The 40,683-nt window shown below is 60.4% G+C and carries 38 protein-coding genes (1 of these 38 only partly in view); 27 read left to right on the forward strand and 11 right to left on the reverse strand.

The annotated features are described in order from the left end of the window. On the reverse strand, window positions 1-687 hold the start of the coding sequence (locus AC4PS6_RS16210; RefSeq protein ID WP_032901794.1) for a RecQ family ATP-dependent DNA helicase. The gene continues 1,251 nt to the left of window position 1, outside the view; the window shows 687 of its 1,938 coding nt (coding positions 1-687); the start codon lies at window positions 685-687; the stop codon falls past the left edge of the window. Between the two features lie 225 nt (window positions 688-912). Then, on the reverse strand, window positions 913-2,088 hold the full coding sequence (locus tag AC4PS6_RS16215) for a tetratricopeptide repeat protein (RefSeq protein ID WP_020302416.1): 1,176 nt from the start codon (window positions 2,086-2,088) through the stop codon (window positions 913-915). A gap of 175 nt (window positions 2,089-2,263) precedes the next feature. On the opposite strand from AC4PS6_RS16215, the gene AC4PS6_RS16220 reads away from it, so the two are divergent. The 4 genes from AC4PS6_RS16220 to AC4PS6_RS16235 all read left to right on the forward strand — a co-directional run bounded on the left by AC4PS6_RS16220 (window position 2,264) and on the right by AC4PS6_RS16235 (window position 5,169). After that, window positions 2,264-2,434, forward strand: coding sequence for a YhfG family protein (locus tag AC4PS6_RS16220; RefSeq protein ID WP_020302417.1), 171 nt, complete (start codon window positions 2,264-2,266; stop codon window positions 2,432-2,434). After that, on the forward strand, window positions 2,434-3,033 hold the full coding sequence (locus AC4PS6_RS16225) for a putative adenosine monophosphate-protein transferase Fic (protein WP_032901793.1): 600 nt from the start codon (window positions 2,434-2,436) through the stop codon (window positions 3,031-3,033). Before AC4PS6_RS16220 ends, AC4PS6_RS16225 begins: the two co-directional genes overlap by 1 nt. Window positions 3,034-3,757: 724 nt before the next feature. Next, window positions 3,758-4,114, forward strand: a complete 357-nt coding sequence (locus AC4PS6_RS16230; protein ID WP_103451979.1) for a DUF1493 family protein — start codon at window positions 3,758-3,760, stop codon at window positions 4,112-4,114. Between the two features lie 191 nt (window positions 4,115-4,305). Next, window positions 4,306-5,169 (forward strand): EamA family transporter, encoded by an 864-nt coding sequence (locus AC4PS6_RS16235; RefSeq protein ID WP_336826709.1) that lies wholly within the window; start codon window positions 4,306-4,308, stop codon window positions 5,167-5,169. Window positions 5,170-5,226: 57 nt separating this feature from the next. Here the strand turns inward: AC4PS6_RS16235 and AC4PS6_RS16240 are convergent, their stop codons facing one another. Together AC4PS6_RS16240 and hslO are read right to left on the reverse strand one after the other, a co-directional pair. Then, the gene (locus AC4PS6_RS16240; RefSeq protein ID WP_005783824.1) at window positions 5,227-6,768 is read right to left on the reverse strand and encodes a phosphoenolpyruvate carboxykinase; all 1,542 of its coding nucleotides are present in this window, start codon (window positions 6,766-6,768) and stop codon (window positions 5,227-5,229) included. Window positions 6,769-6,947: 179 nt separating this feature from the next. Further along, a complete protein-coding gene (gene hslO / locus AC4PS6_RS16245) occupies window positions 6,948-7,850 on the reverse strand; it encodes an Hsp33 family molecular chaperone HslO (RefSeq protein ID WP_020302421.1) in 903 nt (300 codons plus the stop codon). A gap of 124 nt (window positions 7,851-7,974) precedes the next feature. Here hslO and AC4PS6_RS16250 point away from each other — a divergent pair, with 124 nt between their 5' ends. Next, window positions 7,975-8,778, forward strand: a complete 804-nt coding sequence (locus AC4PS6_RS16250; protein WP_020302422.1) for a phosphatase PAP2 family protein — start codon at window positions 7,975-7,977, stop codon at window positions 8,776-8,778. 135 nt (window positions 8,779-8,913) lie between these two features. Here the strand turns inward: AC4PS6_RS16250 and AC4PS6_RS16255 are convergent, their stop codons facing one another. Beyond that, window positions 8,914-9,321 (reverse strand): RNA-binding S4 domain-containing protein, encoded by a 408-nt coding sequence (locus tag AC4PS6_RS16255; protein WP_003236026.1) that lies wholly within the window; start codon window positions 9,319-9,321, stop codon window positions 8,914-8,916. A 117-nt stretch (window positions 9,322-9,438) separates the two neighbouring features. Between AC4PS6_RS16255 and rimA the strand changes: the two genes are divergently transcribed. From rimA to rimK, 3 genes are read left to right on the forward strand one after another with little or no spacing between them, the layout of a single operon-like run. Beyond that, entirely contained in the window at window positions 9,439-10,218 is a 780-nt protein-coding gene (gene rimA, locus AC4PS6_RS16260; RefSeq protein ID WP_060767908.1) for a S6 modification regulatory phosphodiesterase RimA, read from the forward strand. 13 nt (window positions 10,219-10,231) lie between these two features. Beyond that, window positions 10,232-10,714, forward strand: coding sequence for a retropepsin-like aspartic endopeptidase RimB (gene rimB, locus AC4PS6_RS16265; RefSeq protein WP_473828754.1), 483 nt, complete (start codon window positions 10,232-10,234; stop codon window positions 10,712-10,714). Continuing rightward, window positions 10,711-11,616: a 30S ribosomal protein S6--L-glutamate ligase gene (gene rimK, locus AC4PS6_RS16270; protein WP_003187674.1), complete on the forward strand. Its 906-nt coding sequence runs from the start codon at window positions 10,711-10,713 to the stop codon at window positions 11,614-11,616. Before rimB ends, rimK begins: the two co-directional genes overlap by 4 nt. Before the next feature lie 140 nt (window positions 11,617-11,756). Here rimK and AC4PS6_RS16275 read toward each other — a convergent pair whose 3' ends face one another. After that, window positions 11,757-13,070, reverse strand: coding sequence for an ATP-binding protein (locus AC4PS6_RS16275; protein ID WP_014716473.1), 1,314 nt, complete (start codon window positions 13,068-13,070; stop codon window positions 11,757-11,759). A gap of 117 nt (window positions 13,071-13,187) precedes the next feature. After that, window positions 13,188-13,928, reverse strand: coding sequence for an osmolarity response regulator transcription factor OmpR (gene ompR, locus AC4PS6_RS16280; protein WP_003187669.1), 741 nt, complete (start codon window positions 13,926-13,928; stop codon window positions 13,188-13,190). Between the two features lie 357 nt (window positions 13,929-14,285). Here ompR and AC4PS6_RS16285 point away from each other — a divergent pair, with 357 nt between their 5' ends. The 7 genes from AC4PS6_RS16285 (at window position 14,286) to tauD (ending at window position 22,510) form a co-directional block, all read left to right on the forward strand. Then, window positions 14,286-16,610 carry a Tex family protein gene (locus tag AC4PS6_RS16285; RefSeq protein ID WP_014716472.1) on the forward strand — a complete coding sequence of 775 codons (2,325 nt, stop codon included), beginning with the start codon at window positions 14,286-14,288 and terminating at the stop codon, window positions 16,608-16,610. Then, a complete protein-coding gene (locus AC4PS6_RS16290; RefSeq protein ID WP_014716471.1) occupies window positions 16,610-16,993 on the forward strand; it encodes a PaaI family thioesterase in 384 nt (127 codons plus the stop codon). Before AC4PS6_RS16285 ends, AC4PS6_RS16290 begins: the two co-directional genes overlap by 1 nt. A 214-nt stretch (window positions 16,994-17,207) precedes the next feature. Further along, window positions 17,208-18,791: a glutamate--cysteine ligase gene (gene gshA / locus AC4PS6_RS16295; protein ID WP_201491903.1), complete on the forward strand. Its 1,584-nt coding sequence runs from the start codon at window positions 17,208-17,210 to the stop codon at window positions 18,789-18,791. A gap of 260 nt (window positions 18,792-19,051) precedes the next feature. Continuing rightward, window positions 19,052-20,029, forward strand: a complete 978-nt coding sequence (gene tauA / locus AC4PS6_RS16300) for a taurine ABC transporter substrate-binding protein (RefSeq protein ID WP_020302425.1) — start codon at window positions 19,052-19,054, stop codon at window positions 20,027-20,029. A gap of 17 nt (window positions 20,030-20,046) precedes the next feature. Next, window positions 20,047-20,826, forward strand: coding sequence for a taurine ABC transporter ATP-binding subunit (gene tauB / locus AC4PS6_RS16305; RefSeq protein WP_014716468.1), 780 nt, complete (start codon window positions 20,047-20,049; stop codon window positions 20,824-20,826). Next, window positions 20,823-21,659, forward strand: a complete 837-nt coding sequence (gene tauC / locus AC4PS6_RS16310) for a taurine ABC transporter permease TauC (RefSeq protein ID WP_336826700.1) — start codon at window positions 20,823-20,825, stop codon at window positions 21,657-21,659. The genes tauB and tauC overlap by 4 nt, the downstream gene beginning before the upstream one ends. Window positions 21,660-21,673: 14 nt before the next feature. Then, the gene (gene tauD / locus AC4PS6_RS16315; RefSeq protein ID WP_122365664.1) at window positions 21,674-22,510 is read left to right on the forward strand and encodes a taurine dioxygenase; all 837 of its coding nucleotides are present in this window, start codon (window positions 21,674-21,676) and stop codon (window positions 22,508-22,510) included. Window positions 22,511-22,650: 140 nt separating this feature from the next. Here tauD and mgrA read toward each other — a convergent pair whose 3' ends face one another. The 3 genes from mgrA to epsC all read right to left on the reverse strand — a co-directional run bounded on the left by mgrA (window position 22,651) and on the right by epsC (window position 27,103). After that, window positions 22,651-23,688: an L-glyceraldehyde 3-phosphate reductase gene (mgrA, locus tag AC4PS6_RS16320; RefSeq protein WP_014716465.1), complete on the reverse strand. Its 1,038-nt coding sequence runs from the start codon at window positions 23,686-23,688 to the stop codon at window positions 22,651-22,653. Between the two features lie 127 nt (window positions 23,689-23,815). After that, on the reverse strand, window positions 23,816-25,777 hold the full coding sequence (gene betT / locus AC4PS6_RS16325) for a choline transporter BetT (protein ID WP_336826801.1): 1,962 nt from the start codon (window positions 25,775-25,777) through the stop codon (window positions 23,816-23,818). Between the two features lie 399 nt (window positions 25,778-26,176). Then, entirely contained in the window at window positions 26,177-27,103 is a 927-nt protein-coding gene (gene epsC, locus AC4PS6_RS16330; RefSeq protein WP_492180879.1) for a serine O-acetyltransferase EpsC, read from the reverse strand. Window positions 27,104-27,269: 166 nt separating this feature from the next. Here epsC and AC4PS6_RS16335 point away from each other — a divergent pair, with 166 nt between their 5' ends. The 11 genes from AC4PS6_RS16335 (at window position 27,270) to AC4PS6_RS16385 (ending at window position 38,627) form a co-directional block, all read left to right on the forward strand. Next, a complete protein-coding gene (locus AC4PS6_RS16335; protein WP_014716463.1) occupies window positions 27,270-28,265 on the forward strand; it encodes a D-cysteine desulfhydrase in 996 nt (331 codons plus the stop codon). 272 nt (window positions 28,266-28,537) lie between these two features. After that, the gene (gene tcyJ, locus AC4PS6_RS16340) at window positions 28,538-29,332 is read left to right on the forward strand and encodes a cystine ABC transporter substrate-binding protein (RefSeq protein WP_073844042.1); all 795 of its coding nucleotides are present in this window, start codon (window positions 28,538-28,540) and stop codon (window positions 29,330-29,332) included. Further along, window positions 29,332-29,997, forward strand: coding sequence for a cystine ABC transporter permease (gene tcyL, locus AC4PS6_RS16345; RefSeq protein ID WP_003187646.1), 666 nt, complete (start codon window positions 29,332-29,334; stop codon window positions 29,995-29,997). Before tcyJ ends, tcyL begins: the two co-directional genes overlap by 1 nt. 3 nt (window positions 29,998-30,000) lie before the next feature. Beyond that, the gene (gene tcyN, locus AC4PS6_RS16350; RefSeq protein ID WP_014716461.1) at window positions 30,001-30,747 is read left to right on the forward strand and encodes an L-cystine ABC transporter ATP-binding protein TcyN; all 747 of its coding nucleotides are present in this window, start codon (window positions 30,001-30,003) and stop codon (window positions 30,745-30,747) included. Window positions 30,748-31,119: 372 nt separating this feature from the next. Continuing rightward, complete coding sequence (locus tag AC4PS6_RS16355) at window positions 31,120-31,908, forward strand: hypothetical protein (protein WP_060767880.1); 789 nt, start codon at window positions 31,120-31,122, stop codon at window positions 31,906-31,908. A 185-nt stretch (window positions 31,909-32,093) separates the two neighbouring features. Further along, window positions 32,094-33,335, forward strand: a complete 1,242-nt coding sequence (locus tag AC4PS6_RS16360) for an SfnB family sulfur acquisition oxidoreductase (protein WP_019819871.1) — start codon at window positions 32,094-32,096, stop codon at window positions 33,333-33,335. A gap of 40 nt (window positions 33,336-33,375) precedes the next feature. Continuing rightward, window positions 33,376-34,569 (forward strand): SfnB family sulfur acquisition oxidoreductase, encoded by a 1,194-nt coding sequence (locus AC4PS6_RS16365; protein ID WP_336826692.1) that lies wholly within the window; start codon window positions 33,376-33,378, stop codon window positions 34,567-34,569. After that, window positions 34,569-35,927, forward strand: a complete 1,359-nt coding sequence (locus AC4PS6_RS16370) for an LLM class flavin-dependent oxidoreductase (RefSeq protein ID WP_032901775.1) — start codon at window positions 34,569-34,571, stop codon at window positions 35,925-35,927. Before AC4PS6_RS16365 ends, AC4PS6_RS16370 begins: the two co-directional genes overlap by 1 nt. A gap of 138 nt (window positions 35,928-36,065) precedes the next feature. Beyond that, window positions 36,066-36,881 carry a MetQ/NlpA family ABC transporter substrate-binding protein gene (locus tag AC4PS6_RS16375; RefSeq protein WP_038448479.1) on the forward strand — a complete coding sequence of 272 codons (816 nt, stop codon included), beginning with the start codon at window positions 36,066-36,068 and terminating at the stop codon, window positions 36,879-36,881. Then, entirely contained in the window at window positions 36,878-37,993 is a 1,116-nt protein-coding gene (locus tag AC4PS6_RS16380) for a methionine ABC transporter ATP-binding protein (RefSeq protein ID WP_103452440.1), read from the forward strand. Before AC4PS6_RS16375 ends, AC4PS6_RS16380 begins: the two co-directional genes overlap by 4 nt. Further along, window positions 37,983-38,627, forward strand: a complete 645-nt coding sequence (locus AC4PS6_RS16385; protein ID WP_003187635.1) for a methionine ABC transporter permease — start codon at window positions 37,983-37,985, stop codon at window positions 38,625-38,627. The genes AC4PS6_RS16380 and AC4PS6_RS16385 overlap by 11 nt, the downstream gene beginning before the upstream one ends. 2 nt (window positions 38,628-38,629) lie before the next feature. Here the strand turns inward: AC4PS6_RS16385 and AC4PS6_RS16390 are convergent, their stop codons facing one another. Further along, complete coding sequence (locus AC4PS6_RS16390) at window positions 38,630-39,733, reverse strand: hypothetical protein (RefSeq protein WP_201913863.1); 1,104 nt, start codon at window positions 39,731-39,733, stop codon at window positions 38,630-38,632. Between the two features lie 176 nt (window positions 39,734-39,909). Between AC4PS6_RS16390 and AC4PS6_RS16395 the strand changes: the two genes are divergently transcribed. Next, on the forward strand, window positions 39,910-40,536 hold the full coding sequence (locus AC4PS6_RS16395) for a class I SAM-dependent methyltransferase (RefSeq protein WP_060767878.1): 627 nt from the start codon (window positions 39,910-39,912) through the stop codon (window positions 40,534-40,536). Window positions 40,537-40,683: the final 147 nt, after the last annotated feature.

A 40,683-nucleotide genomic window follows, 5' to 3' on the forward strand; every position in this document is an offset into this window, starting at 1 on the left:
ACTCGGCTGGTTGGCCCGCGCTTTCATCCACTCCACCAGCCTGCGGCGCTTGTCATGGCCGCTGACCGGTTCCACCAGCAGGTTGAGGTTGGGCCGATAGAAGCCCGTGGTCACTACATCTTCGGCAGCAATGGCGAACTTGGCCTGCATGTCAGCAATCACCTTGGGCGTGGCCGTGGCCGTCAGCAACAGCGCCTGAGGGATGTTGAACTGGCGCTGGTAGTCCGGCAGCTTCAAATAATCCGGACGGAAGTTGTGGCCCCATTCGGAGATACAGTGCGCCTCGTCTACCACCAGCAACGAGATCTGCACGCTGTTCAGGAAATTACGGAAACGCTCGTTCTTCAAACGCTCCACGGAAATCATCAGAATCTTGAGCTCGCCCGATCGCGCACGGGCCATTACATCATTGGCCTCATCACGGCTCTGGGCCGAGTCGATACTGCCCGCCGAAATGCCATGGCGCTGCAGGAAACCCAATTGGTCCTGCATCAACGCCAGCAACGGCGACACCACCAGCGTCAGGTGCGGCAGCAACACGGCCGACAACTGGTAACACAAGGATTTGCCCGAGCCCGTAGGGAAAATGGCGGCGGCAGATCGCCCAGCCAGCACGGCGCTGACCGTCTCTTCCTGGCCCAAGCGAAAGTGTGGGTAACCAAAGACCTGCTGGAGGGTGTCGTGCATAAGGCTGTCACTCCATTGACCGCTGAGTTGGCTCAAAAACATAGCCCGGGATTCTCAGCGAATCGAGAAAGGTCGCATGGAAAAAAGAGACAGGATGATACACAGGGGGAGGGATGGCTCAGGGCCGAAGTGGGAGTTTTCTGAGAAAGTAACAGGAAGCAGCAGATTAAAAATGTGGGAGCTGGCAAGCCCTCCCCCACATTTCACAACCGAGCTACTGCTGAATCAGCGGTTCTGCACCCGCTCGATCGCCGTGTCATACACCGGGTTGGCCTTTTGCTCCTTGGCCAACTGGTAATGACGCAACGCATCCGGGAACTGCCCAGCCGCTTCGTAGATGCGTGCAATGTTGTAGTAGGCACCGGCACGCACGGTCGCGGCATTGGTACCGGTCGCCAGGGCGATAGCCTTGCGGTTGGCCCAGATCGACTCCGCAGTATTGCCGGCTTTCTGATACGCCAGGCCAAGGTTGCCGTAAGCCTTGCCGAAGCTGTTATCCAGCTCGATGGCTTGACGGAAGAAGTCGATGGCCTGGTCCAGGTTACCGGCCTGGTAGGCCGCTTCGCCCTTGAGGTTCAGCTTCTTCGCATCGGCCTGTACCGACGAGCTCACTGTCACGGCGGTGACGGCCACGCTGTCGTCCAGCAAAGGCTTGACCTCGTTGAGTACATCTTCGGCGCCAACTCTCACGCCGGTGAAGGTGTTGATGTCCTGGAAGTCGCCACTGCCTGTCATGCGGAACACGGTCCACAGGTTGCCCGTGCGGTTCTGCGGCACATAGTAAGTGCGCACCAGGGATTGCCCCATGTACACGAACACCTTGGCCTCACTGTTGGACAACTCGCTGGAGGTGGGAGAGCCGCTGTTGGAATAGTCATGCACGGCGTAGACGTAGCTTTCGCCGTAATGCTTTTTCTGCAGGGTGATGGTTTCCGGGCCATAGCTGTCGGTGTCATCCACGTCCAGTTCGGCGTCGGTGCCCTTTTTATTGTTGAAGAAGATGTTATTGCCGGGGAAGATCATATGGGAGTCGAGGTCACGTGGAGCCTTGCCCCAGGTCAACACCACACGCAGGCCGTCGAGATTTTCCATCACCGGGCTGACGGCATAGGTCATGCCTTTGCACGGGCACTTCACCACCAGGTTGGAATAGCCAGGCTTCTTGATGATCAGCAGGTTGCTGGCATCATCAGCCGCCTCGCTGGTCAGCGTTACCTGGCCTTGTGCGTTGGTACGGCCCACCACGTTCTGCGCGCCATTACGTTGCAGCAACACTTCGGCATCGGCGATTTTCTGGTCCTTGACCACCGCGCTGAGCACCTCAATTGGCAATTGCTCGGCTTGGACGGAAAACGCCACCGCACACAAAGACATCGCCGAGGCGACACGAAGCAAACCCATGCTTAACTCCCTTTAAGTAGTGGGCGGAATCGCCCTACAAGATTTTGCGGTGAAACATACGCTGAATTGAGCTCGCTGGCAGATTTTTTATACAAGTTGTGACGGGCGTTTTATCCCGCCTACCGAGCTACGCATTGCGCTACAATCAAGCCTTGCTTTCCAAGAGGACGCAGCGATGAGCGAACTGACGTTTGAGCAAAAACAGGATCACTATCACAAGATCCGGCGTTCCAATTACTTGGCCAGCCTGCGCCTGGAAGGGTTCGATACCCAACCGACCGACGTCGAAAAACCCCTGCCGACACGCGAAGCCGTCCTTGCCAAGTACCGCAACACCTCTAGCTGATGCTCGACAAATACGGGGTGGGCCAGGACCCATACTGCTACCCCGGTAGCAGTACTCTGCGCAACCGCCTCGATTTGCTCGATGAAGAACGCCTGCACCAGGCCGAGCGGGAATTATCCGAAATCGCCGTAGCCAACCTTCCACTCTTTCCGCCGCCCTACGACCTTGATCGCCTGCAACACATTCACCGCATCCTGTTCGGTGACATTTATGACTGGGCCGGCGAACTGCGCAGCGTCAACATCCAGAAAGGCGACACGCTGTTTTGCACCCCGGAGCGTATTCCACCGGAAGCGGCAAAAATTGTCCGGCATATGCAAGACGCCAATTGGTATGTCGGTGCGACTCAGGCTGACCTTGTGCGTCAAATCGCTGAAGCTTATGGCGACCTGAACGTCATTCATCCCTTCCGCGAGGGAAATGGACGGGCGCAGCGGATCCTGTTTGAGCAGATCATCGTAAACGCGGGGTTTTCGGTGAATTGGTGGTTGGTGAAACACGCGGCGTGGATACCGGCAAATATTGATGCGGTGGCGTGTGACTATCGGGGATTGGAAGCGATTTTTGAGCGGTGTATCGGTAGGCCTCTCAGTGCCTGATCGAACTTCGAACGCCTAAACCATCTGTTTGGCTCGAAAAAAAACTCACTTTTAAGGTTCGGCTCGTCGCTGCCAATTCAGCGACCGAACAGCCACCCCGCAGCTAAACCTGTAGGAGCAAGCTCGCTCCTACAAAAAGCCTTAGGGCAAACCCGGCGCCCACATTTGCTCGGTTCAGCCAGCAAAATCGGTATCACGTCATAAATGCAGGAAGGCATTGTAAGAAACCAAAAAACGGCGCGTCGTCCGTTTCCCAAACTGCCTCAAACAGTGTCTTGCCCCTCTACAGAAAAGCCCTTTGCCTGGACGACACTAGCCCCCTCTCCCAACGCGCTCGGCATAATTTTGTGACCATCGAAAGGACTCAACACATCAGCCACTATGGCATCACCTTCACGATGATTCGCCTTGGTACTGGCAAACCGGGATTGCCAGCGTGGCTGGTGCGATGAACGAGTACATTCAGTGGATCAATTTGCTGCTCTTCTTAATACTGGCCGCTGTAATTGATAGAACAATAAGGTTGCCCCTACTCAGAAAATGGCTCGGGCTCTGCCTATTGATAACCGGTCCAATACTTCTGTTGTATGCCACGTCTTGGATCATAGGGGCACAGCTTGAAAGTCTGCCGATAGTCGCCTTTGTGACAGGCATCGGGTTGCTGAGCACCCCGAATATCTATTGCAGGGTAAACAACACTCACCCTTTGATGATTGGTCCCACCATGAACCTGTCTCCCAACTTCCCCGAAGGTCCCGTCATGCAGCAGCTCCTGCAATTGCTGCATGAAGAAATCGGCTTGCCAAAACACAAGACCATCGGCCTGCACACCTCACTGAACTTCGACCTCGGGTGCGATGGCGCTGAGGCCAAGCAATTCATGGAGGCGCTTGAACAGGATTTCGGGGTCGACCTGGGCGACTACGACGCTTATCGTTACTTCCAGCCGCCGGTGTTCGACGTGTTCCTGAAGCGTCGCGCCAAGGGCCGTGGTGACAAGATCCCGCTGACCATCGGCATGCTCTACCTGGCGATCAAGACCCACCGCTGGGACACGCAGATGCTGGAAAACCTGAGCTGATTCCAATGAAGGTTTTTTTGTAGGAGCGAGCTTGCTCGCGAAAAACTCACAGGCGCCGCGTTCATTCAGCAAGCACGCGTTATCGTTGACGTTTTTCGCGAGCAAGCTCGCTCCTACAGTATTAGGGCAAGCCCGCTCCCACAGTGGATCTGCGCTCATCTGACGAGCCGTATAAATAACAAGGACCTTACATGGACGTGACAATGGGCCTGCTGGCCGCTCTGCTCTGGGGTGGCACGGACTTTCTGGTGGGCCTCAACGCCCGAGCCGTTGGCGTAAAACGCGCGGTGTATTTCGGCCAAGCCCTCGGTTTTTTGATCATGACCCTCCTGCTGGTCATTTTCCCGGCCTTCCTTTTCAAATCCCTTGATGCGCCGTTAAGCGTTTGGCTCCTGGGCGTCGCCGCCGCTCTGCTGACGGTGTCCGGCGCCCTTGCGCTGTCCAAAGCCTTTGCCTTGGGCAAAGCGGCCATCGTCGCGCCATTGGTGACGTCCTATGGGGTCGTGACCACCTTGCTGTCCTGGGCCAGCGGTGAACACATCAGCCTGATACAACTGGGCTGCATCGCCCTGTGCGTGATCGGCGTTGTGCTGTCCAGCGTTCACAAGGACAACGGTACGCCTCACAACAACCCGCGCCTGTCCATTGCCTACGCCATGTTCGCCGCAACCTTGTACGGCACCAGTTTCTGGCTGCAAGGCCGCTACACACTGCCAGCGCTGGGGCCAATCACCATGTTGTGGCTGGGTTACCTGGTAGGCCTGTGCGTGCTGGTGGTGATGGTGCTGAAAATCAGGGATGGCCTGAAGATCCCGCCGCTGAAAAACTGCGCGACGTTGACCGGGGCGAGCTTGATGAACCTCGGCGGTTTCTCGGCGTTTTCGTGGGGCGCAATGGCCGGCTCGGTGTCGGTGGTGACGGTGATCAGTACGCTCTCTGGAGGGATCGCGGCGATCCTGGGGTTTGTATTTTTCAAGGAGCGGTTGTCAGCGGTGCAGGTGGCAGGTGTCGTCCTGGTGCTGGTCGGTGCAGTGGTACTGCATATCGCCGGCTAACGTCGCGCACAAAAAAGCCGCCTACTTAAGAGGCGGCTTTTTTACAACCAGCGAATCTTACAACTTAGGACCCGCCGCCTTGATCGCATCGCTGACTTCAAACTTCTTGAAATTCTCGATGAACAGGCCCGCCAGCGCCTTCGCTGCTTCGTCGTAGGCAGCCTTGTCAGCCCAGGTGTTGCGTGGGTTCAACAGGCCGGTTTCAACGCCCGGTACGGCCAATGGCACGTCGAGGTTGATGGTGTCCAGGTGTTCGGTTTGCGCACCGATCAACGCACCGCTCTGGATCGCTGCAATCACGCCGCGAGTGGTCGGAATGTTGAAGCGTTTACCAACGCCGTAACCGCCGCCGGTCCAGCCGGTGTTGACCAGGTAGACCTTGGAGCCGAAACCACGGATACGCTTGATCAGAAGCTCTGCGTATTCGCCAGCCGGGCGTGGGAAGAACGGCGCGCCGAAGCAGGTGGAGAAGGTCGACTTGATGCCGCTGCCCGAACCCATTTCGGTCGAACCCACCAAAGCGGTGTAGCCGGACAGGAAGTGGTAGGCCGCCTGTTCTTCGCTGAGGATCGACACAGGCGGCAGTACGCCAGTCAGGTCGCAAGTCAGGAAGATCACCGCGTTTGGCTCGCCGCCCAGGTTCTTCTCGGAACGCTTGGCAACGTGCTCCAGCGGGTAGGCGGCACGGCTGTTCTGGGTCAGGCTGACATCGGCGTAGTCGGCGTGCTTGGCCTCGTCGATCACGACGTTTTCCAGCACCGCGCCGTGCTTGATGGCTTTCCAGATAACCGGCTCGTTCTTCTCGGACAGGTCGATGCACTTGGCATAGCAACCGCCTTCGATGTTGAACACCACGCCTTCGCCCCAGCCGTGCTCGTCGTCACCGATCAGGTAACGGCTTTCGTCGGCAGACAGGGTGGTCTTGCCAGTGCCGGACAGGCCGAAGAACAGGGTCACATCGCCTGCTTCGCCAATGTTGGCGGCGCAGTGCATCGGCAGCACGTCGGCAGCCGGCAGCAGGAAGTTCTGCACCGAGAACATGGCTTTTTTCATTTCACCGGCGTAACGCATGCCGGCAATCAGTACTTTTTTCTGGGCGAAGTTGAGGATCACGCAACCGTCGGAGTTAGTGCCGTCACGCTCTGGCACGCACTCGAAGTTGGCCACGTTGAGCACTTGCCACTCTTCACGACCGGCCGGGTTGTACTGGGCCGGGTTGATGAACAGGCAACGACCGAACAGGTTCTGCCAGGCAGTCTGGGTGGTCATTTTCACGGCCAGGTAGTGGTCTTCTGCAGCCCCTACGTGAACATGGGAAACGAAATGCTCTTGCGCGTTATTGAACGCCTCGACGCGAGCCCACAGGGCATCGAACTTGTCGGCCGGGAACTTGCGGTTGATCGGGCCCCAGGCGATGGCGTCCTGGGTGGAAGGCTCTTCAACGATGAAACGGTCAACCGGCGAACGACCGGTGCGGTGACCGGTTTCTACGACCAGCGCGCCAGTATCGGCAAGCACGCCTTCACCGCGCTGCAGGGCTTCTTTGACCAGATCGTCAACACTCAGATCGGTGTATACGGCGTTATTGGCTTGCGTCATGAGGTTCCCCGTCGGCCTATGGCCGAGTGCTCCAAACGTTTTGTAGTAGAAAGTTGCGCACTACTACCGCGAAAAAAGTGGGCCGGATTATGCCAGAAAAGCCCAAAAAGAGTAGGGCCCTCCCGTCAGAACACCTCTAATCCGGCGTTTGTCAGGTGATTTACCTGTGCTTAAACGTTTTAGTGGCGGGTGTCGGAAGGGGTGTCGATGCCTGCTCCAGCGAACAATTGCGCTACATCAGCCGCATCGAACAGGTAGCGCTGGTTGCAGAACTGGCAGTCGATCTCGATATGGCCGCCATGTTCCACCACCAGGTTTTGCGCATCTTCCAGGCCCAGGCTGACCAGCGCGTTACCGGAACGCTCGCGCGAGCAACTGCAGCGAAAATGCAGGCCCTGTGCGTCGAACAGGCGCACGGCCTCTTCGTGGTAGAGGCGGTGCAGGATGGTTTCGTTGTCCAGGCCCAGCAGTTCTTCGGCCTTCAAGGTGTCGGCCAAGGCGATGATATGCCGCCAGCTTTCGGCACGATCATCCTCATCCTTGATGCGATCGGCCGGCAGTTGTTGCACCAGCAAACCACGGGCGCGCTTGCCGTCGGCGTTAAGCCAGAACTTGGTGCCCACTTGCTGGGACATAACGAAGTAGTTGGTGAAGCATTCCGACAGGGTCTGACCGTCGAGGTCGACAATACCCTGGTACCGCTGGCCCTCGGTCGGGTCGACAGTCAGTGCCAGGACGCCATTGGGCATCAGGTCGGCCAAGGTGGCATCTGCGGCAATCTGGTCAGGCTCGTAACGGGCCAGACCACGGATCTCGCGCTCGCTCGAGCACTCGATCATCAACATGGGCACTGGCCCTTCGGAACGAGCCTGCAAGATCAGCAAACCGTCGAACTTCATGGTGCCCACCAGCAGCGCCGCGGCGGCCATCAACTCGCCGAGCAATTGCGCGACCGGCTCCGGATAGGCGTGTTTGGCAAGGACTTCGGCATAGCTGAGCTCCAACGAAACCATCTCGCCGCGGGCATCGCTCTCATCGAAGATGAAGCGTTGGGTGAAGTCGGTATCCGGTAGATCAGTCATAGGTCTGGGTATCTGAAGTGATGACAAAATGATTACAAGGTTTATAAAATTAAACGCTTTAGCACCATCTTGGTGCGACTTCTCCTGAATTCAAGGAGCTGAATAGAGCGATGAGGAACAGTTTATGAACAATCCGGGTTTGTTCCAAGCCAACTGGAACCTCCGGCGATGGGCTCTTTGCAATCTACTCGCTATCGGGCTGCTGTGTTTTTGGCTGTGGCCCACGGGCCAGATGCTCTGTGTGATTTTCGACGAGTGGCTGTTTCATCTGCTCAATGGCCCATTGGCCACGAACTCGACCTGGTTGCATATATGGGCCGTGGCCAGCCTGCGGCCGTTTGATGCAGTGGTCGGCGTGATTTTGCTGGCACTGCTGATTCGCGGCGACTGGGTGTTCAAGGCCGTGCAGGTGCGCCAGGCGTTTTTTGGCTTCCTCGGCATTCTGCTGCTGTTGCTGTTTGTCCGCATGCTGTTCTCCAAACTCGCGGCGCACATGGGCTGGCAGCACAGTAGCCCGTCGATGGTCATCAGCGGCGCGATTCAAATGAGCGACTTTTTCCCAGGGCTGGAGAAAACCTGGGAATTGAAGGACCGCTCGAGCCAGAGCTTCCCCGGCGACCATGCTTCGGTGCTATTGATCTGGGCGATGTTCATGAGCGTGTTCGCCCGGCGCATCGGCCAGGTGCTGGTGATCTGGGGCCTGGCGCTGCTGTTCATGATGCCGCGGCTGGTCGCGGGCGCGCACTGGGGACAGGACGACTACATCGGTGGCGTACTGCTGGCGCTGTTGGCGTTGGGCTGGGGGTATTACACGCCGTTCGCGGCGAAGGTGTCGGGCGCTTTGTTGCGGATGACGGCGCCGCTTTTCGGGCTACTGAGCAAGTTGCCCGTTATTGGGCGGTTGAGTGTCATGCGCACAACTCCGTAACCCCCAGGGCTAAAAGTGGGAGCGGGCTTGCTCGCGAATACGGGGTGTCAATCAATGCATCTGTGCCTGACCCACCGTATTCGCGGGCAAGCCCGCTCCCACATTTGATCGAGTGTGCATGGGCGACTCGTGCAATCAATCGTCATTGCCGCTGCCGCGAAATTTGAATAGATCGCGGCGCTGCTTCTTGCTCGGCTTGCCGTCAGTGGTCAGGCCTGAAGCACCTGCTTTGCGCATGGCTGCAGCGTTTTCGCGCTTGGCGATGCTGGCTTCGGTCTCGGCATACAGTGCCTGCGCTTCAGGCGCGCCGCGGCGTACGATGGAAAGTGCCTGCACCACGATGGTTTTTTCATCAAACCCTGTACGAATCTGAAACTCGTCGCCGACGCGCGGCTCCTTGCCCGGTTTGCAGCGCTCGCCGCGATGATGCACCTTGCCGCTCTCGATAGCGGCCTTGGCCAGAGCGCGGGTCTTATAGAACCGCGCTGCCCACAACCACTTGTCCAGCCGGACCTTCTCTTCCTCTTCCTGCTTTTGAGCCACTTGAATTCCTCGCTCTGAAAAATGTCGCAACTTTACCGTTGAAACCCTTCGACGCATAAACCCCAAGGCTCACCTAAGATACGCCAGGTAGCACCCCTGTTTTCGCGAGGATACGCCGTGACCGACTTTCCCCTTTCCCTCACCTCGCCCAACCAGGGGTGCGTGGGTTGCCAGCAAAGCGAGCCTCTGGGGTTCGATTTTGCGTTCGCCTACCAGCCTATCGTAGACCTGCGTGACCATTCGATCTTCGCCAACGAAGCCTTGGTGCGCGGTCCCCTGGGAGAAGGCGCGCTGTCGGTGCTGGCTCAGGTCAACGAAACCAATCGCTACCGCTTCGACCAGCGTTGCCGGACCAAGGCCATCGCCGGTGCCGCGGCCCTGGGCATGCAGACTCACCTTTCCATCAACTTCATGCCCAATGCGGTATATCGCCCGGAACTGTGTATCCGCAGCACTCTGGAGGCCGCCCGAGCGCACAATTTCCCGCTGGACCGGCTGATTTTCGAGACTCTGGAAAGCGAGCACGTAGATAACTATCGCCATTTGACGAATATTCTGCGTGAATACCGCGAATTCGGCTTCAAGACCGCCATCGACGATTTCGGCGCGGGCTACTCGGGGCTGAACCTGCTGGCCGATTTCCAACCTGACTTGATCAAGCTCGACATGGCGCTGATTCGCGATGTCGACCAGGATCGTGTCCGCCAGGTCATCGTCCGAGGGATTGTCACAATCTGTGAGCAGTTGGGGGTTACTGTCATCGCCGAAGGCATCGAAAGTGCCGGCGAGCGCGACTTCCTGTCCGACTGCGGAATATTTCTGATGCAGGGCTTCTGGTTCGCCAAGCCTGCATTCAAAGCGTTGGCTGAGGTATCTCCTCAAGCCTGGGCGAATTGACCGGTTAACCATATTGAAGACATTTGACCATTTGACCGTTGTGGGTCTGCGTGAGTGGGTGGCACTTCCCGACTTGGGAGTCGCAGGCCTGCGCGCGAAGATCGACACCGGTGCCAGTACCTCAAGCCTGCACGCCACCGATATCGAGCCCTTTGAGCGCGACGGTGAAAAGTGGGTGCGTTTTACCGCGCACCTGGGCAGCGTGGTGCAACTGCGTCACCGGCGCTGTGAAGCGCCCCTGGTGACGATGAAAACCATCAAGAGCTCCAACGGCCATGCGCAGGTGCGCTACGTGATCAGCACCACCCTGGCCCTGGGTGATCGGGTATGGCGGGTGGAGTTCACCCTCGCCTGTCGCAAAGCCATGCGTTACCGCCTGCTGCTGGGCTCCAAGGCGCTGATTGACGGCCAGCTGGTGGTCAATCCGGGCCTCAAGTACATTCAAGACAAGCCGGTGTTCCCGGTCTCCACTATTTCTGCCCCAGGTGCTGCATGAAGATTGCTGTGCTGTCGCGAAACCCGCGTCTGTATTCTACCCGCCGCCTGGTCGAGGCCGGCACTGAACGTGGCCATGAAATGGTGGTGATCGACACGTTGCGTGCCTACATGAACATTGCCAGCCACAAGCCGCAGATCCACTACCGGGGCAAGCCCCTGGAAGGCTTTGATGCGGTGATCCCGCGTATCGGCGCTTCTGTGACGTTCTATGGCTGCGCGGTATTGCGCCAGTTTGAAATGATGGGGGTGTTTCCGCTGAATGAATCCGTGGCCATTGCACGCTCGCGGGACAAGCTGCGCTCCCTGCAACTGCTGTCGCGCCGGGGCATCGGCCTGCCGGTCACCGGTTTTGCCCACTCCCCGGATGACATTCCCGACCTGATCGAGATGGTCAATGGCGCACCGCTGGTGATCAAGGTGCTGGAAGGCACCCAGGGCATCGGCGTGGTGCTGTGTGAAACAGCAACGGCAGCGGAGTCGGTGATTGAGGCGTTCATGGGCCTCAAGCAGAACATCATGGTGCAGGAATACATCAAGGAAGCTGGCGGCGCGGACATTCGCTGCTTCGTGGTAGGCGACAAGGTGATTGCGGCGATGAAGCGCCAGGCGAAGCCCGGTGAGTTCCGCTCCAACCTTCACCGTGGTGGCAGCGCCAGCCTGATCAAGATCACCCCGGAAGAACGCATGACCGCGCTACGGGCAGCCAAGGTGATGGGGCTGAGCGTGGCGGGTGTGGACATCCTGCGCTCCAACCATGGCCCCTTGGTGATGGAAGTAAACTCATCGCCGGGCCTGGAAGGAATCGAGACCACCACCGGTAAGGATGTGGCAGGGATCATCATTCAGCATCTGGAAAAGAATGGCGGGCCGAATATGACTCGGACCAAGGGAAAGGGCTGAATACCCACATCTGCCACACGCCGCAAACCACTGTGGGAGCTGGCTTGCCTGCGATGACGCCGGTACATTCAACATCGTCGTTGAATGAACTACCGCTATCGCAGGCAAGCCAGCTCCCACATTTGCATTCATATTGCTTGTTAGACGGCGTCTCTAGGCAGCATCAACCCCAACGGCAGCCGCACCCGCGCCTCCAACCCGCCGCCTTCCCGGTTGCGCAACTCAACATTGCCGCCATGCATCGACGCAATCCGCCGCACAATCGCCAACCCCAACCCGGTGCCCTTGCCTCCTCGGGCTCGGTCGCCACGGGTGAAGGGGTTGAAGATACCTTCCAGTTCCGCCGGGTCGATTCCTGTGCCACGGTCCATCACGCTCAGCACCACGTAAGGTGCGGCACTGTCGCCAGAAACGTACGCCGCCACTTCCACATCGGAACCAGCATGGTGCAAGGCGTTGCCAATCAAGTTGTTCAGCAGGCGCTTCATCGACACCCGGCGTAATGCGAACGGCTGGATCGGCTCCAGGCGCGTGCGCACCTGCTCACCGTTCTGGTTATAGGGCGCAACCACCTCACGCACGAGCTCCGTGAGGTCGACCTCCTCGACCACCTCATCCCGCCCGTCGCGGATGAACGCCAGGAACTGGTCCAGGATGGCGTCCATGTCTTCGATGTCGCGCACCATGTCATCGGTGAGGTCGGTATGGTCACCCATCAATTCCAGGGACAAACGCAATCGCGTCAGCGGCGTGCGCAAGTCATGGGACACCCCCGCCAGCATCAACTCGCGTTCGCGCCCGGCCTGTTCGACATCTTCTGCCATCTGGTTGAAGGCGCCGTACACCTCGGTCATCTCACTGGGCGTGTCGCTGACCGGCAAGCGCACACTACGCCCCTGGCCCAGTTGGCGAGCGGCAAACACCAGGCGCTTGAGGGGTTGGTTGAGCTGGCGGACGAAGATCCACGCCGACGCCGTTGAGAGCAAGCCAATGGCCAGGAACCAACCCAACACGTTCCAGATTTTTTGCCCACGCAGCGGGTGCGGATAAAGCGGAACCTTGATCCACGCATCCCCCAGGCTTGGCGCTCGCACCCACAACGCAGGCGAAACATGCATACGAAGCCGCACCTCGGTATCGGCGCCCAATTCGGCCTGCATCTGGCGCTGGTAAATCTCGCTGTAGGGCCAATGTTGCTCGCCTTCAGGCACACCGGCGCCGTCAACTCGAGTGAGGGTCGATGCCTTGGCTACCTTTTCGCGGTTCTCAGGGTCTACCGCCCAATAACCACGCAATGTCAGGGCGACGCCATGGCTGTACTGCCGATCCACCAGCACGTCTTCGTTCATCAGCAGATAAACCAACGTGAGTGCCTTGGAAAACAGAACGACAATAAGCACCAGCCAGAGGGTGCGGGAGAAGAAACTTTGCGGGAACCACAGCGGGGTTTTCATAGATGAAAGCTGCACACCTTGCAGGAACGAGCGGTGCTCGCAGAATTGCAGACGCCGGGCATCCCGTCGACCCTCATGGGGTCAAACGCCAGGATACCCGCCCCTGCAAATCATCGGTCACTTGGTTGCGGTGCCATCCGGCACAAACACATAACCCACACCCCACACCGTCTGGATATACCGCGGCTTGGACGGGTCTGGCTCGATCATCCGACGCAGTCGGGAAATCTGCACGTCGATGGAGCGCTCCAGTGCGTCCCATTCCCGGCCACGGGCCAGGTTCATCAGTTTGTCACGGGTCAGCGGCTGGCGAGCGTTCATGACCAAGGCCTTGAGCACTGCGAATTCACCCGTGGTGAGCATGTGCACTTCTTCACCGCGCTTGAGCTCACGGGTGGCCAGCGACAGTTCGTAGTCGCCAAAGGTGACGCTTTCGTCTTCGCTGCCCGGTGCGCCCGGTACCGCCGGTGCCTGGCGACGCAATACGGCCTTGACCCGCGCCATCAGCTCATCGGGGTTGAAAGGCTTGGCCAGGTAGTCATCAGCCCCCAGTTCCAGGCCCTTGATACGGCTCAGTTCATCGCCCTTGGCGGTGAGCATGATGATCGGGATCTGGTTGTTAGCACCGCGCAGGCGTTTACAGGCAGTAAGGCCGTCTTCGCCGGGCAGCATCAGGTCGAGGACGACCAGGTTGAAGACTTCACGCCCTAACAGACGATCCATCTGCTCGGTGTTCGGCACCGCCCGGGCACGATAGCCCTTGGAGTTGAAAAAACGCTCCAGCAGGCTGCTCAGCCCCGGATCGTCATCAACGATGAGAATTTTTTCGCCTTCAGCAGTTTGTGCGGTGCTGCTCATTGGATGCTCCTCTTATCTCGGCGCGCATTATGGCGTAGCTGCCGTTATACGCACCGTGTGCATTGTTAGCAGATTTTTCATCTACTGCCAGCGAACCCGCGCCCTACAAGCTGCGGCGCAGTAGCCCCCAAGGGCGGAACGCTGGTTATAATGCGGCGCCTCCGTGCAGGGCAACGTCAGATCGTTACCGTTTGCTGCCGGGCTTTTTTTACCCGCTTGTCGTGACTTTTTCGATTTCGAGGGTCAATAGCCAGCCTCTTGACCCAGGCAGCGGCGCCAGTCGGGCCGCTCAACCAGCCTCGCCGAGCCTTGTTTTTACGGGCCGGCGCGCTGATTTTAAGAATTTCAGGTGGTTTTATGGACAGCATCAACAGCCGCATCGCCGAGGAACTCGGTGTACGCCCACAACAGGTCGAAGCGGCCGTCGCTCTACTGGATGAAGGCTCCACCGTGCCCTTCATCGCCCGTTACCGAAAAGAAGTAACCGGCAGCCTCGACGACACCCAACTGCGTCACCTGGAAGAGCGCCTGCGCTACCTGCGAGAACTCGACGAACGGCGTATCAGCATCCTCGCCAGCATCGAGGAACAGGGCAAGTTGACTCCTCAACTGGAACGCGACATCAAACTCGCGGATACCAAGACCCGCCTCGAAGACCTTTACCTGCCATACAAACAGAAACGTCGTACAAAGGGCCAGATCGCCCTGGAAGCCGGCCTGGGTGATTTGGCCGACGGCCTGTTCAACGACCCATCGCTGACCCCGGAAACCGAAGCCGCGCGCTTCATCGACGCGGAAAAAGGCGTCGCCGACGTCAAGGCCGCCCTCGAGGGCGCCAAGTACATCCTGATGGAGCGCTTTGCCGAAAACGCCAGCCTCCTGGAAAAACTGCGTACCTACCTCAAGCAAGAAGCCATCCTCAGCGCCCGCGTTATCGCCGGCAAAGAGGAAGAAGGCGCCAAGTTCCGCGACTATTTCGAACACGACGAGCCGCTCAAAAGCATGCCGTCCCACCGCGCCCTGGCGATTTTCCGCGGCCGCAACGAAGGCATTCTCAGCTCCGCGTTGAAAGTCGGTGACGAGTTGCCGGGCACCATGCACCCGTGCGAAGGCATGATTGGTCAACAATTCGGCATCCAGAACCAGAACCGCCCGGCGGACAAGTGGCTCGGCGAAGTGGTGCGCTGGACCTGGAAGGTCAAGCTTTACACCCATCTGGAAACCGACCTGCTGGGCGAGCTGCGCGACGGCGCCGAAACCGAGGCGATCAACGTGTTCGCCCACAACCTGCACGATCTGCTGTTGGCCGCACCGGCCGGCCCGCGTGCCACCCTGGGCCTCGACCCGGGCCTGCGCACTGGTTGCAAGGTCGCGGTGGTCGACGCCACCGGCAAGCTGCTGGACCACGCCACCGTGTACCCACACGTACCGCACAACAAGTGGGACCAGACCCTCGCGATCCTGGCCGCACTGTGCGCCAAGCATGCGGTGGACCTGATCGCCATCGGCAACGGCACCGCCAGCCGCGAAACCGACAAGCTGGCCGCCGAGCTGATCAAAAAATACCCAGCCATGAAGATGACCAAGGTCATGGTCTCCGAAGCAGGCGCTTCGGTGTACTCGGCGTCGGAGCTGGCCTCCAAGGAATTCCCGGACCTCGATGTGTCGATCCGTGGCGCGGTGTCCATCGCCCGTCGCCTGCAAGACCCGCTGGCCGAACTGGTGAAGATCGACCCTAAATCCATCGGCGTCGGCCAGTACCAGCACGACGTGTCGCAGCTGAAACTGGCACGCGGCCTGGATGCGGTGGTGGAAGACTGCGTAAACGCCGTGGGCGTGGATGTGAACACCGCGTCCGTGGCCCTGCTGGCGCGAATCTCCGGCCTCAACGCCACCCTGGCGCAGAACATCGTCAGCCATCGCGACGAAAATGGCGCGTTCAAAACCCGTGCTGCACTGAAAAAAGTCGCACGCTTGGGTGAAAAAACTTTTGAACAGGCTGCTGGTTTCTTACGCGTAATGAACGGTGACAACCCGCTGGACGCCTCTGCGGTTCACCCGGAAGCTTACCCATTGGTGCAACGCATTGCCGCCGAGACCGACCGCGATATCCGTTCGTTGATCGGTGATGCCGCGTTCCTCAAGCGCCTGGACCCCAAGAAGTACACCGACGAGACCTTCGGTGTGCCGACTATCACCGATATCCTGCAAGAACTGGAGAAACCGGGTCGCGACCCGCGCCCGGAGTTCAAGACCGCCGAGTTCCAGGACGGCGTCGAAGACCTCAAGGACCTGCAACCGGGCATGATCCTCGAAGGCGTGGTGACTAACGTGACCAACTTCGGCGCATTCGTGGACATCGGCGTGCATCAGGACGGCTTGGTGCACATCTCCGCGCTTTCGGAGAAGTTCATCAAGGACCCACGTGAGGCAGTCAAAGCTGGTGACGTGGTCAAGGTCAAGGTCATGGAAGTCGACATCCCGCGCAAACGCGTCGGCCTGTCGATGCGCATGAGCGACACCCCCGGGGAGAAAATCGACGGCGCACGTGGTGCTCGCCCCGGTTCGGCGCCGCGCCAGTCGCAGAACAACGCGCCGCGCAAGGAAACCGCGACTGCCGCGCCAAGCAACAACGCCATGGCGTCGCTGTTTGCCAACGCTAAACAGCTGAAGAAGCGTTGATGGAGATTCCGGCCGGTTTGACCCAGAGCGCATTCAGCGAACTGATCGGCTGCCGCCTGCAACGCCTGGAAGAGGGCGTTGCCGAGGTGGCCCTGACCCTGGAGCCGCACCTGCGCAACCGCGCGGGCAAGCTCCATGGCGGGGCGATTTTCAGCCTGGTGGATATAACCATGGGCCTGGCGTGTTCCAGCGCCCACGGTTTCGACCAGCAGAGCGCCACCATCGAATGCAAGATCAACTATATTCGCGCCGTGGAAGACGGTGATGTGCTGTGCACCAGCCGGGTGATCCACACCGGTCGCCGCACCCTGGTGGTCGAGGCCGACGTGTACCAAGGCGAAAGACTTGTCGCAAAAGCACAGGGCACGTTCGCTGTCCTATAGCTCCCCACCCCCGATTTGAGTTAATTTCGGCGCTGCGATAACAGCGTCGGAATTTTCTCGCTGCGCTGTAGCCCAATTCATGGAGTGAAGTCGGCAAATTCAGAGCGGGTCAAATCGACTCAAAACCAGGCGATCACGCCAGTTTCCACTTCACCCTTGTAGACCGTCCTGCCCACCCCCATATTGGGGCGACTGACGCGTGAAGGAATCCAACTTGAGCGAACTTCTCAACCGCCGCCTGGCCCTGCTCGGCAAGCGCGAACACCTCTCCCTGCTAGAGCAATGCTTGCACGGCATCGAGCGCGAATGCCTGCGCGTCACCAGTGAGGGTCGCCTGGCGCAAACGCCACACCCCGAAGCCCTGGGCGCCGCGTTGACCAACGAACAGATCACCACCGACTACTCGGAATCGCTGCTGGAGTTCATCACCCCAGCCCTGCCGAACCCGGCCGATACCCTGAGCAGCCTGGACAAGATCCATCGCTTTGCCTACACCAAGCTGGGCAGCGAATACCTGTGGAGCCCCTCGATGCCGTGCCCGTTGCCGGCCGAGGAAGATATTCCGATTGCCTACTACGGCACCTCCAATATCGGCCAGCTCAAGTATGTGTACCGCAAGGGCCTGGCCCTGCGTTACGGCAAGACCATGCAGTGCATCGCGGGCATCCACTACAACTTTTCCCTGCCGGAACAGTTGTGGCCATTGCTCAAGGAAACAGAAGGATTTGTCGGCACCGACCGTGACTATCAGTCCACGGCCTACATCGCGCTGATCCGTAATTTCCGTCGCTACAGCTGGCTGTTGATGTACCTGTTCGGCGCCTCGCCAGCCTTGGACGCCGGCTTCCTGCGGGGGCGCTCGCATCAGCTTGAAGTCCTGGATGCCGACACCCTGTACCTGCCCTACGCCACCAGCCTGCGCATGAGCGACCTGGGTTACCAGAGCAACGCCCAGGCCGGTCTGACGCCGTGCTACAACGACTTGGCCAGCTACACCGACAGCCTGCGCGAAGCGGTGGCAACACCCTACGCGCCGTACGTTGAAGTCGGCACGCACAAGGATGGCGAGTGGGTGCAGCTCAATACCAACATCCTGCAGATCGAAAACGAGTACTACTCCAACATCCGTCCCAAGCGCGTGACCTACACCGGCGAGCGGCCGATCCAGGCGTTGATGGCCCGCGGCATCCAGTACATCGAAGTACGCTGCCTGGACATCAACCCGTTCTTGCCGATGGGTATCGATCTGCCGGAATCACGGTTCCTCGACGCATTCCTGCTGTACTGCGCACTGAACGACAGCCCACTGTTCGCCAACAACGAGTGCGGCAACGCCACCTCCAACTTCCTCAGCGTGGTCAAGGAAGGTCGCCGTCCTGGCCTGCAATTGCAGCGTGACGGCCAGCCGGTGGACATGAAGGAGTGGGCGGCCGAGTTGCTGGAGAAGATTAGCCCGCTGGCCGCCCTGCTCGATCAGAGCCACGGCATCACCGAACACAGCGAGGCACTGGACGCCCAGTTGGCCAAGGTCAAGGACCCGTCCCTGACACCGTCGGCTCAGGTGTTGGCAGCCATGGCTGAGCGCAAGGAAAGCTTTGCGCAGTTCTCTCTGCATCAAAGCGAAGTGCATGCCGAGTACTTCCGCAAGGAGCCTTTGGCGCCTGAGGAACAAGCGCACTTTGAAGAACTGGCCCGTGCCTCGCTGGCGCAGCAGGCGGAGCTGGAACAGAACGAAGTGGGCGATTTCGATGTGTTTGTCGGCTCGTACCAGGCAAGCATCCTGGCCATCAGCAACTAACCTCAGGCTCGCTCCCCTGTGGGAGCTGGCTTGTGTGGGAGCTGGCTTGCCTGGGATATCGGTGGGTCAGCAACCCACCTGTTGACAGATACACCGCTATCGCAGGCAAGCCAGCGCCCACATTATTTTTGCCAGCCTGAAAACAGGCTTCGCCATTTCCCCTCATAAGCTAATTCGAAAAAGTTATTTATTTTCGAATTCTTAGATCATTTAGTCTCCTCTCACGCCGACCCTCGGCCGCCTGATTGAGGAGCTTCCCCTTGAAACTGTTGACCCCTCTGCGCCTGTTGGCCGCATTGTCCCTGGCCGGTGCCAGCCTGTTTGCCCAGGCGGCGGATGTGACCATTGCGTACCAGACCACCGTGGACCCGGCCAAAGTCGCCCAAGCCGACGGCGCCTATGAAAAAGCCACCAACGCCAAGATCGACTGGCGCAAATTCGACAATGGCGCCGACATCATCGCCGCCATCGCTTCGGGCGACGTGCAAATCGGCTACCTCGGTTCCAGCCCGCTGACCGCCGCAATAACCCGCAAAGTCCCGGTGCAAACCTTCCTCGTCGCCACCCAGATCGGCGGCGCCGAAGCCTTGGTGGCGCGTAACGGCTCGGGGATCAACAGCCCGCAGGACCTGGTCGGCAAAAAAATCGCTGTGCCCTTCGTTTCCACCGGCCACTACAGCCTGCTCGCTGCCCTGAAGCACTGGAACATCGACCCGGCCAAAGTCACCATCCTCAACCTGGCCCCGCCCGCCATCATCGCCGCCTGGAAGCGCGGTGATATCGACGCCACCTACGTGTGGGACCCGGCCCTGGGCGTGGCCAAAGAAACCGGCAAGGTGCTGATCACCTCCGGTGAACTGGCCAAGTTCGGCGCGCCGACGTTCGATGCCTGGATCGTGCGCAAGGATTTTGCCGAGAAGCACCCAGAGATCGTCACCGCCTTTGCCAAGGTCACTCTGGATGCCTACGCCGCCTACCGCAAAGACCCACAAGCCTGGCTTGCCGATACCGGCAACGTCGACAAACTGGTGAAACTCTCCGGCGCCAAGGCCAGCGACATCCCGTTGCTGCTGCAAGGCAACGTCTACCCGTTGGCCGCCGACCAGGTAAACCTGTTGGGAGCGCCAACCACCAAGGCCGTCACCGACACCGCTGCGTTCCTCAAGGAACAAGGCAAGGTCGAGGCCGTGCTGCCCGACTACGCCCCTTACGTCAGCGCCAAGTTCATTACCAACTGACCCAGGAGTTCACTGCGATGGCCTTGCTACAACTGGAGCGCATCAGCGCACAGTACCCAGGCGCCCCGGAACCGGTACTGTCCGATATTTCACTGGAGCTTGGGCCCCAGCAACTGCTGGTTGCCCTAGGCCCGTCCGGCAGTGGCAAGACGTCGTTGTTGAACCTGATTGCCGGCTTTGTCGAGCCGTCTGCCGGGCGTATCACCCTCGATGGCGTGCCGGTCAAGGGTCCCAGCGCCGAGCGCGGCGTGGTGTTCCAGGACGACGCCCTGCTGCCCTGGCAGGACGTGCTGGCCAACGTCGCCTTTGGCCTGGAACTGGCCGGCGTGCCCAAGGCGCAGCGCGAAGTGCGCGCCCGCGAAATGCTCGCGCTGGTGGACCTGGCCGGTTTCGACAGCCGGCGCATCTGGCAGCTCTCGGGCGGCCAGAAACAGCGCGTCGGCCTGGCCCGCGCCTTGGCGGCCGACCCTCGCGTATTGCTGATGGACGAACCCTTCGGCGCGCTGGATGCCTTTACCCGCGAACAAATGCAGGAGTTGCTGCTGCAAGTGTGGCGGCGCACGGCCAAGCCGGTATTCCTGATTACCCATGACATTGAAGAGGCGGTGTTTCTGGCCACGGACCTGATCCTGCTGGCGCCCAACCCCGGCCAGATCGTCGAACGCCTGCAGCTGGATTTCGGCCAACGTTACGCCGCCGGTGAATCAGCCCGCGCAATCAAGTCCGACCCGCGCTTTATCGAAACCCGTGAACATGTGCTGGGCAAAGTGTTCTCCCAACGGCAGGTGTACGCATGAGCAGCTACGAACTTCCCGCCACGGCCAGCAAGGCGGTGGCACCTGTCGTTATTCCGGTACGCCGCAGCCTGAGCACGCGCTGGATCAGCGTGCTGACCCTGGTGGCCTTGTTCGCCCTCTGGTGGGCCGTCACCGCCACCGGTTTGATCGAACCTCTGTTCCTGCCGCCACCATCGGCAGTGTTGCAAAAAGGCTGGCTGCTGGCGACCACCGGCTACATGGATTCCACCTTGTGGCAGCACCTGGGCGCGAGCTTGAGCCGCATCGGCCTGGGCCTGGGCTTTGCGGTGCTGACCGCCGTGCCGGTGGGGATTGCCATCGGAGCCAACCGCATTGCCCGAGGCGTTTTCGATCCGCTGATCGAGTTCTACCGGCCAATTCCGCCGCTGGCCTACCTGCCGCTGATCGTAATCTGGTGCGGCATTGGCGAGCTGTCCAAGGTGCTGCTGATTTACCTGGCGATTTTCGCCCCGATTGCCATCGCGACCGCAACCGGGGTGCGCACCGTCGACCCTGCCAAGCTGAGGGCCGCGCAGTCGCTGGGCGCAACCCGCGCACAACTGATTCGCCATGTGATCCTGCCCAGCGCCCTGCCCGACATCCTCACCGGTGTGCGTATCGGCCTGGGTGTGGGCTGGTCGACCCTGGTCGCCGCCGAGCTGATTGCCGCCACCAGCGGCCTGGGCTTCATGGTGCAGTCGGCGGCGCAGTTTCTGGTCACCGATGTGGTGGTGCTGGGCATCCTGGTCATCGCCCTGATCGCCTTCGCCATGGAAATGGGCCTGCGCGCCCTGCAGCGTAAATTAGTGCCCTGGCATGGCCAGGCACACTGAGTGAAGAATCCACAATGAGCAGCCTGACCATTACCCCATTAAGCACCGCCCTGGGCGCCCAGATCAGTGGCGTCGACATCACTCAGCCGCTGAACCCTGAACAGCGCGACGCCATTGAACAGGCGTTGCTCGACTATTCGGTGCTGTTCTTCCGTGACCAGCCGATCATCCCTGCGCAACAGGCACGGTTCGCGGCAAACTTTGGCGACCTGCACATCCATCCGATCTACCCCAACGTGCCGGAACAGCCCGAAGTGCTGATCCTCGACACCGCCGTCACGGATGTGCGTGATAACGCAGTGTGGCATACCGACGTGACCTTCCTGCCCACGCCGGCCCTGGGCGCTGTGCTCAGCGCCAAGCTGCTGCCAGCCTTCGGCGGCGATACCTTGTGGGCCAGTGGGATTGCGGCGTATGAGGCATTGTCCGAGCCGTTAAAGCGCATGCTCGATGGCCTCACCGCCACACACGATTTCACCAAGTCGTTCCCGCTGGAGCGCTTTGGCAACACCGCCGAAGACCTTGCGCGCTGGGAAGCAACCCGCAAGAAAAACCCGCCGCTATCGCACCCAGTCGTGCGCACGCATCCGGTGAGTGGGCGTAAATCGCTGTTCGTCAGCGACGGATTCACCACCCGAATCAATGAACTGGAACCGGCCGAAAGCGAGGCCATTCTCAAGCTGCTGTTCGCCCACGCCACCCGCCCGGAATTCACCATTCGCTGGCGCTGGCAGGAGAATGACGTGGCGTTCTGGGATAACCGCGTCACCCAGCATTACGCCGTGGATGACTACCGGCCGCAGCGGCGGGTGATGCACCGGGCGACGATTCTTGGGGATGTGCCGTTCTAACGCTTGGCGACAGATCGTTCCCACGCTCTGCGTGGGAACGCCTCCTGTGACGCTCTGCGTCACGACTTTAAAGCGGACGCCGAGCGTCCGGGGCTGCATTCCCACGCAGAGCGTGGGAACGATCAACCAGTGGTGTAAGGTTATTCAGCAGTGGACGGTTTTTCCCACAGGTTGATCCCACCTTCCTGCGCAAACCGATCAATCTCCGCCAGTTCTTGCGCACTGAAGCTCAAGTTCTTCAACGCCCCGACGTTCTCGATAATCTGTTCCGGCCGGCTTGCGCCGATCAGCGCACTGGTTACCCGTGGATCACGTAATGTCCACGCCAACGCCAACTGGGCCAGGCTCTGGCCACGGCGCTTGGCGATTTCATTCAGGCCGCGTACATGGGCGATGTTGGCTTCGGACAGGTGTTGGGCCTGCAACGAGCCACCACCCGGACGATTGACCCGCGCATCGGCTGGCACCCCGTTAAGGTATTTATCGGTCAACAAACCCTGGGCCAGCGGCGTGAAAGCGATCACCCCGGCGCCGAGTTCTTCAGTGGTCTCCAGCAGGTCTTTTTCCACCCAACGGTTGAGCAGGTTATAGGCCGGCTGGTGGATCAACAGCGGCACTTTCCACTCTTTGAGCAGCGCCGCCATTTCGCGGGTTTTTACTCCGGAGTAAGACGAGATACCGATGTACAACGCCTTGCCTTGCTGCACGGCGGTGGCAAGGGCGCTGGCGGTCTCTTCCAGAGGCGTGTCGGGGTCGAAACGGTGCGAATAGAAGATATCCACATAATCGACGCCAAGGCGTTGCAGGCTCTGGTCCAGGCTCGCCAATACGTATTTACGCGAACCGCCACCCTGGCCGTAAGGACCGGGCCACATGTCCCAACCGGCTTTGCTGGAAATGATTAATTCGTCGCGGTAGTGCTTGAAGTCTTCGCGCAGCAAACGGCCGAAGTTGATCTCGGCGCTGCCATAGGGCGGGCCGTAGTTGTTAGCCAGGTCGAAGTGGTTGATGCCCAGGTCGAACGCCGTGCGCAGCAACGCGCGCTGGGTGTCGATCGGGGTGCTGTCGCCAAAGTTGTGCCACAACCCCAGGGACAGGGCTGGTAGCACCAATCCACTGCGGCCTACGCGGCGATAGGGAATAGATTCATAGCGGTTTTCGGCAGCAATGTACGTCATCGAATCCTCTCTTGATCTAGGGCAAATAAGGCCCGGGAATAAGCATATTCCCGGGCCTTTTAAGCAGCTGAATCGCTTAAGTCTGCCTCTTCCTTTTACAGCAAAGACCTACTTGAGAGGAACGCTATCAGCGCACCATGTGCAAGAACTGCAGATGGCGCTCGTACTGGTCGAGGATGTCATTGATGATCTGCTCCTTGGTGTAGCCCACCAGGTCATAGTCCTGGCTGCCCTCACTCAAGTGCACTTCGGCCCGATAGTAGCGGCGGTTGTTGATCTCTTTCTTGCCGATGCCGCCCAAGGCGAACGACGGCGTGAAGTAGCCACGCATCTGCACCTGGTAGATGAACGGACGTTCTTCGCCATGGCCGATTTCGAGGCTGACACTGTCGTTGGACGGGTCGGGCTGGGTCACCACCGTAAGGCCCTTCTCGACAAACACGGCGGTCACTTCTTCAATCGCGGGGCGCACCGTGGTGTCGAGGAAACGGTACACCTCGTCACGCGACGGAAAATGCACGGCCTGGCTCAAGCGCTGGCGCCAGCCGCCTCGACCTTTGCGTGAAGCCGATATCGGCGCCAGGGAATGCAACTGCGCGATCTGCTTTTGCGACTCCAGGTAGAACGCCTTGTGCAGCCCCCACATCATCAGCAGCAGGATCAGCGAGAACGGCAGCGAGGTCAGTACCACCGCAGACTTGAGCGAGTCGATACTGCCAGCGAACAGCAACGCACTGGTGACCAGGGCGGTCATCGCGCCCCAGAACACACGCAGCCACTTCGGCCCGTCTTCATCCGCGTTGCCGCCTTTGGACGAGAGGGTGGAGAGCACCACAGTGCCGGAGTCAGCCGAGGTCACGAAGAATACAAAGCTGATGAACACCGTGACCGCGATCACGGTCTTGCTCCACGGGTAGGTTTCCAGCAGCAGGTAGAGGCTCATCGATGGGTCATCGATAGCCGACTGGCCCAGTGCAGCCATGCCATGGTTGAGCACCTGGTCGATGGCGCTGTTACCGAAGATCGACATCCATGCCAGGGTGAAGCCCAGCGGAATCAGCAGCACGCCAAACACGAATTCGCGGATGGTACGACCACGGGAAATGCGCGCGATAAACAGGCCCACGAACGGCGACCATGCGATCCACCAGGCCCAGTAGAACACCGTCCAGCCGCCCAGCCAGTCGCTCGGCTCGTTGTAGGCGTACACATCAAAACTCTTGGTGGGCAACGCGCCCAAATAGTCACCGATGTTCTGGATCAGGGTGTTGAGCAGGTGCTGGGTAGGCCCGGCGAACAACACGAACAGCAGCAGCGCACAGGCCAGCAGCATGTTGATGTCGGACATCACCCGCACGCCTTTGTCGACGCCGGCCACGGCCACGATGATCGCCGCGCCCATCATCAGGGTGATCAGGCCCACCTGGATCCACTGGGTATGGGCAATGCCAAACAGGTAGTCCAGGCCAGAGTTGAGGTGCAGTACGCCAAAGCCCATGTCGGCGCCCAGGCCGAACACCGTGGCAATGATGCCAAAGCCATCCACCGCATAACCGATAGGGCCATTGATGCGCTTGCCGATCAGCGGGTACAGCGCCGAGCGCAATGCCAGCGGCAGGTTATGCCGGTAGGCGAAATAGGCCAGGGCCATGCCGACAAACGCGAACACGCCCCAGCCATGCAGGCCCCAGTGCAGGAACAACACCTGCATGGCCTGGCGCGCCGCATCGGCGTTCATTGCTTCGCCCTGGGGCGGCTGCACCAGGTGCGTCAGCGGCTCCGAGACACAGAAGAAAAACAGCGTGATGCTGATCCCGGCGGCGAACAACATGCCGGCCCAGGACAGGTAACTGAATTCGGGCTCGTCGTGGTCGGCACCGAGTTTTATCTTGCCGTAGCCCGATAGCGCGGTGACCACCACGAAGACCAGATACAGGGTCATCGCCAGCATGTAGTACCAGCCGACCGTGTTGGCCGCCCAGTTTTGCGCCGCCAGCAGCCAGGCACCGGCCTGTTGCGGGATAGCGATGACCGTGATGCCAAACAGCAGGATGACGGTGGCGGCAAAACAGAAAACGGGCGCATTCATGCGCACCATGCCGCTGGAAGGGGTGGACGATGCACTCATGAACGATGCACCTCAAGGTTGCGGGATATGGCTGTAAAAAACGGACTCAGCAAAGGTAAGCCTCCTGTTGTGAGCGGGCAGCGAACCACCGGTTTAACTTGAACGAACGTTCAAGTTAAACATGAATAGGCGGTCTGGGACTAATCTCGGGGCTGAGTGGTAGGTGTTTCCTACACTAGCTCAGGGATTGGTATGACGCGTGGAGGAGACGAATCGTTCAGCAACCCGACGGTGAAATACATACGAAATGTGGGAGCTGGCTTGCCTGCGATAGCGCTGGGTCAGCCACCCATCTGTTGACTGATACACCGCTATCGCAGGCAAGCCAGCTCCCACACTGACCGGCGTTTGGCTCAGGTATTACTTCTGCGCCCCATCATCATGCTGCAAGTTCGCCTGGGTGATATTCGCCCCGGCCGGCACGCTGCGGGTCAGCCACACATTGCCGCCAATGGTCGAACCCTGGCCAATGGTGATCCGCCCCAGGATCGTCGCCCCGGCGTAAATCACCACATCATCTTCAACAATAGGGTGACGCGGGTGGCCTTTCTGCAATTGCCCATCTTCATCCGCCGGAAAGCGTTTGGCGCCCAGTGTCACGGCCTGGTAGATGCGCACGCGCTCGCCGATGATCGCCGTCTCGCCAATCACCACGCCTGTGCCGTGATCGATAAAGAAACTCGGGCCGATCTGTGCGCCGGGGTGGATATCAATGCCGGTGGCCGAGTGGGCGATTTCTGCACTGATCCGCGCCAACAGCGGCAGGCCGGCACGGTACAGGTGATGGGCCAGGCGATGGTGGATCACCGCCAGGATGCCCGGGTAGCACAACAGCACCTCATCCACACTGCGTGCGGCCGGGTCGCCGTGGTAGGCGGCCAGTACGTCGGTGTCCAGCAGGCTGCGCAAGGATGGCAAGGCCAGGGCGAAATCCTGGATCAGGTGAATGGCGTGGGCGTTGACTTCGCTGTCGTCCTCACCGCTCTGGCGCGCGGCATAGCGTAACTCCAGGCGCGCCTGGGCGAGCAAGGCGTTGAGCGCGACGTCGAGGGTGTGGCCCACGTAGAAGTCTTCGCTTTCTTCGCGCAGGTCCGCCGGGCCCAGGCGCATCGGAAACAGGGCGCCGCACAAGGCCTCAAGAATCTGTGCCACCGCCTCGCGGGACGGCAACTCGCGGCCACCATGCTCGCCACTCAAGCGCCCATTGCGCGTTCGCCACTGGTCGCGGGCGCCGCGCAGCTGGCTGACGATGGTCTGCAATTGCCAATGACTGGAACGCTCACTCACGGTATTCACTCCTGACGAAATGGCCATCACTTTACGGTATGCACCCAGGCAGCTCTTAAGAACCAATGGTGTGAGCATAAGAACCTTTCGTCATAAGCGATTGACGGTTGCCCGATGAAAAGTGCCTGCCTATAGTCCCCCCATCATTCAGCCACCGTGCGTACCCATGATCAAACAACAGCTCGACCGTTTTAACCGTCTGGAACTACTGGGCAGTGCCACGGCCCTGGAAAAACTCGAGCGGCTGTCGGCTTGGCTGGGCAGGGACATCTACGTCAAACGCGATGACACCACGCCGCTGGCCATGGGCGGCAACAAGCTGCGCAAACTCGAATACTTGGCCGCCGACGCCATCGCCCAGGGCGCCGATACCCTGGTCACCGCCGGCGCGATCCAGTCCAACCATGTTCGCCAGACCGCCGCGCTGGCTGCCAAGCTCGGCCTCGGCTGTGTTGCCCTGCTGGAGAATCCTACCGGCACCGACGACCCCAACTACCTGGGCAACGGCAATCGCCTGCTGCTGGAGTTGTTCGACGCCAAAGTGGAATTGGTGGAAAACCTCGACAACGCCGACGACCAACTCAACGCCCTCGCCGACCGCCTGCGCAGTAACGGCAAGAAGCCGTACCTGGTGCCTATAGGCGGTTCCAATGCACTCGGCGCGCTGGGCTACGTGCGCGCCGGGCTGGAGTTGGCCGCGCAGATTGAAGACAGCGGCATTGAATTTGCCGCCGTGGTGCTTGCCTCTGGCAGTGCCGGCACCCACAGCGGCCTGGCCCTGGCCTTGAGCGAAGCACTGCCGCAATTGCCGGTGATCGGCATCACGGTGTCGCGTACCGAGCAAGCGCAATTGCCCAAGGTGCAGGGCTTGGCCGAGCGCACTGCCGAGTTGCTCGGCGTGGCTATTCCGCAAGCCTTCAAGGTCACCCTGTGGGACGAGTATTTCGGGCCGCGTTATGGCGAGCCAAACGCTGGCACCCTCTCGGCGATCAAACTTTTGGCCAGCCAGGAAGGTCTGTTGCTGGACCCGGTGTATACCGGCAAGGCCATGGCCGGTTTGCTGGACGGCATCGGGCGCCAGCGCTTTGAAGAGGGGCCGATCATTTTCCTGCATACCGGTGGCGCGCCGGCATTGTTTGCTTATGACTCAGTTTTCAACTGATTGAATACGGTCGATGTGGGAGCTGGCTTGCCTGCGATTGCGGTGGGTCAGCCAGAAACTTGGCACTGACACACTGCAATCGCAGGCAAGCCAGCTGCCACACAAGCCGCGCATATTTCCAAAAAGAATATGAAATTTTATTTTTATTATTTTCAAGACTTAAAAACCCGCTTTATCATCGCGCCGAAGGCGAAGACGCGCTTCGCACTTTAGGGCAGGATACGACTACCGCGTCACCTGCTTCGCTCACCATAAAAACACAGGGGCTCTCCATGACTATTTTCGCATTTCGTCGCACGCTGTTGGTTGGCACTTTGGGCCTGGCGCTTGGCGCTGGCTGGCTGGGCCAGGCGGTTGCCGGCGAGCAGTTGAACACCATCAAAAAGGCCGGCGAGATCAAGATCGGCCTGGAAGGCACCTACCCACCGTTCAGCTTTGTCGATGAAAGCGGCAAGCTCAGCGGTTTCGAAGTGGAATTGTCCGAGGCACTGGCCAAGGAGCTGGGCGTCAAGGTCAAGCTGCAAGCCACGCCATGGGACGGCATCCTTGCCGCGCTGGAATCCAAGCGCCTGGACGCCGTGGTCAACCAGGTGACCATCTCCGAAGAGCGTAAGAAAAAATACGATTTCTCCAAGCCTTACACCGTGTCCGGCATCCAGGCGCTGGTGCTGAAAAAGAACGTCGACTCGATCAAGAAAGCCGACGACCTGGCCGGCAAGAAAGTGGGTGTGGGCCTGGGCACCAACTACGAACAATGGCTCAAGGACAACCAGCCTAAAGCTATTATCAAGACCTACAACGACGACCCGACCAAGTTCCAGGACCTGCGCATCGGCCGCATCGACGCCATCCTGATCGACCGCCTCGCCGCCCTGGAATACGCCAAGAAAGCCCCCGACACCGCCGCTGCCGGCGACGCCTTCTCCCGCCAGGAATCCGGTATCGCCCTGCGCAAAGGTGAGCCCGAGCTGCTCGATGCGGTGAACAAGGCTCTGGACAAGCTGCGCGCCGACGGCACCTTGAAGACGCTGTCCGAGAAGTACTTCAACGCTGACGTCACTCAATAATGGAAGCAGGTTTCCAACTCGCGCTGGACTCCGCGCCCTTTCTGCTCAAGGGCGCGTACTACACGGTAATCCTCAGCCTCGGCGGGATGTTTTTCGGCCTGTTGCTGGGCTTCGGCCTGGCCTTGATGCGCCTCTCGCGCTTCAAGTTGCTGAGTTGGACGGCTCGGGTCTACGTGTCGTTCTTTCGTGGCACGCCGTTGCTGGTGCAGCTGTTCCTGATCTACTACGGCTTGCCGCAAGTGGGCATCGAGCTGGACCCTATCCCTGCTGCCATGATCGGCTTTTCGCTCAACATGGCTGCCTATGCGTGTGAAATCCTGCGGGCCGCCATCGCTTCCATCGAGCGTGGCCAGTGGGAAGCTGCTGCCAGTATCGGCATGACCCGTGCGCAGACGTTGCGCCGGGCCATCCTGCCCCAGGCGATGCGCACGGCGTTGCCGCCTTTGGGCAACAGCTTTATTTCACTGGTCAAGGACACGGCGCTGGCCGCCACCATCCAGGTGCCCGAGCTGTTCCGCCAGGCCCAACTGGTGTCGGCGCGTACCTTCGAAATTTTCACCATGTATCTGTCCGCGGCCCTGATCTACTGGATCCTGGCGAGCATCCTGGCGCATCTGCAAAATCGTCTGGAAGACCGGGTCAACCGGCATGACCTGGAGTCTTGAAGCATGATCGTGGTTGAAAAACTGACCAAACAATTCAATGGTCAGGTGGTGCTCAACGGCATCGACCTGGAGGTCAAGGAAGGCGAAGTGGTCGCCATCATCGGCCCCAGTGGTTCCGGCAAGACCACCTTCCTGCGCTGCCTGAACTTCCTCGAAGAACCCACCAGCGGCCGTATCAAGGTGGGTGACATCGAGATCGACAGCAGCAGGCCGCTCAACCAGCAACAGGGCCTGGTGCGACGCCTGCGCCAGCATGTGGGCTTTGTGTTCCAGAACTTCAACCTGTTCCCCCACCGCACCGCACTGGAAAACGTCATCGAAGGCCCCATCGTGGTCAAGAAGATGCCACGGGAAGCGGCGGCCGAACTGGGGCGCAAGCTGTTGGCCAGGGTCGGCCTGGCAGGCAAGGAAGCGTCCTACCCAAGGCGGCTGTCCGGCGGCCAGCAACAGCGTGTGGCGATTGCCCGCGCATTGGCCATGGAGCCGGAGGTGATCCTGTTCGACGAACCCACCTCGGCCCTCGACCCGGAACTGGTGGGTGAAGTATTGGCGACCATTCGCAGCCTGGCCGAAGAAAACCGCACCATGGTCATCGTCACACACGAGATGAGCTTTGCCCGTGATGTGGCCAACCGGGTGATCTTTTTCGACAAGGGCGTGATCGTCGAACAGGGCGAAGCCAAGGCGCTGTTTGCCAACCCCAGGGAAGAACGTACCAAGCAGTTCCTGAGCAAATTCCTCGCCCACTGATGTTCTGTGTGGGAGCTGGCTTGCCTGCGATGCAAGCGCCTCGGTGTAGCAGTCCAACCGGGGTGATCCTATCGCAGGCACGCCAGCTCCCACATAAGCGAGGCCCTACAGGGAGTCGCCATTCCACCCCGTAAAAGACCCCGCCGCCTGCCCCCTGAGGTCCCCCCTCCCCGTCAGACCCGTCTGAATCTCGCCAAACCCACCGTTTAGCCCTTTGCCTCCATTGACGCTCCTTGGCCAACCCTCTTATCTAGCGCCTTGAGGATTGGATCCTATCCCGGCTACTGACTGAATCGTGCCTTTCGACCCCCCTTGCGCCTGTTCGTCGAGGTTTCGGAACGATTGCTGCTGGCTGCACCAAGGAGATTACTTATGACACACGCTCAAACCTCGGCCACGCTCCGTGCCCCAAGGCTGCCCCAGGCTATTGGAAACGGCATCAGCGCCCTGGCCTCCGCCCACTTGCAGGTCGACATTTCACCCTACCCGAGCATGGAAGAAGGCGACCTGATCGAACTGTTCTGGAACAACTGCTTCGCCGCCTCGCGCAAGGTGACGGCGTGCAAGATCGGCACGTGCACCCACCTGTGCGTACCGCAGAGTTTTGTGCAGGACGGACCGGCACGCGTCCACTACCAGGTCTTGCAGATCGGCCATGGCCCGATGCGCTCGGCGGTGACCCTGGTGCGGGTCAAGACCAACTACCCCGGCGGTCAGCCTTCGCCGCGCCTGAACCCTGAAGGCGGCGATGAAAACCAGAACCTGGCGCCCGTGAACCTGCCCGAGACGATCCGCCGCCATGGCGTCAACAGCAGCCAGGTAAGGCGCGGCATTCCGCTGACCATCGAGCCTTACCTGAACATGAGCACGGGCGATGCCATCACCTTGCGCTGGGGCGATGTACGCCTGGACCTGCCCCGCATTCAGGCTCAAAGCGTCGGCCTGGCGGTGCAGGTGTGGGTGCCGCCCCACGTGATTGTCGAAGCCGGCGACGACTGCCGGTTGGAGGTCACCTACTGCATTCTCGATCGCGTGGGTAACAACTCCCGCTGGGCGCCCGCCCGCACGCTGCGCATCGCCGCCTGCACACCGCCCCGCCCAGCCTCGCCCGCGCCAGGCTATCAACCGCGTCGCTTCGGTTCACCCTGTGAACCGGGGTGACAGCCCTTCTATGCATATTCCTAAAAGTTAGTTTATTTAAATAATTAACACGCTTAGGGTATATGCACCGGACCACCGGACATTCCTGATTTTTCTGTTTATTTCATTGAATGCGAGGTCGGTATGGTCAGAATTACCCCGGTGCGCAACGCCAGGGCATTGCGTGCAGCCAAGGAGCGGCGCTGATGTCTAACTTGGCTCTAACATCCCCCCAGAGTGATGTGGACGTAGCTCCCCTGCTGTTGCCCGCCACGGTGCTGCGCAACGACGCCCAGGCGCTGAGCGCCGCCCACGAGCTGGCCCAGGCTGCACGTGCGCAGGCCGCCCAGCGCGACCAGCAACGCAAACTGCCCTGGGCGCAGCTCGAACAGTTCACCCGCAGCGGCTTGGGCAGTATTTCCATTCCCCGCGAATACGGCGGCCCCCAGGTGTCGTTTGTGACCCTGGCCGAAGTCTTCGCGATCATCAGCGCGGCCGACCCGGCACTCGGGCAGATCCCGCAGAACCATTTCGGCATCTTGCACGTATTGCAGGGCACCGCCACCGAGCGTCAGAAAAAGCAGCTGTTCCAGAGCGTGCTCGACGGCTGGCGCATCGGCAACGGCGGCCCGGAACGCGGCACCAAAAATACTCTGGAGCTCAAGGCGCGCCTCACGGCCGAAGGCGACGGTTACGTGCTCAGCGGCCAGAAGTTCTACTCCACAGGCGCCCTGTTCGCTCACTGGGTGGCAATCAAGGCCCTGAACGATGACGGCAAGCAGGTCATGGCTTTTGTACGTCGCGGCAGCGAAGGGCTGCGCATCGTTGATGACTGGTCCGGCTTTGGCCAACGTACCACCGCCAGCGGCACCGTGCTGCTTGATCGCGTAGCGGTGGACCCGGACCTGGTCATCGACAACTGGCGCCTGGGCGAAAGCCCGAATATCCAAGGGGCCGTGTCGCAACTGATCCAGGCCGCCATCGACGCCGGCATCGCCCGGGGCGCCCTCGACGATGCCATCGCCTTCGTGCGTGAGCGTTCGCGCCCGTGGATCGACGCCAAGGTCGAGCGAGCCAGCGACGACCTGTATGTGATCGCCGATATCGGCAAGCTGAAGATCGAACTGCACGCCGCCGAAGCCCTGCTGCGCAAGGCAGGCCAGGTGCTTGACCAGGTCAGCGCCGCGCCGATCACCGCGCAATCCGCCGCCCACGCCTCGATTGCCGTGGCCGAAGCCAAGGTGCTGACCACCGAAGTGGCGTTACAAGTCACCGAGAAGCTCTTTGAGCTGGCGGGCAGCCGCGCCACCCTGGCCGAATTCAACCTTGACCGTCACTGGCGCAATGCCCGGGTTCACACCCTGCACGACCCGGTGCGCTGGAAGTACCACGCCATCGGCGCCTATCGGCTCAACGGCACCTTGCCGGCTCGTCATTCGTGGATTTAACCAACCAGAACACTTTTTCCACGAGCTTCTGGAGAAACTCATGACCCTTTCTCACCCCGTCGCGGTCATCACCAGCGACGAACAAGCGCTTATTGTCGCCAGCGATCTTGCTGAAGACTTGCGCCGCGACAGCGCCCAACGCGACCGCGAACGCCGCCTGCCGCTGCCCGAGCTGGACGGGTTTTCCCGCTCTGGCCTGTGGGGCATCAGCGTGTCCAAGGCCTACGGTGGCGCGGGCGTGTCCAACGTCACCCTGGCCAAGGTCATCGCACTGATCGCCCAGGCCGATGGCTCGTTGGGCCAGATTCCGCAAAACCATTTCTATGCCCTCGAAGTACTGCGGGTGAACGGCAGCCCCGAACAGCAGCAACGCCTGTACGCCGAGGTATTGGCCGGCCAACGCTTTGGCAACGCCTTGGCGGAGCTGGGCACCAAGACCGCCCATGACCGCATTACCAGCCTCACCCGCGACGGCGATGGTTTTCGCATCAACGGGCGCAAGTTCTACGCCACCGGCGCGATCTACGCCCAGCGCATCCCCACCTCGGTGGTGGATGCAAATGGCGTGCAGCAACTGGCCTTCGTACCGCGTGACAGCGAGGGGCTGACGGTGATCGATGACTGGAGCGGCTTCGGCCAGCGCACCACCGGCAGCGGCTCGGTAGTGTTCGACAACGTGTGGGTCGCGGCGCAAGACGTGGTGCCGTTCCAGAGCGCCTTCGAACGCCCGACTACTGTCGGCCCGCTGGCGCAGATCCTTCACGCAGCCATCGACACCGGCATCGCCCGCGCAGCCTTTGAGGATGCCTTGCATTTTGTGCGCACCAAGACCCGCCCGTGGATCGACGCCGGCAACGACAAGGCCACCGAAGACCCGCTGACACTCAAGAGCTTCGGCCACCTGAGCAGCCGCCTGCACGCCGCCGAAGCCTTGCTGGAACGCTCGGGTGAATTCCTCGACCGCGCCCAGGCCGACAGCAATGCCCAGACCGTCGCCGCAGCCTCCATCGCCGTTGCCGAAATACGCGCCCTGAGCACCGAGATTTCCCTGGCGGCCGGCAGCACCCTGTTCGAACTGGCCGGCAGCCAGGCGACCCTGGCCGAACACGGCCTGGACCGCCACTGGCGCAACGCCCGGGTGCACACCCTGCACGACCCGGTGCGCTGGAAATACCATGCGGTTGGCAACTACTACCTCAACGATGAAAACCCGCCGCTGCGGGGGACCATCTGATGAGCAAAAAAAAGATCCTGCTCAATGCTTTCAACATGAACTGCATCGGGCACATCAATCACGGTTTGTGGACTCATCCACGGGACAACTCGACCGAGTACAAGACCCTCGAATACTGGACTGAACTGGCGAAGATCCTGGAGCGCGGGTTGTTCGACGGTTTGTTCATCGCTGATATCGTCGGCGTGTATGACGTGTATCAGGACTCCATCGACGTGCCGCTCCAGGAGTCGATCCAGTTACCGGTCAACGACCCGTTGCTGCTGGTGTCGGCCATGGCCGCCGTTACCCAGCACCTTGGCTTCGGCCTTACCGCCAACCTCACCTATGAGCCGCCGTACCTGTTCGCCCGGCGCATGTCGACGCTGGATCACCTGAGCCGTGGCCGGGTAGGTTGGAACATTGTCACCGGCTACCTCGACAGCGCCGCCAAGGCCATGGGCCTTACCGAACAGGTCGAGCATGACCGGCGCTACGACCAGGCCGATGAATACCTGCAGGTGTTGTACAAGCTCTGGGAAGGCAGCTGGGAAGACGACGCGGTGCACAACGATCGCCAAGCGCGGGTGTATGCGCAACCGGGCAAGGTGCACAAGGTAGAGCACCACGGCGAGTTCTATCAGGTGGAGGGTTACCACCTGTGCGAGCCATCGCCGCAGCGCACGCCGGTGCTGTTCCAGGCCGGCAGTTCCGAGCGCGGCTTGCTGTTCGCCGGGCGGCATGCCGAGTGCGTGTTTATCAGCGGGCAGAACAAGGCCGCGACCAAGCGCCAGGTGGACAAGGTGCGCGCCAGCGCAGTGGAGGCTGGGCGCAACCCGGACGACATCAAGGTGTTCATGGGCCTGAACGTCATTGTGGGCGCCACTGAAGCGTTGGCCTGGAACAAGCACGCCGAGTACCTCAGCTACGCCAGCGCGGAAGCTGGCGTGGCGCACTTCTCGGCCTCGACCGGGATTGATTTTGCCCAGTACGCGTTGGACGAACCGATCCAGTACGTCAAGAGCAACGCGATCCAGTCGGCCACCCAGAACCTGCAGAACAACGACTGGACCCGGCGCAAATTGCTCGACCAGCACGCCTTGGGCGGGCGCTATATCACCCTGGTGGGCTCGCCTGAACAGGTGGCCGATGAGCTGGAATCCTGGATCAGCGAAACCGGGCTGGATGGTTTCAACCTGACGCGCATTGTGACGCCGGAGAGCTATGTGGATTTCATTGAGCTGGTGATACCGGAGTTACAACGACGGGGCTCGTACAAGACGGAATATGCGCAGGGAACGCTGAGGGAAAAAGTCTTTCATGACACGGCTCGCTTACCCAACCAACACACCGGCTCTACCTACCGCCACGTTGTTTGATCGTTCCCACGCTCCGCGGGGGAATGCCTCTTGGACGCTCTGCGTTCGCTTTGGGGACGCGGAGCGTCCCTGGCTGCATTACCACGCGGAGCGTGGGAACGATCTCGCTATCTAAGACCTTATGACTGGAAAACCACTATGAAAAAGACATTCTTAAACAACCCAGTCAAAGCACTGGCCCTGGCCTTCGGCTTATTCAGCTCGGCGGTATTCGCCGCCGATGCACCGTTGAAAATCGGCACCACCGCTGCCTTCGCTATTCCGTTGGAAGCCGCCGTAGAAGAGGCCGGCAAGCAGGGCCTGAAGGTCGAACTGGTGGAGTTCACCGACTGGATCGCGCCCAACGTCAGCCTCGCCGCCGGCGATATCGACGTGAACTACTTTCAGCACATTCCCTTCCTGGAGAACGCCAAGGCCGCCGCCGGGTTTGACCTGGTGCCGTACGCGCCGGGCATCATCAACAACGTCGGGCTGTATTCGAAAAAATACAAAAGCTTCAACGAGCTGCCCGCAGGCGCCAGCGTGGCGATTGCCAACGACCCGATCAACAGCGGGCGCGGCCTGCAACTGCTGGCCAAGGCCGGGCTGATCACCCTCAAACCGGGTGTGGGCTACAAGGCCACCGAAGAAGACATCGTCGCCAACCCGAAAAACATCAAGATCCTGCAAGTGGAAGCGGTGCAACTGGTGCGCGCCTATGACGACGCCGATCTGGTGCAGGGCTACCCGGCGTACATCCGCCTGTCCAAGACCTTCGATGCCGAGTCGGCACTGCTGTTCGACGGCCTCGATCATCCGGAATACGTGATTCAGTTCGTCATCCAGCCCAAGAGCAAAACCGACCCACGGGTGATCAAGTTCGTCGATATCTACCAGCACTCGCCAGTGGTGCGTGCAGCCTTGGACAAGTCCCTCGGCAAGCTCTATCAGGTTGGCTGGGAAGCTAAACCATGAGTGCCGCCAACGCCCGATTGCACGATCTGGCCCCTGCGCCCAGCCACGCGGAACAGACTGAACTGCACCCGGACTTGAACCGCGCCCATGTGCGGTTCATCAACCTGGGCAAAACCTATGACGGCACGGTGCATGCGCTGCAAGGCATTGACCTGGCGATCCAGCGGGGCGAAGTGTTCGGCATCATCGGCCGCAGCGGCGCCGGCAAGTCGTCGCTGATCCGCACTATCAATCGCCTGGAACAACCCAGCAGCGGACGGGTGCTGATCGACCAGGTGGACATCGGCAGCTTCGATGAAGACCACCTGGTGGCGCTGCGGCGACGCATCGGCATGATCTTCCAGCACTTCAACCTGATGTCGGCCAAGACCGTGTGGCAGAACGTCGAGTTGCCGCTCAAGGTCGCCGGTGTGCCCCAGGCACAACGCGCGCGAAAGGTGCATGAACTGCTGGAGCTGGTAGGCCTGCAAGACAAACACAAGGCGTACCCGGCGCAGCTGTCCGGCGGGCAGAAGCAGCGCGTCGGCATCGCCCGCGCGCTGGTGCACGACCCCGAGATTCTGCTGTGCGACGAAGCCACCTCGGCCCTCGACCCGGAAACCACCCAGTCGATCCTCGGCCTGCTGCGCGAGATCAACCAGCGCCTGGGCCTGACCATCGTGCTGATCACCCATGAGATGGCGGTGATCCGCGACATCTGCCACCGCGTAGTGGTGCTGGAGCACGGGCGTATCGTCGAGCAAGGCCCGGTGTGGCAGGTGTTTGGCGATCCGCAACATGAGGTCAGCAAGACCCTGCTCGCACCGCTGCAACACGGCTTGCCGCCAGAGTTGCAACGCCGCCTGCAACCCACGCCAGCCTCGGCCGACGCCGCACTGGTGCTGCGCCTGCAGTTCACCGGCAGCGACACCCTGGAGCCAGACCTCGCGGCGCTGTTCAGTGCCCTCGGCGGCCGTGTGCGTTTACTACAAGGGGGCGTGGAACGCATCCAGGGGCATGCCTTGGGGCAACTGCTGCTGGCGGTGAATGGATCGCCGCACAACGCCGAAGAACTGCGCAAACGCGCGGCCAACTGGGCACAACAGGTGGAGGTGCTGGGCTATGTGGTTTGATCGTTTAGTGCAGGGGGCCATCGACACCTTGTTGATGGTGGGGGTGTCATCGCTGATCGCGCTGCTGGTGGGCATTCCGCTGGCGGTGTTCCTCGTCACCAGTGACAAGGGCGGCATCTACCAGGCACCGGCGCTTAACCGCGTGCTGGGAGCGTTCGTGAATCTGTTCCGCTCCATTCCGTTTCTGATCCTGATGGTGGCGCTCATCCCGTTCACGCGCCTGATCGTCGGCACCACCTATGGCGTCTGGGCCGCAGTGGTACCGCTGACCATCGCCGCCACGCCGTTCTTTGCACGCATCGCTGAAGTGAGCCTGCGCGAGGTCGACCATGGCCTGATCGAAGCCGCGCAGGCCATGGGTTGCCGCCGTTGGCACATCATCTGGCATGTGCTGTTGCCAGAGGCGTTGCCCGGCATCGTCGGCGGCTTCACGATCACCCTGGTGACCATGATCAATTCATCGGCCATGGCCGGAGCAATCGGCGCCGGTGGCCTGGGCGATATTGCCTACCGCTATGGCTACCAGCGCTTCGATACGCAGATCATGCTCACTGTGATTGTGTTGCTGGTGGTGCTGGTGGCGGTGATCCAACTGAGTGGGGATAGGTTGGCGCGGGTGTTGAACAAGCGCTGACGTCACGGGCACTCATCCAGTTGGGCAACACTGGCACGGGGCACGAAGGTGATGGTTTTTTCCTTGGCCTGCCAGGGCCGCACGATATAGCTGCCATCCGAGTCGGCCATCACTCGCAGTTTTACGCTGCGCTTGGGGTTGTCGGCGTCTACCAGCGCGCCGGGAACCTGGGCCTGCGCCGTCCAGGTCATCAAGGTACAAACGCGCCCTCCCGAGGCGGATCCTTGCAGCGGCAGGCCGCCCAACTTGGCCCCACTCGCCGGGATCAGCCCGAGTAAAACGATGAGCGCAAAGGCCACCAATGAGGCGAACGCCACCGGGTTTTTCTGGACGCGCATGCGCACCACCAGGCAGGCGGCGCTTCCCTGGATCAGGAACAGCACGGCCATTTCGGCAGCCATGAACGGCGCAAAGAACACGGCGCTGTCGGAGTACTCGCTGAAGGCGCGGGAGACCGGCACCGTCACCATCAGAATGACCACCATTTGAATGGCCCCGGCGCCAGCACTGGCCAGCCAGAACTCGCCGGACAACTCACGCAGAGCAACATGGGCGGGGCGCGCACGAATAATGATGCCGACATAGGCCACTACCGCCGCCATGATCGCTACGATCCAACTGAACGTCAGCAAAAACCCACTTTCGGCGTTCACGGACAGGTATACGGCGGACATCCAGAACACAAACATCACCAACAGGCTGGCCGCCCAATGTCCCAGTAACCTCCTGTGCTGGGCCGTCTCTTGCGGCGACTGCGGGCTGAGATTGAGTTGATCACTCAGACGCACACCTGTGCCGTTCAGGCGTGTGAACAAGATGAACGTGGGCACCAGGATCGATGCACCCATCATGCCGATCACAAATACCAACATGGCGAACATCGCTGGCAATGCGGTGAACGCCGACGCCGACAAGATACTCAGCGGCACCTTTTCCATCTGGATGTACTGGTACAGGTACAGGCCTGCCACCGAGAGAATCCCCACCGTCAGCGGCCAGGCACGCTCATTGAGCCAGAACAGCCCATTGCTCAATCTCGTGGCGTATTGGTCGACCTTGTTCGACGCGGTGTGGTTGCCAACGGCGGGACGTTTTTCCTCTTCCATGGATGTATAACCCTCTGCAAATGAAGGCCGAATCTTACCCACAATTTCCCGTGACGGTCTGTCGGATGCGCACACTGCGAGCGCCATGAAGTGCCCTACAGCGGATACACGGTTTTCAACTCAAGAGTGGGCCGGGGTATAGTCCAACCACCTCAGCCGCAGCCGTGCGCCATGCCATGAAACTTGCTCCCGACGACCTCAACCAGATCACCTCCACCACCCTGGGCCATTACAACAAGGTGGCCGAAGACTTCCGTGAAGGCACCCGCGATCACGATGTGAGCCAGAACGTCGACGCGCTGCTGCGGCATATCCAGGGCACGCCGCCGTTCACTGTGCTGGATTTCGGCTGTGGGCCAGGGCGGGATTTGCAGACGTTTACGCGCATGGGGCATATCGCCGTGGGCCTGGATGGCTCCGAACGTTTTGCGCAGATGGCCCGCGAAGACAGCGGCTGTGAGGTGCTGCAGCAGGACTTTCTCAAGCTGGACCTGCCCGCCGAACGCTTCGATGGCGTGTTTGCCAATGCGGTGCTGTTTCATATTCCCAAGCAGGAGTTGCCCCGAGTGCTCAAAGAGCTGCACGGCGCGTTGAAGCCTGGGGGCGTGCTGTTCAGCTCGAACCCTCGGGGCGAGAACCAGGAGGGCTGGAATGGGCCGCGGTATGGCTCTTATCACGATCTGCAGGCCTGGCGGGCCTTGCTGACCGCAGCCGGGTTTGAAGAGTTGGAGCACTACTACCGGCCGGCCGGGTTGCCGCGGGAACAGCAGCCTTGGTTGGCGAGTGTATGGCGTAAGATTTAGTGCTGCATCGCCTGTACCTGCCTCATCGCAGGCAAGCCAGCTCCCACCTTTGGAATGCATTCCCTTGTGGGAGCCGGGCTTGCCCGCGATGACGCCGTAACGGGCAGCGTTATTTCACCTGATACACCACCGGCTCCCACCTTTGGA

It is taken from the genome of Pseudomonas sp. DW-iso17 (genome assembly GCF_058725345.1).

Excerpts from the sequence above, each read along its gene's own strand:
- AC4PS6_RS16215 (WP_020302416.1), bottom strand. The coding sequence starts at position 2,088 with ATGGGTTTGCTTCGTGTCGCCTCGGCGATGTCTTTGTGTGCGGTGGCG.
- AC4PS6_RS16220 (WP_020302417.1), top strand. The coding sequence starts at position 2,264 with ATGAGCGAACTGACGTTTGAGCAAAAACAGGATCACTATCACAAGATC.
- AC4PS6_RS16225 (WP_032901793.1), top strand. The coding sequence starts at position 2,434 with ATGCTCGACAAATACGGGGTGGGCCAGGACCCATACTGCTACCCCGGT.
- AC4PS6_RS16230 (WP_103451979.1), top strand. The coding sequence starts at position 3,758 with ATGAACCTGTCTCCCAACTTCCCCGAAGGTCCCGTCATGCAGCAGCTC.
- AC4PS6_RS16235 (WP_336826709.1), top strand. The coding sequence starts at position 4,306 with ATGGACGTGACAATGGGCCTGCTGGCCGCTCTGCTCTGGGGTGGCACG.
- AC4PS6_RS16240 (WP_005783824.1), bottom strand. The coding sequence starts at position 6,768 with ATGACGCAAGCCAATAACGCCGTATACACCGATCTGAGTGTTGACGAT.
- hslO (WP_020302421.1), bottom strand. The coding sequence starts at position 7,850 with ATGACTGATCTACCGGATACCGACTTCACCCAACGCTTCATCTTCGAT.
- AC4PS6_RS16250 (WP_020302422.1), top strand. The coding sequence starts at position 7,975 with ATGAACAATCCGGGTTTGTTCCAAGCCAACTGGAACCTCCGGCGATGG.
- rimK (WP_003187674.1), top strand. The coding sequence starts at position 10,711 with ATGAAGATTGCTGTGCTGTCGCGAAACCCGCGTCTGTATTCTACCCGC.
- AC4PS6_RS16275 (WP_014716473.1), bottom strand. The coding sequence starts at position 13,070 with ATGAAAACCCCGCTGTGGTTCCCGCAAAGTTTCTTCTCCCGCACCCTC.
- ompR (WP_003187669.1), bottom strand. The coding sequence starts at position 13,928 with ATGAGCAGCACCGCACAAACTGCTGAAGGCGAAAAAATTCTCATCGTT.
- AC4PS6_RS16285 (WP_014716472.1), top strand. The coding sequence starts at position 14,286 with ATGGACAGCATCAACAGCCGCATCGCCGAGGAACTCGGTGTACGCCCA.
- AC4PS6_RS16290 (WP_014716471.1), top strand. The coding sequence starts at position 16,610 with ATGGAGATTCCGGCCGGTTTGACCCAGAGCGCATTCAGCGAACTGATC.
- tauB (WP_014716468.1), top strand. The coding sequence starts at position 20,047 with ATGGCCTTGCTACAACTGGAGCGCATCAGCGCACAGTACCCAGGCGCC.
- tauC (WP_336826700.1), top strand. The coding sequence starts at position 20,823 with ATGAGCAGCTACGAACTTCCCGCCACGGCCAGCAAGGCGGTGGCACCT.
- tauD (WP_122365664.1), top strand. The coding sequence starts at position 21,674 with ATGAGCAGCCTGACCATTACCCCATTAAGCACCGCCCTGGGCGCCCAG.
- mgrA (WP_014716465.1), bottom strand. The coding sequence starts at position 23,688 with ATGACGTACATTGCTGCCGAAAACCGCTATGAATCTATTCCCTATCGC.
- betT (WP_336826801.1), bottom strand. The coding sequence starts at position 25,777 with ATGAATGCGCCCGTTTTCTGTTTTGCCGCCACCGTCATCCTGCTGTTT.
- AC4PS6_RS16335 (WP_014716463.1), top strand. The coding sequence starts at position 27,270 with ATGATCAAACAACAGCTCGACCGTTTTAACCGTCTGGAACTACTGGGC.
- tcyJ (WP_073844042.1), top strand. The coding sequence starts at position 28,538 with ATGACTATTTTCGCATTTCGTCGCACGCTGTTGGTTGGCACTTTGGGC.
- tcyL (WP_003187646.1), top strand. The coding sequence starts at position 29,332 with ATGGAAGCAGGTTTCCAACTCGCGCTGGACTCCGCGCCCTTTCTGCTC.
- tcyN (WP_014716461.1), top strand. The coding sequence starts at position 30,001 with ATGATCGTGGTTGAAAAACTGACCAAACAATTCAATGGTCAGGTGGTG.
- AC4PS6_RS16355 (WP_060767880.1), top strand. The coding sequence starts at position 31,120 with ATGACACACGCTCAAACCTCGGCCACGCTCCGTGCCCCAAGGCTGCCC.
- AC4PS6_RS16360 (WP_019819871.1), top strand. The coding sequence starts at position 32,094 with ATGTCTAACTTGGCTCTAACATCCCCCCAGAGTGATGTGGACGTAGCT.
- AC4PS6_RS16365 (WP_336826692.1), top strand. The coding sequence starts at position 33,376 with ATGACCCTTTCTCACCCCGTCGCGGTCATCACCAGCGACGAACAAGCG.
- AC4PS6_RS16370 (WP_032901775.1), top strand. The coding sequence starts at position 34,569 with ATGAGCAAAAAAAAGATCCTGCTCAATGCTTTCAACATGAACTGCATC.
- AC4PS6_RS16375 (WP_038448479.1), top strand. The coding sequence starts at position 36,066 with ATGAAAAAGACATTCTTAAACAACCCAGTCAAAGCACTGGCCCTGGCC.
- AC4PS6_RS16380 (WP_103452440.1), top strand. The coding sequence starts at position 36,878 with ATGAGTGCCGCCAACGCCCGATTGCACGATCTGGCCCCTGCGCCCAGC.
- AC4PS6_RS16385 (WP_003187635.1), top strand. The coding sequence starts at position 37,983 with ATGTGGTTTGATCGTTTAGTGCAGGGGGCCATCGACACCTTGTTGATG.
- AC4PS6_RS16390 (WP_201913863.1), bottom strand. The coding sequence starts at position 39,733 with ATGGAAGAGGAAAAACGTCCCGCCGTTGGCAACCACACCGCGTCGAAC.
- AC4PS6_RS16395 (WP_060767878.1), top strand. The coding sequence starts at position 39,910 with ATGAAACTTGCTCCCGACGACCTCAACCAGATCACCTCCACCACCCTG.